Raw genomic sequence first — 55,705 nt, forward strand, 5'->3', positions numbered from 1 at the left:
AGTTCGGCAGCAAGGAAGGGCTCGCTCGCGCCCTCGTGCGCCGAGAGGCAGACGCCTATCTCGCGGGCGTGGACCGGGCGTTGAAGGAGGGCGGGCTCGACGGCGTGGCCGAGTGGACCGTCGCCAGTGCGCGGCGCAATCCGCTGGTGCGGGCCGCGCTCACCGGGTGCTGGAGCGAGCGCCTGCCCGCGCCGACGCTGTCCGCCGTGCCGTCCTCCTCGTCCGTGCCGGCCCAGCGCAGAGCGGACGGGCCGCTGCCGGCGCCCGGCGACTTCGTGGTCGCGGTGCGGGACCGGAGTGTGGCCGCGCTCGGTGTGCCGGGGGTGGCGAAGAGCGAGGTGGAGGCGCTGGCGCGGGACTGCGAGGTGGCGGTGCGGCTCGCGCTGTCGTGCGTGATGGCGCCGCCGGGTGAGGGCGGGGTCGCGCGGATGGTGCGCGAGGTCGTGCGCCGGTAGCGCGGACGCTCAGGGAGCCGGTGGAACGGACGCTCGGTGGGCCGGTAGAGCGGACGCGTCAGTGCGCCGAGCCCGACAGCTGCAGGCCGATCACGCCCGCGATCACCAGGCTGATGGAGACGATCTTGAGGACCGAGACCATGTCTCCGAGGAAGACCATGCCGTAGATCGCCGTGCCGGCCGCGCCGATGCCCGTCCACACCGCGTAGGCAGGACCCACGTCGAGCTTCTTCAGGGAGAGCGTGAGGAGTCCGAAGCTGCCTAGGGCGAACGCGGCGAACGCGACCGTCGGCCACAGCCGGGTGAAGCCGTGGGAGAGCTTCAGGCAGACGGCGAATCCGGTCTCCAGGATCCCCGCGACGACGACCAGCAGCCACGCCATGTCCTTGTGCCTCCCGCGTTCCACTGATCTCTGAATGTCTGTGATCTTGCGTCCGGCTTGGTGCGATTATGCCCTTACCTGTGTGGCGCGGCAGCAAACAAGCGCGAGTTCAGTCGCCGTCCCGGCGCTCCCGTGTCGCGAGGAGGCGGCGCAGCGAGTACAGCCGGGCCGGATCCGCGTGCCCCTCCTCCACGTAGGCGTCCAGGGCGCAGTCGGGTTCGTCGTGGCTGCACGCGCGCGGGCAGTTCTCCGTGCCCGGCACCAGGTCGGGGAAGGCGTTGATGACGCGCGACGGGTCCACGTGGTGCAGTCCGAACGACCGCACGCCGGGCGTGTCGATCACCCAGCCCGCGTCCCCCGACAACGGCAGCGCGAGCGCCGACGTCGTCGTGTGCCTGCCGCGCCCGGTCACCGCGTTGACATGCCCCGTCGTACGCCGCTGATCGTCCGGCACCAGGGCGTTGACCAGCGTCGTCTTTCCGACGCCGGAGTGGCCGACGAACGCCGTGATCTTCCCGTCGAGCTGCTCGCGCACCCGCTCCACGGCCGAGCCGTCCTCCAGCTCGGTACGGCTGGTGACGACGTACGGGATGTCGAGCGCCCCGTACAGCTCGAGCATCTTGTCCGGCGGCGCCAGGTCCGACTTCGTCAGGACGAGGAGCGGGGTGAGGCCGCCGTCGAACGCCGCCACCAGGCAGCGGTCGATCATGCGCGGGCGCGGCTCGGGGTCGGCGAGCGCGGTGACAATGGCGAGCTGGTCGGCATTGGCGACGACCACCCGCTCGTACGGGTCGTCGTCGTCCGCCGTGCGGCGCAGCAGGGAGCTGCGGCCCCCGATGCGGACGATGCGCGCGAGGGTGTCCTTCTTGCCGGACAGATCGCCGACGACGGAGACCCGGTCGCCCACGACCGCCGCCTTGCGGCCCAGCTCGCGGGCCTTCATCGCGGTCACGGGGACGTCGTCGATGAGGACCGTGAGCCGGCCGCGGTCGACCGTGAGGACCATGCCCTCGGCCGCGTCCTCGTGCTTGGGTCGGATGTTGCTCCGCGGCCGGTTGCCCTTGCGGTTCGGGCGCTGCCGGATGTCGTCCTCGTCGGTGTGCTTGCCGTAGCGGCGCATCGCGGTGTACCCCTACGCCCGGTCGGTCCCGAGCATCGCGGCCCACATGTCGGGGAAGTCCGGCAGCGTCTTCGCGGTGGTCGCCACGTTCTCGATCTGTACGTCCTTGACCGCGAGGCCGATGATCGCGCCCGCGGTGGCCATGCGGTGGTCGTCGTACGTGTGGAAGATCCCGCCGTGCAGCTTGCGCGGGCGGATGTGCAGACCGTCGGCGGTCTCCGTCACATCACCGCCCAGCTCGTTGATCTCCTTGGTGAGCGCGGCAAGGCGGTCCGTCTCGTGCAGGCGCAGATGGGCGACGCCGCGCAGGGTGGACGGGGAGTCGGCCAGGGCGGCCACCGCGGCGATGCCGGGGGTCAGCTCGCCGACCTCGCTCAGGTCGACGTCGATGCCGTGGATCGACCCCGACCCGGTGAACTCGAGCCCGCGCTCGGTCAGTTCACAGCCGCCGCCCATCTGCGTGAAGATGTCGCGCAGCGCGTCGCCGGGCTGCGTGGTGTGCTCGGGCCAGTCGGGGATCGTCACCTTGCCGCCGGTGATCAGGGCCGCGGCCAGGAACGGCTGGGCGTTCGAGAGGTCCGGCTCGATGGTGATGTCCCGGCCGAGCAGGGCGCCGGGCGTGACCCGCCACACGTTCGGTTCGCCGCCCGACTCCGGGGTGTCGACCTGGGCGCCGACCGCGCGCAGCATGTCGACCGTCATGCGGATGTGCGGCATGGAGGGGAGGGCCGAGCCCGTGTGCCGGACCTCGACCCCTTGGTTGAAGCGCGGGCCCGACAGCAGCAGGGCCGAAACGAACTGGGACGACGACGAGGCGTCGATCTCCACCGGGCCGCCCTCCAGGGCGCCCCCGCCGTGCACCGTCAGCGGCAGCGCGCCGCGGCCCTCGTCGTCGATCCGGGCGCCGAGCGCGCGCAGCGCGTCGATCACGCCGTGCAGCGGACGCTCGTACGAACGGGGGTCGCCGTCGAACCGGATCGGACCGTCGGCGAGCGAGGCGACCGGCGGCAGGAAGCGCATCACGGTGCCCGCGTTGCCGACGTCGACCGTGGCGGGCCCCTGAAGGCCGGACGGGATGACGCGCCACGCCTCACCGGACCCGTCGGGCCCCACGCCTTCCTCGATGCCCACACCCATCTCGCGCAGCGCGGCCGCCATCAGCAGCGTGTCGCGGGAGCGCAGCGGGCGGCGCAGCCAGCCCGGCTCCGCGGCGAGCGCGGCGAGCACGAGCGCCCGGTTGGTGACGGATTTGGACCCCGGCACCTGAACAGTCGCGTCGACGGCTCCGCTCGCGAGAGGGGCGGGCCAGAGGGCGGTGTGGGCCGGGTTCGTGGTCATGCCCCAACTCTAGTCGGCCCCCGGGAAGGCACCTGCTCACAGCCCCAGCAGCCAGCGGCCACCGCCGAGCAGTGAGCACAGTGAGACGGCGTGGAAGAAAAACAGCCACATTCCCGCGGGGACGTGCGTGAGGCGCGAGAGCTGGTCGGCGTCGGAGTCGCCCGCGCCTCCCCTGTGGCGCTTGCGCTGCAGCTCGAAGGCGGGGCGCACGCCACCGAGGAGCAGGAACCAGACCACGGTGTACGCGAAGGCCGCCTGGACCTGCGGCCCCGCGAGCCAGGAGACGAGGACGAAGGCGCCGCCGGCGACGACGACGGTCAGCACCCCGTACGCGTTCCTGATCATCACGAGCATCGCCACGAGCAGCGCCGTGGCCAGCCACAGCAGCAGTGTGATGTGTCCCTCGGAGAGCAGCGCCGCGCCGCCGAGACCGAGCAGCGGCGGGGCCGTGTACCCGGCGGCCGCGGTCAGGATCATGCCGAGGCCGGTCGGTTTGCCGCGGCTCACGGTGAGGCCGCTGGTGTCGCCGTGCAGCCGGATGCCGTCGAGGCGGCGGCCCATCAGCAGGGCGATCAGGCCGTGGCCGCCCTCGTGGGCGATCGTGATGGCGTTACGGGACAGCCGCCAGATGCCGTGCGGGACGATCGCGGCGAGCGCGACGACGGCCGTGGCGATCGTCACCCACTGGTCGGGGTCGGACTGGGTCCCGAAGATCCGGTCCCAGAGGCTGGCGTCCATGTGTTTCGGCTGCTCCCGTTCGGGTTCGGTGGCGGGTCGGCATCTGGCACTGTGGCACGTATGTGCGGACGTTATGCATCGAGTCGCAGGCCCGAGGATCTCGCAGGAATCTTTGAGATCGAGAAGTGGGAGCCGGAGGAGGCCTATGAGGCCGATTTCAATGTGGCTCCCACCAAGGAGGTCTACGCGGTTCTCGACCGCCCGGTGAAGGACGCCGAGGCCGCCTCTCACAGTTCCTCCGCCACGGGTCGTCCGGTTCGCCAGCTGCGCAAGCTCAAGTGGGGGCTCGTGCCGTCCTGGTCCAAGACGCCGGAGGGCGGCGCCCGCATGATCAACGCGCGGGCCGAGACCGTGCACGAGAAGCCCTCGTTCCGCCGGGCCTTCACCACGCGGCGCTGCATCCTGCCCGCGGACGGCTATTACGAGTGGGTGACCGCGCCGTCCGAGCGCGACCTGGAGGTCGAGGGCAAGAAGAAGCGGCCCCGCAAGCAGCCGTACTTCGTGACGCCCGCGGACGGCTCGGTCTTCGCGATGGCCGGGCTCTACGAGTTCTGGCACGACCGCACGCTCCCGGACGAGCACCCGCTGGCCTGGTGGGTGACGTGCTCCGTGATCACCACGGAGGCGGAGACCGCTCCGCTCGGCGTCGCGCCGAAGGAGGGGCCGGGGTCCCTCGCCGACATCCACCCCCGGATGCCGCTGATGCTGACACCGGACCGGTGGGACGACTGGCTGGACCCGGCCCGTACGGACGTCGATGACCTTCGGTCGCTCCTCGCCCCTCCTCCGGAGGGGCTGATGCGGGCGTATCCCGTGTCCACGGCGGTGAGCAATGTGCGCAACAACGGCGCGGAGCTTGTTCGGGAGCTGGAGGGGCCGGAGGAGGGCACGCTCTTCTGACGCGGCCGGCCGTGGTGGACGACTCGGGGCTCTGCCCCGGACCCCGCGGGCCCTCGTCCCAGAGCGGGGCTTAAATGGCCACGTGACACGTAGCGAAATCATCCCCACCGAAACCGGCGACGCCCGTATCACCTGGCACTCCGCCAAGACCCCGAAGCTGGTGCTGGCCGTCAGTCATGGCGCCGGTGGCGGTATCGAGGCACGCGACCTCGTGGCCCTCGCCGGGGCCCTCCGCGCCCACGGAGTGAGCGTCGCTCTCGTGGAGCAGCCCTGGCGCGTCGCGGGGAAGAAGCTCGCGCCCGCCCCGAAGACGCTCGACAAGGGGTGGCGGGGCATCTGGCCCGCATTGGAGAAGCCCGGACTCCCGGTGATCGCCGGAGGCAGGAGCGCCGGCGCCCGCGTCGCCTGCCGTACCGCGGGGGAACTCGGCGCCGCCGCCGTGCTCGCGCTCAGCTTTCCGCTGCACCCGCCGGGCAAGCCGGAGAAGTCCCGTTCCGAGGAACTCCTCGGCGCGGGCGTGCCCACCCTCGTCGTACAGGGCGGCAACGACCCCTTCGGCAAGCCCGCGGAGTTCCCGGAGTCCGGCGCGTACGAACTCACCGAAGTCCCCTACGGGGACCATGGCTTCGCCGTTCCGAAGCGCGCGGACATCACCCAGGAAGAGGCCCTCTCCGTGATCACCGACGCGGTCACGAAGTGGACCGGATCACTCGTCTAGCAGCCGGGAATGTTGAGGCCGGGACGACTGTTGTGCGGACTGTCGGTGCACAGAGTTCGTACGAGAGGAAGTCCGCCGCATGGGTTCAGTCGCTTGCCCCAGCCGTGCCACCGCTCCTGACCTGGAGTGGAGCGTGCTGAGCGCGGCCAAGACCGCTCCTGTTCGGGCGGCGGGCGGACCGGATCGTCGTCTATCCTCCGATTCGAGCGGGGTCTCCTTTGGCTCCGTGACATCGCTTGAGGAGGTGGGTCCGGTCACAGGGACCGACGCAGGGACCGAGCACGGCCACGCGGAGGAGCGCCCCGAGACTCCCGGGAACGGGGAGAGCACCGCTGAGCGCAACGCGCGCTTCGAGCGGGACGCGCTGGAATTTCTCGACCAGATGTATTCGGCGGCCCTGCGCATGACGCGCAACCCGGCCGACGCCGAGGACCTGGTGCAGGAGACGTATGCGAAGGCGTACGCCTCGTTCCACCAGTTCCGTGAGGGCACGAACCTCAAGGCGTGGCTGTACCGGATCCTTACGAACACTTTCATCAACTCGTACCGCAAGAAGCAGCGCGAGCCCCAGCGCAGTGCCGCCGAGGAGATCGAGGACTGGCAGCTGGCCCGGGCCGAGTCGCACATGTCGACCGGTCTGCGCTCCGCCGAGTCGCAGGCGCTCGACCACCTGCCCGACTCGGACGTGAAGCGGGCGCTCCAGGCGATCCCCGAGGAATTCCGCATCGCGGTCTATCTCGCGGACGTAGAGGGCTTTGCGTACAAGGAGATCGCGGACATCATGGGAACACCCATCGGTACGGTGATGTCCCGGCTGCACCGTGGCCGTCGCCAGCTGCGCGGCATGCTGGAGGACTACGCCCGTGATCGCGGGCTCGTCCCGGCCGGTGCCGGTCAGGCGAACGAAGCGAAAGGCTCGGGCTCATGAGCTGCGGAGAGCCGCACGAGACGGACTGCAGTGAAGTCCTGGACCATCTCTACGAGTTCCTCGACCACGAGATGCCGGACAGTGACTGCACCAAGTTCGAGGTGCACTTCGAGGAGTGCTCCCCGTGCCTGGAGAAGTACGGCCTTGAGCAGGCCGTGAAGAAGCTGGTGAAGCGGTGCTGCGGTCATGACGACGTGCCCACCGATCTGCGGGCCAAGGTCATGGGGCGGATCGAAGTGATCCGCTCGGGCCAGGTCACGCCCGAAGAGGGCATGGGCAATCCGCTCGCCTGAGGCGCCTGTCGCCTGAAGTGGCTTCGTCTGAAGCGCCTGTTGCCCGAAGTGCCTGCTGAACCGGGCCCCGTTCACCCGATCGTGCGAATCCGGGGCCCGAGGTCCGGGCAATCCCCGTGATGCGGCGCGAGCGCCTTCCCGCCCGTCCTATCCTCCCTGAACTGGACGCCTTGGGGAGGGAGTTGGGGCATGCGGTCGGTTCCGCTCGTGGCCCGTGCGTATGTGCTCCTGACCGCCGGCGTCGCCGTGGTCTGCGCCGCCCCCGCGTTCTCCGCCACCACGTCGTGGCCCGGCGTCGCGCTGCTCGCGTTCCTCTACGCGGGGTGTGAGCAGCTCGGCCGCTGCCGGCTCGTCGGGCGGCGCGCCCCCAAGGGGATGGGCACCTTCTTTCCCGTACTGCTCGCCGGGGCGTTTCTGCTGCCGCCGGCCGCCGCCGCGCTCGTCGCCCTGCCCGGCGCCCTGCTCACCTCGGTCGAGCGGCGGCCCGCGTGGCTGCGCAAGGTGTGGCGCGCGGCCCAACTCGCCCTCGCCTCCTGGGCCGCGGCCCGGGTCTTCGGCGCGCTCGGCGGGCCCGAAGCGGTCGCCGACCCCCGGTTCCCGTACGCGCTCGTACCCGGTGGCGCCGCGGTCCTCGCGTTCTGCGCCACACTCACCGTGCTCGACGGGGGCGTGCTCGCCTCCGCGGAGCGGGTCCCGGTGCGCAGCGCCTGGCGCGGGCTCTTCCTGCGGATGCTCGCGCCGGTGGCCGCGCACGGGCTCGCGGGCCTGGTGATGGCGACGATGTGGACGAGTTCGTACGGTCCGCTCGCCGCGCTGCTCGTGCTCCTGCCGATGTACATCTCCTGCTGGGTGTTCGCCCAGTACCAGCGGGAGTGGTCGGCCCACCAGGCCACGATCCGGGCGCTCGTGCAGGCCGTCGACATCAAGGACGGCTATACGCGCGGGCACAGTGAGCGGGTCGGGCAGGCGTCGATGATGATCGCGCGCGAGCTCGGGATGGCGGGGGAGCGGGTGGAGGCGCTGCGGTTCGCCGGGATCCTGCACGACGTGGGGAAACTCGGCGTGCCCACACGGTTGTTGCGCAAGGACGGGCCGCTGACACCCGAGGAGCGCGAGGTCATTCAGCTGCATCCCGAGTACGGGCACGAGATGGTGCGGGGGATCGCGTTCCTGGGCGAGGCGCGGGCGGCGATTCTGCATCACCATGAGCGGCTCGACGGGAGCGGGTATCCGTACGGGCTCGTGGGGGCGCAGATTCCGGAGTTCGCGCGGGTGGTGGCGGTGGCCGACGCGTTCGACGCGATGACTTCCACGCGGACGTATTCGCGGGCGCGGCCCGTTCCGGTGGCGTTGTCGGAGCTGGAGCGGTGCGCCGGTTCGCAGTTCGATCCGGTGATGGTGGGGGCGCTGGTGCGGGTGCTTGAGCGGGACGGGTGGCATCCCGTGGTCACGGCGGACGAGGCGGTGGTGCCACCGCCCCGCCCGGAAAGCGTCGCCGTCCCGCCGGCGGCGTCCCGGTGACGGGGGCCGAGCCGGAGCGTGGCGCGGGGGCCCCGGACCCGTTGCGCGGCACGGCGGGGAGACGGTTGTCCGGCTTGCTGGTGGTGGTGTTCGGGGTGGCTGTGGTGGTTGCCGCCGTGGCTGTGGGGGACACCGTTTGGCACGGCGTTGTCGAGCGGGGGAACGCGCTGGCGTTCGGGGTGCTCGTCGCCGTGGGGGAGCTGGCGCGGTGGGGTGGCGCAGAGGACCGGGAGGCCGCGCCGCTCGGGGCCGCGGGGGCGCTCGCGTACGCCTTGCTCGGGGAGGTCGCGGGGCGGCCCACGCACCACGGCGCACTACAGGTCGTCGCAATCGTCGTCGCGGGCACGCTCGTCGGCTGCATACCGCATGTGGCGCGCGGAAAGGGTGCCTCGCTCGACCATGTGACGCGCCGCGTGCTCACCGTCGCGTTCGCCGCCGTCTGCTTCCAACCGCTGTACAACCAGGGCGTGTTGGCGGAGTGGTTCGGGGACGGGGCGTACTACGCGCTGTTGATCGTCGGGCTCCTAGTGCTGACCGCGTTGTGCGATGCCGTGCTCGCCGCCGTCATGGCGCACGCCAGGACGCGCTGGCCGTTCGGCCCGCTGCTGCGCGACGAGCTGCGGGCGATGCTCGGGATCGGGTCGGCCGTGTGCGCGACGGGCGCCGTCATGGCGCTCGCCGTCGCCGTCGCCGGGCTGTGGGCGCTGCCCCTGATCAGCCTGCCGCTGCTGCTCACCCAGTTGGCGTTCCGGCGGTACGCCGTGGTCAAGGCCACGTACCGGCAGACCATCACCTCACTGGCCCGCGCCACCGAGATCGCCGGCTACACCCCGCACGGGCACGCCCGCCGGGTGGCCGCGCTCAGCCGGGCCGTCGGCCGCGACCTGGGCCTCTCCCAGCCGGACCTGTCGGTGCTCGAGTACGCGGCGCTGATGCACGACATCGGGCAGCTCTCGCTCGTCGACCCGGTGGCCGAGGGCGCCACCGCCGCGCTGCCGCCCGCCCAGCAGCGGCGGATCGCCCTGCTCGGCGGCGCCGTCGTCCGTCAGACCGGGGTGGACACCCAGGTGGCGGTGGTGGTCGAGCGGCAGGCGGACCCGTACCGCGAGCAGCCGCTCATCGCCCGGATTGTGCGGACAGCGAACGCGTACGACGAGATGGCCAGGGAACAGGGACCTCAGGGGCCGCTCAGGGCCCTGGAAAGCCTGCGTCTGGCCACGGGGCGCGACTACCAGCCAGAGGTCGTGGAGGCGCTGGCCAGGGTGGTTGGAACGCCCGGTCTGAGCCTAGGGTCGGTTGGGTAACCCATGGGTAATGAGCGGTCGTCCGACCGTACGTGGTTGGATGCAAAGCAAGGTAGAACACGCAGAAACTCAGAGACCGGAGGCCCAGGCCTCGAGCATCGGCAGGCGGGAATCGTGAGGATCTTCGGCAAGGGACGGCACCGGCCCTCCGCCTCCTGGCGGCAGGCCACGGATCGCGCGTTCACGCTGATCGGCGACGGCCGGTACGAGGACGCGGGAGCGCTGCTCACGCGGGCCGCCGACCTGGAGCCCTGGCTGTCGGAGTCCTGGTTCAACCTCGCGCTGCTGCACAAGTTCCGGCACGACTGGGAGCAGGCCCGCACCACCGGCCTGCGGGCCGTCGCCCTGCTCGAGAAGGAGGGCGGGGCCCCGGACTGGTGGAACGTGGGCATCGCCGCCACCGCCCTGCAGGACTGGCCGCTCGCGCGCAGGGCCTGGCAGGCGTACGGGCTGAAGGTGCCGGGCGGCGCCGCCGCTGCCGGGGAGCCGACCGGGATGGACCTCGGGAGCGCCGCGGTGCGGCTGTCGCCGGAGGGCGAGGCGGAGGTGGTGTGGGGGCGCAGGCTCGACCCCGCGCGCATCGAGCTGCTCTCCATCCCGCTGCCGTCGTCCGGGCGGCGCTGGGGCGAGGTCGTGCTGCACGACGGCGTCCCGCACGGGGAGCGGACCACGGCGGCCGGGCACTCGTACCCGGTCTTCGACGAGATCGAACTGTGGGCGCCCTCGCCGGTTCCCACCTGGGTGGTGCTGCTCGAGGCCGCCACCGAGGACGACCGGGACGCGCTGGAGCGGCTGGCCGCCGACGCGGGATTCGCCGCCGAGGACTGGTCGTCGTCCGTGCGGCTGCTGTGCCGGACGTGTTCGGAGTCGCGGATGCCGTCCGACGAGGGGGACGGTACGCATCTCGATCCGCACGACCACAGTGAGCCGGGGCATCCCGGGCCCCTTGGGCATCGGACCGATGGGCAGCTGTGGGTGCCGGAGCGGGAGTGCGGTGTGGCTGCGCCGGCTTCTCTGGTGCGGGGGTTGCTCGACGGGTGGGTGGCGGATTCGCCGGACTCGCGTGACTGGCGGGATCTCGAAGAGGTTTGTTAGGTGCGGGTGGGCGCGGGGCGGGTTTTTGTTGGTCGCCCCCGCCGCCCCTTCCCGTCCCGTCCCCGGGGGCTGCGCCCCGGGCCCCCGTGTCGCTGAAAGTACCCTGTAAGGGTTCCACCTCGTTGTTTCCCTCTCGTTGTTTCCCTAGGAAGGCGTTCGTCCGTCATGGCTCAGCAGGACACCGATCAGCAGCACGGCGGCGTGCTTCCCGTGGATGACGAGGGTTTCGTCGTCGACACCGAGGACTGCGAGGCCCGGGAGGCGGCGTACCGGGAGCGCGGCACGTCGCGGCCGATCACCGTCGTCGGGAACCCGGTGCTGCACAAGGAGTGCAAGGACGTCACCGAGTTCGACGACGAGCTGGCAAAGCTCGTCGACGACATGTTCGCGAGCCAGCACACCGCCGAGGGCGTGGGCCTCGCCGCCAACCAGATCGGTGTGGACCTGAAGGTCTTCGTGTACGACTGCCCGGACGACGACGGCATGCGGCACACCGGCGTCGTCTGCAACCCGGTCCTGCGCGAGCTGCCGACCGACCAGCGCCGCCTCGACGACTCCAACGAGGGCTGCCTGTCCGTGCCGACCGCGTACGCCGAACTCGCCCGCCCCGACTACGCGGTGGTCGACGGCCGGGACGAGAAGGGCAACCCGATCACCGTGCGCGGCACCGGCTACTTCGCGCGCTGCCTGCAGCACGAGACCGACCACCTGTACGGGTACCTGTACATCGACCGTCTCTCGAAGCGTGAGCGCAAGGACGCGTTGAAGCAGATGGAGGAGGGGACGCCGCGTTACCCGGTGGTCCCCAACAGCTGAGCAACTACCTTTCCCTCATGGGGGAGTTGAGGCGTCAGACGGCGTCCGGTGCGGAAGTGACCTCCGTCCGGGCGCCGTTCGCATGTGCGGGCAGGGGTACCCGGCCCGGACGCGTATCGCCCGAATCCGGTCATGGCAGGTGAAGAATCAGGAAGTGTGGGGTAGTGAGGGGAGCAAATCCGTTCCCATCGCGGTCAGTTATGGTGCTGAATAGAAAGCGCGGGGTAACACGACGGCGCGCGACCGGTACAGCGGGAGGGGCGCGCGCTGCAGGCCACAGAGAGGGGTTACTACGTGCCTGCTTTCTCACATACGTCGGTTCCGGCGGCTGTGGCGCTTCCGGTGATCGAGAGTCGGTTTCCTCGCCGACTGCACCCGTATTGGCCGAAGCTCCAAGGAAGGACCCGGTCCTGGCTCCTGGAAATGGAGCTGATGCCGCCCGACAAGGTGGCGAAATATGCCGACGGCTTGTGCTATTCGGACCTCGTCGCCGGCTACTACCTCGGCGCCCCCGATGAACTGCTCGCGACGATCAGCGACTACAGCGCGTGGTTCTTCGCCTGGGACGACCGGCACGACCGCGACGTGATCCACGGTCGCGCGGAAGGCTGGGGCCGGCTCGTCGCCCAGTTACACGCGGCGACCGAGGCGCCCGAGCTCCATCTCGACCATGGGGATCCGCTGGTCGCGGGGTTCGCCGACTGCCTCCAGCGGTTCTACGGCTCGCTGAGCCACACCTGGAACGTGCGGTTCGCCCGCCATTTCCACCCGGTGATCGACGCGTACGACGAGGAGTTCAGGAACCGGACGACGGGCACCGTGCCCGGCGTCGACGCGTACATAGAGTTGCGCCGGCAGACCTTCGCGCACTGGATTTGGATAGACCTGCTCGAGGCGACGGCGCAGTACGAACTCCCGGCGTGGGTACGGAAAACGCCGGCGTTCATGCGCGCGGCACTTTCCGTCCAGGATTTCTCCGCCTGGTACAACGACCTGTGTTCGCTCCCCAAGGAACTCGCGGGAAACGAATTCCACAACCTCGGGATAAGCCTCATCGAGCACGAGGGGCTTTCCGTCCCCGAAGCCGCCGCGGAAGTGCGGCGCCGAGTCCTCGTATGCGTCGACGATTTCCTTGAGGCGGAAATCGAGGTCGGGAACATCGCGGACGGCGTCGCGACGCTCGGAGAAAAAGGAAAAGACCTCTCCGTGGCCATGAGGTCATGTCTGGAGAACATGCGGAACTGGTTCAGTTCCGTCTACTGGTTCCACCACGAATCGGGCCGCTATCAGGTCGACGACTGGGAGGACCGCAGCAACCCGCCGTACGTCAGCGACGAGCCGGTCGGTGCCGACGGCGTGTCCGGCGCGGGCCGCATCCCGAGGCAGGCTCCCCACCGGATCCCGGACCGGACCCCCGACCGGATCCCCGAACAGGCAGGTGAGTGCGCATGACCGTGGAATCCACGCTGCCGGCCCCGGCGCCCGGCCAGGCGGGAGCGTCGCTCCCGCCGCTCGCACCCGGCGGTGCGCCGCTGCTCGGCCACGCCCCGCAGATGCTCCGTGACCCGCTGGCCTTCCTGACCCGGCTGCGGGACGGCGGCGACGTGGTCCGGCTGCGGCTCGGCCCCAAGACGGTCTTCGCGGCCTGCGACCCCGTCCTGGTCGAGAAGCTCCTCAAGAGCCCGGACTTCATCGTCGGCGGCGCGTTGTGGGACGCCCTCGAGGTGCTCCTCGGCGAGGGCGTGGCGAGCAGCAACGGGCAGAAGCACCGGCGCCAGCGCCGTGCCATCCAGCCCGCGTTCCGGGCCGATCGGATCGCCGACTACGCCTCGTTGATGGCAGAGGAGGCGCAGGCCGCGGCCGACCGCTGGCAGGACGGGCAGACCGTCGACATCAACGCCGAGATGTTCCGCCTGTCGGCCCGGATCACGGCCCGCGCCATGCTGCACATCGACGCGGAGGACGACCGCTCGGACCGCCTCGGCGAGACGATGGGCACGGTCTTCGTCGGCATGTACCGGCGGATGATCCTGTCCTTCGGACCGCTGTACCGGCTGCCCCTGCCGGCCAATCGGCGTTTCGAGCGCGCGATGGCCGAATTGCACCGCATGGTCGACGAGATCATCGTCGAGCGAAGGGCTCAGGCGGCCGAGGGAATCGACACCGGAGACCTTCTCGCGGCATTGCTCGACGCGCACGACGACGACGGTGAAGCGGTCACCGACCAAGAGATCCACGATCAGGTTTTGGCCCTCCTGTTGGCCGGCGGCGAGAATGTCTCCAAGACGCTGGCTTGGACGCTCGGACTCCTCGCCGAACACCCGGACCATGAAAGCCGGTTGTACGAAGAGGTTGAATCGGTGACGGGTGGCGTCAGGCAGGTGGCTTTCGGCGACCTCGGGAAACTCGCATATATGCGGAATCTCCTTGCCGAGTCGATGCGCATTCGCCCCAGCGTGTGGATATTCACGCGCATATCGGCGGTCGATACGACGCTCGGTGGGTATCGCATTCCGGCCGGGACGGACATCGTCTACAGCCCGTACGCGATGCAGCACGACCCGCGCTCGTTCGACGACGTGAACGTCTTTGACCCCGACCGATGGCTGCCGGAGCGCGTCACGGACGTCGCGAAGGTGGCACACCAGCCGTTCGGCACAGGCAACCGCAAGTGCCCCGGCGATCACTTCAGTATGGTCGGACTCGGCCTCATCCTGGGCACCTTGGTGTCGCGGTGGCGATTCGAGACGGTCCCCGAGACGGAGTCGACGGCGAAGCTGGGCATCACCATCGGCCCCAAGAACGGGAACCTGCGGGTGTGGGCCCGTGGCTGACCGCCGGTGACCGGAGCCTAGGAGGCGAGCTTCACCCGGAAGGTCCTGCGGAAGGCGTTGGGGGTCGTCCCCAACGCCTTCATGAACTGATGGCGCATCGCCGCCGCGTTGCCGAACCCGGCGCGCGCGGCGATCGCGTCCACCGTCTCGTCCGTGCCCTCCAGCAACTCCTGGGCGAACAGGACGCGTTGGCGCAGCAGCCAGCGGTACGGCGTCGTGCCGGTCTCCTGCTGGAAGCGCCGCGCGAACGTGCGCGGCGACATGTGCGCCCGCGCCGCCAGCTCCTCCACGGTCACCGGATCTCCCAGATGCCGCTCCATCCACGCCAGCACCCCGCCCACCGTGTCGCAGCGCGTCGCCGGCAGCGGGCGCTCCACGTACTGGGCCTGGCCGCCGTCGCGGTGCGGCGGGACGACCATGCGGCGGGCGATCGTGTTGGCCACCTCGGAGCCGTGCTCCTTGCGGACGATGTGGAGGCAGGCGTCGATGCCCGCGGCCGTGCCGGCGGAGGTGATGACCGGGCCCTCGTCGACGTACAGCACATCGGGGTCGACGCGGGTGCGCGGGAAGCGGACGGCGAGCTCGCGCGCGTACCGCCAGTGGACCGCGCACCGGCGGCCGTCGAGCAGTCCGGCCTCGCCGAGGACGAACACCCCCGCGCAGAGGCTGAGCACGCGCGCGCCCCGGTCGACCGCCTGCCGCAGCGCGTCGAGCAGTTCCGGCGGGTACTGGCCGAACCGCCGCCCCTCCGAGGGGATCGTGATGAGGTCGGCCTCCGCGAGCCGTTCGAGGCCGTGCGGGGTGGAGACCGTCATGCCGGGCACGTGCGTGGTGAGTGAGGGCCCCTCGGTGGAGACGGCCGCGAAGTCGTACACGGGCAGCCCGGCGTCGCTGCGGTCGAGGCCGAACACCTCGCACACGACGCCGAGTTCAAAGGGATGCACGCCGTCCAGCAGCACGGCGGCCACGTTTTTCAGCATGCCTGACAGTGTGCCGCAGAAGTGGCAGTAATTCGAGGGTTGCTGACGGTCCTGCCACTGCCGCGCGGTCGCCGCCGGGCGGAGAGTGGAGGACATGAACACAGCGATGAACTACTTCGCAGTCCTCTTCGTCTTCCTCCTCCTGGCCGCCCCGTCCCTGTACGGCATGGCCCACGACCGCCGCATCGACCGTCAACTCCGTGCCGCCGCCGCGCGCCACTCCCGCTACGAGCGTGCGGCCTGACCCGGCCGCCGCCCGAAGGCCAGCAGGTGCGAGCTCGCGACGAGCAGCTCCGGATGCTCCTCGGCCATCCGGGCCGCCGCCAGAGCCGACGTGAACAGGTCGGATTCCCTCTGTACTTGGCGGCCCGTGGCGGTCTCCGCAGCCTTCAGGAGAGCGTCACCGGGCCCCTCCACCCCGTACAGCCGGGTGCCGATGACCCCGGCGTCCCGCACCTCCGCCGCCAGGTCCTCGGCGCGATGGACCGTGCACCCGGCGCCGGCCGCCTCCCGCACGTGCCGTTCCACGGGGTCGACGAGATGGACGCGGTACCCGTCCTCGACCAGCCAGCGCGCGTGCACGCCCGGGCCGCCGCCCACGTCGAGTACGGGAGCCGGGGCGGTGCGCGGCGCATCTCAATTAGTGCCGCCCACCGCCCCGTTGGAACCGAACCCGTCAGGGGGCCTGCCCCGTCATACGGGTGGACCCGTCAGAAGTCCTCGTCGAAGCCGACCGAGCCCTCGACCGCGACCTGGTACGCCGAAGGGCGCCGCTCGAAGAAGTTGGTCAGTTCCTGGACGCCCTGGAGCTCCATGAACGAGAACGGGTTCTCCGAGCCGTAGATCGGCGCGAAGCCGAGGCGCTGCAGGCGCTGGTCGGCGACGCACTCCAGGTACTGCCGCATCGAGTCGGTGTTCATGCCCGGCAGACCCTCGCCGCACAGGTCACGGCTGAACTGCAGCTCGGCCTCGACGGCTTCCTTGAGCATGTCGGTGACCTGCTGCTGCAACTCGTCGTCGAAGAGCTCCGGCTCCTCCTTGCGGACCGTGTCCACCACGTCGAAGGCGAAGCTCATGTGCATCGTCTCGTCGCGGAAGACCCAGTTGGTGCCGGTGGCGAGGCCGTGCAGCAGGCCGCGCGAGCGGAACCAGTAGACGTAGGCGAAGGCGCCGTAGAAGAAGAGGCCCTCGATGCACGCCGCGAAGCAGATCAGGTTGAGGAGGAAGCGGCGGCGGTCCGACTTGGTCGCCAGACGGTCGAGGCCCTCGACGGAATCCATCCAACGGAAACAGAACTCGGCCTTCTCGCGGATGGAGGGGATGTTCTCCACCGCCGCGAACGCCTCGACCCGGTCGTCCGGGTCGGGCAGATAGGTGTCGAGCAGCGTCAGATAGAACTGGACGTGCACGGCCTCCTCGAAGAGCTGACGGCTCAAGTACAGCCGCGCCTCTGGGGAGTTGATGTGCTTGTAGAGCGTGAGGACCAGGTTGTTCGCGACGATCGAGTCGCCCGTCGCGAAGAATGCGACCAGTCGGGCGATCATGTGCTGCTCACCCGGTGACAGCTTCGCGAGGTCGGCGACGTCCGAGTGGAGGTCGACCTCCTCCACCGTCCACGTGTTCTTGATGGCGTCGCGGTAGCGCTCGTAGAAGTCCGGATAGCGCATCGGCCGGAGCGTCAGCTCGAAGCCGGGGTCGAGCAGGTTCTTCTCGCCGGTCGTCGTCGTGTGCTTGTCGGCGGCGGTGGTCACTGGCATGCCTCGCAGGACTCGGGGTTTTCAAGGGAGCAGGCGACGGCCTCGGGGTCGGGCGTCGCGGTCTGTGCGGGGACGGTGCTGTTGCCCGCCGCCCGCGCGATGCGCGTCGCCGGGCGCGAGCGCAGGTAGTACGTCGTCTTCAGGCCCGACTTCCAGGCGTACGCGTACATCGAGGAGAGCTTGCCGATGGTCGGCGTCTCCATGAAGAGGTTCAGGGACTGGGCCTGGTCGAGGAACGGGGTCCGCGCCGCCGCCATGTCGATGAGGCCGCGCTGCGGGATCTCCCACGCCGTGCGGTAGAGGGCGCGGATCTCCTCCGGGACCCAGGTGAAGCCCTGCACCGAGCCGCTGGACTCGCGCAGCGCCTCGCGGGTCTTGGCGTCCCAGACGCCGAGCGCCTTCAGCTCGTCGATGAGGTACGAGTTGATCTGGAGGAACTCGCCCGACAGGGTCTCCCGCTTGAAGAGGTTGGATACCTGCGGCTCGATGCACTCGTAGACGCCGGCGATCGAGGCGATGGTGGCCGTGGGCGCGATGGCGAGGAGGAGGGAGTTGCGCATGCCGACCGACGCGATGCGTTCCCGCAGCGCCGCCCAGCGCTCCGGCCACGTCAGCTCCACGCCGTAGTGGTCGGGGTGCAGCACGCCGCGCGCCGTACGGGTCTTCTCCCAGGCGGGAAGGGGACCGTTGCGCTCGGCCAGGTCGGCCGACGCCTCGTACGCCGCGAGCATGATGCGCTCGGAGATGCGGGTGGACAGGGCGCGGGCCTCCGCCGAGTCGAACGGCATGCGCAGCTTGAAGAAGACGTCCTGGAGGCCCATCGCGCCCAGGCCCACCGGGCGCCAGCGGGAGTTGGAGCGGCCCGCCTGGTCGGTCGGGTAGAAGTTGATGTCGACGACGCGGTCGAGGAAGGTGACGGCCGTGCGGACCGTCTCGTCGAGCCGCTCCCAGTCGATGCCACCGTCCACGACGAAGGACCCGAGGTTCACCGACCCCAGGTTGCAGACGGCCGTCTCCCCGTCGTCCGTCACCTCCAGGATCTCCGTGCAGAGATTCGAGGAGTGGACCGTGTGGCCGGGCTCCGCCGTCTGGTTGGCGGTGCGGTTGGCGGCGTCCTTGAAGGTCAGCCAGCCGTTGCCGGTCTGCGCGAGGGTGCGCATCATGCGGCCGTACAGATCGCGGGCCGGGATGGTCCGCTGGGCCTTCCCGTCGGCCTCGGCCTTGCGGTACGCGGCGTCGAACTCCTCGCCCCACAGGTCGACGAGCTCGGGCACGTCGGCCGGCGAGAACAGCGACCACGGCTGGTCCGTGTTCACCCGGCGCATGAACTCGTCCGGGATCCAGTGCGCGAGGTTCAGGTTGTGGGTGCGGCGCGCGTCCTCACCAGTGTTGTCGCGCAGCTCGAGGAACTCCTCGATGTCGGAGTGCCAGGTCTCCAGGTAGACCGCGGCGGCGCCTTTGCGGCGGCCTCCCTGGTTCACGGCGGCGACCGAGGCGTCCAGCGTCTTCAGGAACGGGACGATGCCGTTGGAGTGCCCGTTCGTGCCGCGGATCAGCGAACCGCGGCTGCGGATGCGGGAGTACGAGAGACCGATGCCACCCGCGTGCTTCGAGAGGCGGGCGACCTGGTGGTACCGGTCGTAGATCGAGTCGAGCTCGTCGAGCGGGGAGTCGAGCAGGTAGCAGCTCGACATCTGGGGGTGGCGGGTGCCGGAGTTGAAGAGCGTGGGGGAGGAGGGCAGGTAGTCGAGGCGGCTCATCAGGCCGTACAGGGCGGCCACTTCGTCCAGCGCGCGGACGCTGTCGTCCTCGGCGAGTCCGCAGGCCACGCGCAGCATGAAGTGCTGCGGGGTCTCGATGACGTGCCGGGTGATCGGGTGCCGCAGCAGGTAGCGGCTGTGCAGCGTGCGCAGGCCGAAGTAGCCGAAGCGGTCGTCGCCCGCGACGTCGATCAGCGCGTCGAGGCGCGCCGCGTGCACCCGTACGAACTCGGCCGTGCGGTCCGCGATCAGGCCCTCGCGGTGGCCGACCTCGACCGACCCGGTGAAGGACGTGACGCCCTGCGAGGCGGCCTCCGCGGCGATGGAGCGGGTGAGCAGTCGGGCGGCGAGCCGGGAGTAGGCGGGGTCCTCGGAGATCAGACCGGCCGCGGCCTCGGTGGCGAGATCGCGCAGCTCGGCCTCATCGGCCCGCGCCGAACGGCCGCGCAGCGCGGCGGCCGCGATCCGGCCGGGATCGGCGTCGGGGAGGTCGGCGGTCAGCTCGGTCAGGGTGCGCAGCAGTGCGGCACCCGGGCCGTCCTGGGGGGTGGCTGAGACCGGTTCGGCGGGCGCGATGGTCACGTGGAGGCTCTCCCTCGCTCGGCTCGAGGCCTGCGGGGAGGAGGTGGCAGCGCGGGCGCGCGAAGGCGGGCCCTCGTCCACCGGCCCTTTCCGCGAGGCCCGGACGTCGTCGACGCCCGGGCCGGTCGGCTCGGGCGTACCGTCGACAGGTCATCGGACTCACGCGGGCGTTTTTGTACGCCTACGTACACCGTTGCGGGACAGTTCCGGATTCGCACCGGATTCCCCTGTGGTGACAGCGAGAGCGAGCATACATGTTGTGTTGGGCTTTCGCTTCAGCCCCATATGTTGTGTCGGCGTTGCGCCAGGGTGCCCATGCCTTCAGCCCGCCGAAGCCCCTGCCGACAGCCTCAACTCGTACGCCCGCAGCATCACTTCCGGGATCGGGGCCCAGTCGCGGTCCGGGATCCGGGTGAAGCCGAGGCGCTCGTAGAGGCGGTGCGAGGCGGTCGCGAGCGGCTGGGTGCACAGCACCACCGCCGACTTGCCGGCCGTGCGGGCCCGGTCGATCACGGCCCGTACGAGCGCCTCGCCGACGCCCTTCCCGCGCGCCTCGACGGCGACGGCCAGCATCCGGAACTCGGCCTCCGAGGGGCGCGCCAGCTCCGCGTACGGGTGGTCGTGCGAGGAGACGTAGGTGACGCTGCCGAGGACCCGGCCGTCCGGGTCCTCGGCGACGAGCACCTCGGCCTGCCGGGCGCGTTTCTCGACGTCGCGCAGTTCGGCGGCGTACCAGTCGTCCTCGCCGAACGCGAGGAGGCCACTGCCCAGGTAGGCGCGGGCACTCAACTCGCCGAGGGCGGCGTACTCATCGGGGCGCACAGTTCTGATCACGACGCCATGGTTACGCGACCGTATGCCGTGGTCGCAACGCTTTCCGGAAAATGTGTCGGGCCCCTCCGTGTGGAGGGGCCCGACACATTCGTGCAAGCGGTGCCTAGTGACCGGCGCCCGCGCCGACCGTGGGCAGTTCGGTCTGGACCCCCTTGTCGCCCGCGTCGGCCGTGTAGTCCTCGCGGGACGTCTCGTCGACGCCGTCCGGGGCGTTGAACGCCTTCAGGACGAAGGTTCCGACCACGGTCACGACGACGTTCAGGACGAACGCCGTGAGGCCGATGTAGCCGATCTCGCCGATGCCGGGGATCTCCGCCGACGAGCCGCCGAAGTGCGCCTGCGTCGGCGACGCGACGCCGTACGCGGCGAGCGTGCCGTACAGCATGCCGACCGCCCAGCCCGCGAGCAGCGCCCACCGGTGGAACCAGCGCGTGAACAGGCCGCCGACCAGGGCCGGCATCGTCTGGAGGATCCAGATGCCGCCGAGCAGCTGGAAGTTGATCGCGACGGTCTTGTCCATGGTGAGGACGAAGGCCAGGGCGCCCACCTTCACGAGCAGCGAGACCAGCTTGGAGACCTTGGTCTCCTGCTCGGGCGTCGCGTCCGGCTTGATGAAGTCCTTGTAGATGTTGCGCGTGAACAGGTTCGCCGCGGCGATGGACATGATGGCCGCGGGGACCAGCGCGCCGATGCCGATGGCGGCGAACGCGACGCCCGTGAACCAGTCGGGGAACATGTCCTCGAACAGCTGCGGAATCGCCAACTGCCCGTTCTGCACCTTGATCCCGGCCGCGATCGCCATGAACCCGAGCAGCCCGAGCAGGCCCAGCATCAGCGAGTACAGCGGCAGGATCGTGGTGTTGCGGCGGATCACGTTGCGGCTCTTGGAGGACAGGGTCGCCGTGATCGAGTGCGGGTACATGAACAGCGCCAGGGCGGAACCGAGCGCGAGCGTCGCGTACGTCCACGTACCGCCGGATCCCGGTGCGAGCCCGGCGACCGGTTTGCCGGCGGCTTCGTTGGCCGCGTCGAACTTGTCGTTCGCCGCCGAGAAGATGTGCTCGAACCCGCCGAGCTTGATCGGGATGTAGATGATGGCGACCGCGATCACGAGGTAGATCAGGCCGTCCTTGACGAACGCGATCAGCGCGGGCGCCCGCAGGCCCGAGGAGTACGTGTACGCGGCGAGCACGCCGAAGGCGAGCAGCAGTGGCAGGTCCTTGACGAACCAGTTGGTGTTCTCGCCGCCGCCGACGCCCATCACGTCAAGGACCGCCTGGATGCCCACCAGTTGGAGCGCGATGTACGGCATCGTGGCGAGGATGCCGGTGATCGCGACCGCGAGCGAGAGGCCCTTCGAGCCGAAGCGGCCGCGCACGAAGTCGGACGTGGTCACGTACCCGTGCTTGTGCGAGACCGACCACAGGCGCGGCAGGAAGGTGAAGATCAGCGGGTACACCAGGATCGTGTACGGCACCGCGAAGAAGCCGGAGGCGCCGGCCGCGTAGATCGCCGCGGGGACGGCGACGAAGGTGTACGCCGTGTAGAGGTCGCCGCCCAGCAGGAACCAGGTGACCCAGGTGCCGAACGAGCGGCCGCCCAGGCCCCATTCGTCGAGCGATGCTTCGTTCTCGGCCTTCCGCCAGCGCGCGGCGAGGAAGCCCATGACCGTGACGGCCACGAAGAAGATGATGAAGACGGTGAGCGCGACACCGTTGACGCCGCCGTTCACGCCTGGCCTCCAGCCGACTGAGCAGACTTACGGGCACGCTGATCGCGCTGCCACAGCTTGTACGCGGTCATCGTGAGCGCGGTCGAGATGAGCACCCAGAGCATCTGGTACCAGTAGAAGAACGGGACGCCGATGAGCGTCGGTTCGATCTTGGCGTAGGAGCTGACCCAGAGCATCGCGACGAACGGTGCGACCAGACACAGTGCAATGATCACGCGCACCGGCGTGACCACCGGTTGTTTCACTTCAGGCGCATCGGACATTCGCGGTTCCGTTCCCCTCGCTCATCAGAGATCCCACTTATCTCATGTTTAACGCCCGGGAAATCTAAGCGAGAGTCTTGATCTATGGAACCCCTGTCCGGATAACGGACCCGTTCACAGACCGCCTCAGCAGCAGCGGAACCCCTGCCGGGGATCCGATTCCTGGCGGTCCGTCCGCATGCGCTCGAAGTCGCGCCGGGACGGAACGGACGCACCCGGGTGGGTCTCCCCGAGGTGCGTCACGTACCGGTCGTACGCGCTCTCGTCCGTCAACTCACGGACGAACCACCGCACATACCTAGCCACCCGTAGAACTGCCGACGCCGGCATCGCGCGCCTCCGCCTTCTCCTCCTGTGTCGGGACGAGCCCGGCCGGTGCCACCAGCGTGGACTCGACGTACGGCGCCTCGCTCAGCCTGGACGACTGCGGGTTCCGTACGTGCTTCACGCATACCCGCAGCGCGTCGAGGACCACCACGATGATGAGGAGGGCGAGCGCGGCCGAAAGGACGCCGTCCACCGTGGAGTTGGTGACCACGGTGTGCATGTCGTCCATGGTCTTGGCGGGCGGCAGGATCTTGCCGGCGTCGATGGCGTCCTGGTAGTTCGAGCGCTGCTGGAAGAAGCCGACGCGCGGGTCGGACGAGAACACCTTCTGCCAGCTGGCGGTCAGCGTCACGACGGTGTCCCAGACCAGCGGGATCCCGGTGATCCAGGCCCACTTGAGCCGCCCCGACTTCACGAGCAGCGTCGTGCAGACGGCGAGGGCGACGGCGGCGAGCAGCTGGTTGGAGATGCCGAAGATCGGGAAGAGCTGGTTGATCCCGCCGAGCGGCTCGTGCACGCCGACCCACAGGAAGTAGCCCCACAGGCCGACGACGACGGCGCTGGTGAGCAGGAGCCCCGGCTTCCAGCTGATGTTCTTGAACGGCTTGTAGACGTTGCCGAGCATGTCCTGGAGCATGAAGCGGCCCACGCGCGTGCCCGCGTCGAGCGCGGTCAGGATGAACAGCGCCTCGAACATGATCGCGAAGTGGTACCAGAAGGCGCGCAGTCCGCCCCCGGTCACCTGCGAGAAGATCTCCGAGACGCCGACGGCGAGCGTCGGCGCACCGCCCGTACGGGACAGCAGGCTCGCCTCCTCGACGTTCTTCGCGGCCTGCGCGAGTTCCGCCGGCGAGATCGAGTACCCGAAGCCCGCGACGGCCTGCGACGCGGACTGAACGCTGTCGCCGATGACTCCGGCGGGCGCGTTCATCGCGAAGTAGAGCCCGGGGTCGATGATGCTCGCGGCGACGAGCGCCATCACGGCCACGGCCGACTCCATCAGCATGGAGCCGTAGCCGATCATCCGGACCTGCGTCTCCTTCTGGATCATCTTCGGCGTCGTGCCGGAGGAGATCAGCGCGTGGAAGCCGGAGAGCGCGCCGCACGCGATGGTGATGAAGACGAAGGGGAAGAGCGAGCCCGCGAAGACCGGGCCGTCGCCGCGCGAGGCGAACTCGGTGACCGGGTCCATCTTCAGCGTCGGCAGCGCGACTACGACGCCGATGGCGAGCAGCGCGATGGTGCCGAGCTTCATGAACGTCGACAGATAGTCGCGCGGCGCGAGCAGCATCCACACCGGCAGGACCGAGGCGACGAACCCGTAGATCACCATCCAGATCACGAGCGTCGAGGGCGCGAGCGTGAAGGTGCCGGCCCACGAGGACTCGGCGACCCAGCGGCCTGCGATGAGCGCGATCAGCAGCAGCGCGACCCCGATGAGCGACACCTCGGACACCCGTCCGGGGCGCAGCACCCGCAGATAGAAGCCCATGAGCAGCGCGATCGGGATCGTCATCGCGATGGAGAAGGTGCCCCACGGAGACTCGGCGAGCGCGTTCACCACGACCAGGGCGAGCACCCCGAGCAGGATGATCATGATGGCGAAGGCGGCGACCAGGGCGGCGGCCCCGCCGACCAGGCCGATCTCCTCGCGCGCCATCTGTCCGAGCGAACGCCCGTCGCGCCGCGTCGAGAAGAACAGCACGACCATGTCCTGGACGGCGCCCGCGAAGATCACGCCGACGATGATCCAGATGGTGCCCGGCAGATACCCCATCTGCGCCGCGAGCACGGGCCCGACCAGCGGTCCCGCCCCCGCGATGGCCGCGAAGTGGTGTCCGAGGAGCACGCGCCGGTCGGTGGGGTGGAAGTCCATGCCGTTGCCCAGCCGCTCGGCGGGCGTGGCCCGCTTCCCGTCGACCTTCAGCACCTTGTGCGCGATGAACTTCGCGTAGAAGCGGTAGGCGATGGCGTACGTCCCGAGGGCGGCGGCCACCATCCACGCGGCGGAGACCTCCTCGCCGCGGGCGAGCGCGAGTACGGACCAGCCGGCCGCGCCCACGAGGGCGACGACGGTCCACAGGATCACGGTTCTAGGAGAAGCGGTACGCACTGGTGGGTCCTCCCCGTCCATGCGACGACGGGAGGACCGTAAGCCAGAAATGTGATCTGCGCTACACCGCGTGCGGGAAAGCGTCTACTCCGTTATCCGGGGCGGGAGTTGGGGCTCTTGCGGGGGTCAGTCGACGGGTCGCTTGAGGCGTGCGACGAACTTGTACCGGTCCCCGCGGTACACCGAGCGCACCCACTCCACCGGCTGTCCCGAGCCGTCGATCGAGTGGCGGGAGAGCATCAGCATCGGCAGGCCCACGTCCGTGCCGAGCAGGCCCGCCTCGCGCGGCGTCGCGAGCGAGGTCTCGATGGTCTCCTCGGCCTCGGCGAGGTGCACGTCGTAGACCTCGGCGAGCGCCGTGTAGAGGGACGTGTACTTGGCGAGGCTGCGGCGCAGCGCGGGGAAGCGCTTCGCCGACAGGTGCGTGGTCTCGATCGCCATCGGCTCGCCGCTCGCGAGGCGCAGCCGCTCGATGCGCAGGACGCGGCCGCCGCCGGCGATGTCGAGGAGCTGCGCGAGGGTTTCGTCGGCGGTGACGTAGCCGATGTCGAGCAGCTGCGAGGTCGGCTCCAGGCCCTGGGCCCGCATGTCCTCGGTGTACGAGGTGAGTTGGAGCGCCTGGGAGACCTTGGGCTTGGCGACGAAGGTGCCCTTGCCCTGGATCCGTTCGAGGCGGCCCTCGACGACGAGCTCCTGGAGCGCCTGGCGGACGGTGGTGCGGGAGGTGTCGAACTCGGAGGCGAGCGTGCGCTCGGGCGGGACGGGGGTGCCGGGCGGCAGCGTCTCCGTCATGTCGAGCAGGTGCTTCTTGAGGCGGTAGTACTTGGGCACGCGTGCGGTGCGGACGGGCGCCCCGCCCTCGTTCTCCGCACTGCTGACGTCGGTGCTCATGCTCCGCCTTCCCGGCTCCGGTGCCCACGCGACTCCGTGACCCCTCCTTATACCGCCCGGTGGCCGTCTGGTCTAGTCCACCCGCCGGGGTGCCCGAAGGTGGTCAACGCCCTTGCCCTGCTTGGCGGATGCGGCCCGGGTGTCGTTCCGATAACGGACGCGGGGACCTCTCGCGGCCACTCTTGACAGCCCTATTGGTCTGGGCCAAGCTCCCCGTACTGGTCTACACCATTAAAGATCAGGTCCCAGTCCCATCAGTCGGATCCGCGTACGCAGACGTGTGCTTGCCGTATGTCATCGCTGTGGGTGGGGGGTTGCAGGCATCCCTGAGGAGGGTGACATGAAGCGCAAGCTCATAGCGGCCGTCGGCGTCGCGGCCATGATGTCCGCGGTCGCTGCGTGTGGGGGCGACGGCGGCAGCAATGCCGGCAAGGACCCGAAGGACCGCACCGGAGACGTCACGGTCTGGCTGATGGTCGACGCGCAGAGCACCTGGCCAGGCCTGGTCAAGGACGTCAACGCGCAGTTCAAGAAGAAGTACCCGAAGGTCAAGGTCAACGTCTCGTACCAGCAGTGGGCGGACAAGGCCAAGAAGCTCGACACCGCCCTGGGCGGCGACAAGTTCCCGGACGTCGTCGAGCTCGGCAACACCGAGACCATGCAGTACATCCTCAACGGGGCGCTCGCCGAGATCGACCCGAAGAAGTACGACAACAGCGACTCCTGGATCAAGGGCCTCAAGGACACCTGCTCCTTCGAGGGCAAGATGTACTGCGTCCCGTACTACTCCAGTGCGCGCGTCGCCATCTACAACAAGGACCTGCTGAAGTCGGCCACCGGCTCCGACAAACTGCCGACCGACGAGTCCGCGTTCCTCAAGGCGATGGACAAGGAGACGGCGAAGCAGGGCGCGAAGGACAAGCGCTTCTCCTCCCTGTACCTGCCGGGCCGCTACTGGTACGCCGCCATGTCCTACGTCCAGGCGTACGGCGGCAGCATCGCCTCGTACGACGACGGCACCAAGAAGTGGAAGGGCACCCTGTCCGACGCCAAGTCGCAGGAAGGCATCCAGCACTTCATCGACCTGGTGAAGAAGTACAACAAGGGCGACATCACCAAGGACGAGCAGGACCACGCCAATGTGATGGCCAACGAGAAGGCCGGCGTCCTGTACGGCAACGGCTGGGAGGCCGGCTCCGTCGTCGACGGCAAGGCCAACGGCAACCCGAAGCTGAAGGACAAGATCGCCGTCGCCTCCATGCCGGGCCCGAACGGCAAGACCCTGCCGTCCTTCGTCGGCGGCTCCGACCTCGCCGTCACGCAGAAGTCGAAGAACGCGGACCTCGCCGAGGACTGGATCTCGATGTTCACGAGCGAGAAGTCCCAGGAGGTCCTCACCTCCAAGAACGTGTTGCCGAGCAACACCAAGCAGCTGCAGCCGCTGAAGGAGAAGGCGGAGACCGAAGCCGCGGCGAACGCGGTGGAGAGCGCCTGGTTCACGCCGATCGCCCCGGGCTGGACGGCGATCGAGAAGGAGGAGGTCCTGAAGAACATGCTTCTCGACATCCTCAAGGGCAAGTCCGTCGCCACGGCCACCAAGGCGGCCGACGCCAAGATCGACGAGCTGATCAACAAGGAGTCCTGAGCCTTCGGGCTCCGGAGCGAGGGGCGGGGCCGACATCGTTCGGCTCCGCCGTTCCCCCTCCTCTCCTCTTTCGCTGAGAACGAGAAAGGTCAGCCACGTGACTGCCGCCGACACCAAGGCCGCCGGGCCGCCGCCCCGCACGGCGGACGCTCCGGAAGGGGACGTGCTCACCAAGGGCACCAAGGGTCCCCGCGGCACCGGCCGCCCCCCGCGGAAGAAGGGGGCGTCGCTCCCTTACCTCCTGATCCTGCCGGCGATCGTCGCGCTGGCTGCCGTCTATGCGTACCCCCTGGTCAAGACCGTGATCATGTCCTTCCAGGACATGGGGCGCCGCGAGCTGTGGACGGGCGAGAGCCCGCCGTGGGTCGGCTTCGACCAGTTCACCAACATCCTCGGCGACGCGGAGTTCTGGCAGGTCACCGTCCGCACGGTGGTCTTCATGGTGGTCTGTGTCGCGCTCACCATGGCGATCGGCCTGCTGGTCTCCCTGCTGATGATGCGCCTGTCGACCTGGGTGCGGCTCACGCTCACCACGGCCCTGATCGCCGCCTGGTCGATGCCGCTGCTCGTCGCCTCCTCGATCTTCCGCTGGCTCGCCGACTCCGACTACGGCCTGGTCAACACGCTCATCGCCAAGGTCGCCGGCGACGACTTCCTCGGGCACAACTGGTTCCTCGACCCGCTTCAGGGCTTCTCGATCATCGCCGCGCTCGTCATCTGGGGCGCCGTCCCGTTCGTCGTGATCACCCTGTACGCGGCCCTCACCCAGGTCCCCGGAGAGCTCACCGAGGCCGCCCAGCTCGACGGCGCCAGCGCGTTCGGTGTCTTCCGCTTCGTCACCTGGCCGGTCATCAAGCCCGTCTTCACCATGGTCACCACGCTCTCGGTGATCTGGGACTTCAACGTCTTCGGGCAGATCTGGCTGCTGCGCGGCAACAAGCCCGAACCGGACTACGAAACCCTCGGCCTCTACTCCTTTTCCAAGGCGTTCACGTCGACGTCCTTCAGCCAGGGCACCGCGATCGCCCTCATCACCGTTCTGCTGCTCTCCGGGGTGGCCGTGTACTACCTGCGCCAGCTCATGAAGACAGGAGAGGTCGAATGAGCGCCTCCACCGCACCGGTCAAGGAGGGGCTGCGCCCCGACCGCAAGAAGACCAGGCTCGGCTACAACGTTCTCGGGCTCGTCATCGCCGTCGTGATGGCCTTCCCGGTCTACTGGCTCATCGTCTCGGCGCTGCGCCCCAACCACGAGATCCGCTCCTACGACCAGACGCTGTGGCCTTCGTCGATCACCTTCGACAACTTCGCCCGCGCCGTGAAGCAGCCGAACTTCGGCACCGCGATCGAGTCCAGCCTCATCATCTCGATCACGGCCGTCGTCGGTGGCATGGTCATCGCGACCCTCGCGGCCCTCGCCATCGGACGGTTCCGCTTCACCGGCCGGCGCGCGCTCCTCATGGCGATGATCCTGGTCCAGATGCTGCCGCCGACCGCGATGCTCATCCCCATCTACACCCAGCTCAACGCGATGGGCGGCCTCAACGAGTACTGGGGCGTCATCGTCGTCTACCTCGTCTCCACGCTGCCCTTCGCCACGGTGATGATCCGCGGCTTCGTGGTCAACATCCCCGTGGAGCTGGAGGAGTCGGCGATGGTCGACGGCTGTACGCGGATGGGTGCGTTCCGCCGCGTCGTCTTCCCGCTGCTCGCCCCCGGCCTCGCCGCGTCCTCGATCTTCGCCCTCGTCAACGCGTGGAATGAGTACCTGTTCGCGTACATCCTGATGAACGAGGACTCGAAGTACACGCTTAACGTGTGGCTGATGACGTTCACGACCGAACGAGGCACCGACTACGGCGCGTTGATGGCCGCGTCCACGATGATCGCTCTGCCGGTGGTGATCTTCTTCATGTTCATCCAGAAGAAGATGGCCACAGGACTCACATCCGGCGCCGTGAAGGGATAACGCCGCACGATGACGACATTGACACGTGGTACCGACACGCTGACGCGTGACGCCCTGACCGTCCTCCAGCCCGGGTTCACCGGCACGTCCGCGCCCGACTGGCTGCTGCGCCGGCTCGGCGAGGGCCTGGCGTCGGTCGGGCTGTTCGGACGCAATATCGCCACCCCCGAGCAACTGGCCGCCCTCACCGCCCAATTGCGGTCCGAGCGCGGTGACGTCCTGGTCGCCATCGACGAGGAGGGCGGCGACGTCACCCGCCTCGAGGTGCGCACCGGCTCGTCCTTCCCGGGCAACCACGCGCTCGGCGCGGTCGACGACGCGGCGCTGACCCGCGCGGTGGCCGCCGAGCTCGGCCACCGCCTCGCCGAGTGCGGGGTCAACCTCAACTGGGCGCCCTCCGCGGACGTCAACGCCAACCCGGACAACCCGGTGATCGGCGTACGGTCCTTCGGCGCGGACCCCGCGCTCGTGGCCCGGCACACCGCCGCGTACGTCGAGGGCCTGCAAGCCGCGGGCGTCGCCGCCTGTACGAAGCACTTCCCCGGGCACGGGGACACGGCGGTCGACTCGCACCACGACGTGCCGCGCATCGACGTCGACCTGGACGTCCTGCACTCCCGTGACCTCGCGCCGTTCCGGGCGGCGATCGCGGCGGGCTCGCGGGCCGTGATGAGCGCACACATCCTGGTGCCCGCGCTCGACCCCGAGTACCCGGCAACGTTGTCGCGGCGGATCCTCACGGGCCTGCTGCGCGAGGAGTTCGGCTACGAGGGCCTGATCGTCACGGACGGCATGGAGATGAAGGCCATCTCCGGCACGTACGGCATCGAGCGCGGCAGCGTCCTCGCCATCGCCGCGGGCGCCGACGCGATCTGCGTGGGCGGCGGGCTCGCCGACGACGACACGGTGCTGCGGCTGCGTGACGCCCTGGTGGGCGCGGTGCGCTCCGGTGAACTCCCGGAGGAACGCCTCGCGGACGCGGCGGCGCGGGTGCGTGCGTTGTCGAAGTGGGCGACGGCGTCGGCCCGCACCGGGACCTCGGAGGGCAACCCCGAGGTGGGTCTGGCCGCGGCGCGCCGTGCGGTCACGGTGACCCGTGGGGGAGACGGGGCGCCGGTCTCCGGCCCCGTGCACGTGGCCGCCTTCACGCCGGTCGCCAACATCGCGGTCGGCGACGAGACCCCCTGGGGCGTCGCCGCCGAACTCGAACGCCTGCTGCCCGGCACCACGACCGGTTCCTACACCGGCCCCGACACCGGCCACGCCGCCCTTGCCGCCGCGGGGGAGCGGCGAGTGGTGGCGGTGGTCCGCGACGAGCATCGCCACCTGTGGATGTCCGGGGCCCTGGACGACCTGCTGTCCGCCCGCCCGGACACGGTCGTCGTGGAAATGGGCGTCCCCCAGGCCCCACCCCGCGGCGCGCTGCACATCGCTACGCATGGTGCGGCGAGGGTGTGCGGGGTCGCTGCGGCGGAGGCGATCACGGGGGCTTGACGTGCCGCCGCCACCCCGGCCGCCTTGGGCCATCTGCCGCCAACCCCGGCCGCCTTGGGCAATCTGCCGCCTGGGGCGGCAGGGTGGGCAAGGCGGCACCCCGGCGCGGGCAGCGCTTTCGGTAGGCGTCCACCCCGCCTCCCGGGCCCACGCCTCGGGGCTCCGCCCCGGACCCCGCTGCTCAATCGCCGCAGGGGCTTGATTTGCCCACCCGTAGGCAATGGCCCGGCTCCCGCCCATCTCCCACCCACCCGCCCCCTCCGGGGGCGTCGGCCCGACGGGGCGGCACCCCGGCGCGGGCAGCGCCTTCGGTAGGCGTCCACCCCGGCTCCCGGGAACTCCCGGGTACACGCAACGGTGCCGGTCACCCCGAGCGGGGGTGACCGGCACCGTTGCGTGCGGCAGGCCTACAGCCCCTGCCACTCCGGCTTGTTGACGTACGTGTGGCGGAAGTAGTCCGCGAGCTTCAGCTTCGACGCGGCGCCCTCGTCCACCACCACGGTCGCGTGCGGATGCAGCTGGAGCGCGGACGCCGGCACCACGGAGGCGACCGGCCCCTCGACGGTCGCGGCCACCGCATCCGCCTTGCCCTCACCCGTGGCGAGCAGCACCAGGTGCCGCGCCTCCAGGATCGTCCCGATGCCCTGCGTGATCACATGCCGCGGCACCTGGCTCAGGTCCCCGTCGAAGAACCGCGCGTTGTCCGCGATGGTCTGCTCGGTCAGCGTCTTGATCCGGGTCCGCGAGGCGAGCGAGGAACACGGTTCGTTGAACCCGATGTGCCCGTCCGTGCCGATCCCCAGCAACTGCAGATCCACACCCCCGGCCTCGACCAGCGCACTGTCGTACGCCTCGCACGCGGCCTGCACGTCGGCGGCGCTGCCGTCGGGCCCCATGAACGCGGCCTCGCCGAGACCGAGCGGCTCGACGACCTGCCGCAGCACCGTCGCCCGGTACGACTCGGGGTGCCCGGTCGGCAGCCCCACGTACTCGTCGAGCTGGGCGATCCGCGCCTTCGACGCATCGACCGCACCGGCGCGCACCTGGGCCGCCAACGCCTCGTAGATGGGCAGCGGAGTCGAGCCGGTGGCCACACCGAGCAGCGCGTCGGGCTTGCGCCGCAGCAGCTGGGCCATGGCCTCGGCGATGAGCTCGCCACCTGCCTTGGCGTCCGGAACGATCACAACTTCCACGCTGGGCCTGCCGTTCTGGTCAGAGGAGACGGGATGACATGTGGTATAGACCAATCTAACAGAGCGCAACCCCGCCAGTCAGGCCCTTCACCACACCTCTTCGTCCATGCCTTCGTCCATGCTCGACGCTGCGCTGTGGCTCGGCACCTCGAAGCGTCCGGTGGGCGGCGCGGGCCCCCACCGGCCACAGTGGAAGGTGCCGGAGCCGACGCGGCCCGGCCCCGGCCCCCGTCGCCCCACCGGAGGTGCCCGTATGAACGCCACCCCGTCCGACCCGGAGCGCCCCGGTCGGATCATGACGCGGGAGATGCACGAGCAGCCCGACGTGCTCCGGCGTCTCCTCGCCACCGGCGCCCCGCGCATCCAGGACGTGGCCCGCCGGGTCGCCGACCGCGCCCCCCGCTTCGTCCTGCTCACCGCCCGCGGCACCTCCGACCACGCCGCGCTCTACGCCAAGTACCTCCTGGAGATCCGGCTCGGCCTGCCCTGCGGCCTCGCCTCGATGTCCACCACGACGGCCTACGGCGCCCGCCCCGATCTGCGCGACGTACTGGTCATCACGGTCAGCCAGTCCGGCGGCTCACCCGACCTGGTCGCCTCCACGAAGGCCGCCCGCGAGGCCGGCGCGATCACCCTCGCCGTGACCAACAACCCGGACTCCCCGCTGGCCGCCGTCTCCGAGCACCACATCGACATCATGGCGGGACCGGAGAAGGCGCTGCCCGCGACGAAGACGTACACCGCCTCGCTGCTCGCCCTGTACCTCTTCGTGGAGGGCCTGCGCGGCGGCGACGGAGCGGCCGCCGCCGTGCTGCCCGACCACGCCGACCAGGTCCTCGCGCGCCAGGACGAGGTCCGCTCCCTGGCCGCCCGCTACCGCTTCGCCGGCCGCATGGTGATCACCTCCCGCGGTTACGGCTATCCGACCGCCAAGGAAGCGGCCCTCAAGCTGATGGAGACCAGCTACATCCCCGCCCTCGCGTACTCCGGCGCCGATCTGCTGCACGGCCCGCTCGCCATGGTCGACAACATCTCCCCGGTGATCGCCGTGGTCACCGACGGCCGGGGCGGTGACGCCCTGCAACCGGTCCTCGACCGGCTCCGCGGGCGCGGGGCCGATCTGATGGTGGTCGGTCCGCAGGCCCAGGTGGACCGCGCCTCCGCCGGCTTCGTCCTGCCGACCGCCGGGGTGGCCGAGGAGGTGCAGCCGGTGCTCGAAATCCTCCCTCTCCAACTTCTCGCGTACGAGGTGACCATCGCCCGTGGCCAGGACCCCGACGCCCCGCGCGCCCTCGCGAAGGTGACGGAGACGCGATGAGCCGCGAATGAACCGGACGGGCCCGGCACTCGTGCAGGGGTACGGACGTTGAAGTGGACGTGGGGGCGGGTGCGATCGTCGGAGAAACAGACGAGAACAAACCTCAGCCGACGCATAGACATGGGAGAATGGTCTAGTCCACAATGCGTAACTGTAGCTTCCGCCCTCCCCGCACAGGAGGACGGACAGAGGACCCGACGCTCTCTGCCCTGACCGCGTCGGATCCTCGATCGGCAGCCGGGACCGCACACCTGGAAGCCGGTGCACCTGAAGGGCTGCGGTGCTAGGGGAAGGGCTGAGGGTCCCGACCCCCGGCGCCGCGGCCCGTCGGTCTTTCGAGGGCCCCGCCGCTCGTCGTCCCTTTCGGCGCCCCGAGTCCCGGCGGTTAAGCTCGGCTCGTGCCCTCCATGAACGATCTCGTACGCCAGCACACCGCCCTCGGTGACTCCGATCTCGAGTGGCTCCACCTGCTGGTCTCGGAGTGGCAGTTGCTCTCCGACCTCTCCTTCGCCGACCTCGTCCTGTGGGTTCCCACCCATGACGGCACGCGATACGTCTCCGTGGCCCAGATGCGGCCCAACACCGGGCCCACGTCCTACCAGGACGACATGGTCGGCCACCTCGTCCCGCGCGGCCGCCGCCCGATGCTGGACGTCGCGCTCGACGAGGGCCGCATCGTGCGCGAGGGCGACCCCGAGTGGCGCGAGGAGGTCCCGGTGCGGGTGGAGTCCATCCCCGTACGCAGGGAGGGCCGGGTCCTCGGCGTCATCGCGCGCAACACCAACCTGCTGACCGTCCGGACGCCCTCGCGCCTGGAGCTGACCTATCTGCAGTCGGCCTCCGACCTCGCGCAGATGATCGCGGCCGGCACCTTCCCGTTCCCCGACCAGCAGGTCGACATGGACGCCTCCCCGCGCGCGGGCGACGGCCTGATCCGGCTCGACGCGGACGGCGTGGTCCAGTACGCCTCGCCCAACGCCCTGTCCGCGTACCACCGGTTGGGCTTCCAGGCCGATCTTGTCGGCCACCACCTCGGCACGACGACGGCCGAACTCGCCCCGTCCCGCGGCCCGGTGGACGAGGCGCTCGCCAAGGTGGCCAGCGGCTGGGCGCCGCGCGAGTTCGACGTCGAGGGCGAGGAGGGCTCGATCCAGCTGCGCGCGATCCCGCTCAGCCCCAAGGGCACCCGCATCGGTTCGCTGGTCCTGCTGCGCGACGTCACCGAACTGCGCCGCCGGGAACGCGAGTTGATCACCAAGGACGCGACCATCCGGGAGATCCACCACCGGGTGAAGAACAACCTCCAGACGGTCGCCGCCCTGCTCCGCCTCCAGGCCCGCCGCATCGGATCCGACCGGGGGCGCGAGGCCCTGGAGGAGGCGGTCCGCCGGGTCGGTTCCATCGCGATCGTGCACGAGACGCTCTCCCAGAACCTGGACGAGCGCGTGGAGTTCGACGAGATCGCGGACCGCGTGCTCGCCATGGTGGCGGAGATCTCACCGGGTCAGGTGGTGGGCCGGCGCACCGGCCGCTTCGGCATCCTGGACGCCGAGGTGGCGACCCCGCTGTCCATGGTCCTCACCGAGGTGCTGCAGAACGCGCTGGAGCACGGCTTCCGGCAGGGCGACACCGGCAGCGTCGAGGTCTCGGCCGTGCGCGGCGGCACCAGCAAGGAGGCCCGACTCCTGGTCACCGTCCAGGACGACGGCGTCGGCCTGCCCGAGAACTTCGACCCGAAGCGCGCGGGGAACCTGGGCCTGCAGATCGTACGCACGTTGGTGGAGGGCGAGTTGGGCGGAACGTTCGACATGGTGCCCGCACCGGAGCGCGGCACGCAGGTCATCCTCGACATTCCCGTACGCAGCAGCAAATAGCCGGCCGGCCGACCGCGGCCCGCACGCGGCGGCCCGAACACAGCAGTGAGCCCCGGACCGTTGAACGGTCCGGGGCTCACTGTCGTCTCGTTGCCCGGGCTGTGTCCCGGGCTGAGCCTGGGGAGCATCGGGGGTACTGCGCGGCTGCGGCTCGGGGGCGGGAGATGCGTACTCGATGTACGCGCCGCCGGGCTCAGGCTCGAACGGGGTGGGGAATCAGGCGGAGGCCTGACGGGCCCGGTTGCGAGCGGCGCGGCGCTTCATTGCGCGGCGCTCGTCCTCGCTGAGGCCACCCCAGACGCCGGAGTCCTGGCCGGACTCGAGCGCCCACTGCAGGCACTGCTCCATGACGGGGCAGCGGCGGCAGACGGCCTTGGCTTCCTCGATCTGCAGCAGCGCGGGACCGGTGTTGCCGATGGGGAAGAACAGCTCGGGGTCTTCCTCGCGACAAACGGCGTTGTGACGCCAGTCCATGGCTGCTACCTCTCCTTGGTATTACGTGCAGGTTGCTTGTGAATGTGAACGCTTTCACGAATCCCCCAACAAGTGAACCGACGAACGTCACATCTGCGACGGATGTCCGTATCTTTGAGGAGGGGATTCGGGCTCTCTGTGGGGCCGATGTTTCGGGCCGTCCCGAGCGCCATGTAGAGATTCGCAAACCTCGGCGGCGGATACAACCCCTTCCGGAAAGTTTTTTTTGATTCCTCGGTGTCGGCTAGGTCACAGCCGTACTTCCATGGGGTGGATGCTGGCCCAAACGTTCGAGATGAAGGACTTTAGTCCCTTCCACTCACACAATCACACGCAGTGCACGGCGTACGCCTGTGAACGTCACGCTGGTCCGCAGTCCCAGGTGGTCACCGTCCATCTGAAGGGGCAGGGGCGCCTTCGAATGCAAGGTGAAGTCCGTCAGGTCGTGGAGCGTAACCGCGTTCTTGCCGTGCGGTCCGCGCTCGGGTGTCGAGGCGAGCAGCTGGGTGCCGTAGCGGGCCACCGCGGGAGTGGAGAGTTTCTTGAGTCCCAGCACGTCAAGGCCGGTGTCGAAGGACGCCTGGGGCGTCGGGTACAGCGGCCGGTTGCCCAGGAAGGACCACGGCGACGTGTTGCTGACTATGGAGACGACGAGATCGGTGACCGGATCCTCGCCCGGCCGTTCGAGCGTGATCGTGCCGTGCCGGCGGTCGGCCTCGCCCAGGAATTGGCGCACGACCTGTCGCACGTACAGGGCATGCGTCGAACGCTTGCCGCGCTCCCGCTGCTGCTCCACCCGGCCCACGACGCCCGCGTCGAAGCCGAGGCCCGAGGCGAACGTGAACCAGCGGGCCGGTACGCCCTCGTCCTCCGTGCCCGCGGTGCCCGAGGCGAGGCCGAGGCCCACCGTGCGCCGACGGCCCTCGCGCAGGGCGTCCAGGAGCTGTCCCGTGGCCTCCACGGGGTGGTTCGGCAGGCCGAGGGCGCGCGCGAAGACGTTCGTGGAGCCGCCCGGGACGACGGCGAGGCCGGGCAGCCGGTCGAGGTCGGGGCCGCCGTGCAGCAGGCCGTTCACGACCTCGTTGACCGTGCCGTCGCCGCCGAGGGCGACGACAAGCTCGATGTCCTTGCTCTCCGCGGCCTGCCGGCCGAGGTCGCGCGCGTGGCCCCGGTACTCGGTGGTGACGGCCTCGAGCTTCATCTCGCTCGCCAAGGCGTGGATCAGGACATCACGCGTGCGCGCGCTGGTGGTGGTTGCCGCCGGATTGACCACGAGAAGTGCACGCATGCAAGGCAGCGTACCCAGCGTCCTTGATCGGGCCCAGACCGAGGTGGGCGTCGGGTGACGGTCCACACGGATTCCGCGTGGGGTCCGGGCTTCGGGACGGCGTCGGCAGGCGGCTACTCTGCAAAGGTGACCTCAGAGCAGAACCCCGCCCCCGAAACCGACGCAGAAGACGGCCCCCGCCCCGGTCGACTGACCGCCGCCGCGGCCCTGGCCGGGCTCGAAGGCCTCGCGCTCGTCGTGGGCGGTGCCTACATGCTGGTCGCCGGCCTGGCCGGGCACCCCGACAACCCGGAGCAGGCCGCCACCGGCGGTGTCACGCTCATCGTGCTCGCGCTGCTGCCGCTGTTCGCCGCGCGCGGACTGCTCGCCCGCAAGCGCTGGAGCCGCGGCCCCGCGATCATCACGCAGATCATGGCGCTGCCGGTCGCCTACACGCTGTTGCAGGCCGACAGCATGGCCATCGGGGCCGGCATCGCGCTCGCCGCCGTGTCGATCGCCGCGCTGGTGCTGCTCGTCAACCAAGAGACCACGCGAGCGTTGGGCATCCGTACGCCGGGTTCCTCCCAGTAGCTCGCACACGAGAAGGCGCCCGACGCGGATCCGCGTCGGGCGCCTTCTCGTGTGCGTACGTGGGTCACTCCTCGACGAGGAGCTTGTCCCGGAGCTGGGCCAGCGTGCGGGCCAGTAGGCGCGAGACGTGCATCTGGGAGATGCCGACCTCTTGGGCGATCTGCGACTGCGTCATGTTCCCGAAGAAACGCAGCAGCAGAATGCGCTTCTCGCGCGGCGGCAGGTCCTCCAGGAGCGGCTTGAGTGACTCGCGGTACTCGACGCCCTCCAGCGCCTCGTCCTCGGACCCCAGCGTGTCCGCGACCGCCGGGGACTCGTCGTCCGTGTCCGGGACGTCCAGGGACAGCGTGGAGTACGCGTTGGCCGACTCCAGGCCCTCCAGGACCTCCTCCTCGGAGATGCCCAGCTTCTCGGCCAACTCATGGACCGTGGGGGAGCGCCCGTTCACCTGGGACAGCTCCGCGGTCGCCGTCGTCAGGGCCAGGCGCAGCTCCTGGAGGCGGCGCGGCACGCGCACGGCCCAGCCCTTGTCGCGGAAGTGCCGCTTGATCTCGCCGACGACGGTCGGCGTCGCGTACGTGGAGAACTCCACGCCGCGCTCGGGGTCGAAACGGTCGACCGACTTGATCAGGCCGATCGTCGCGACCTGGGTGAGGTCGTCCAGGGGCTCGCCGCGGTTGCGGAAGCGGCGCGCCAGGTGCTCGACCAGGGGCAGATGCATGCGCACGAGCTTGTTGCGCAGCTCCGCGTACTCCGGGCTGCCGTCCGTCAGGGCGCGCAGCTCGATGAACATCGCCCGGGCACCGCTGCGGTCCCGCGGATCGTGCCGGTCGTGCCGCTCACCGTGTCGCTCGTGGTCGCTCATCAATCCCGCCCGTCGCGCGTCCGATCCCCCTGAGCCCCCGCGAAGTACGGCCCCCGGAGTCGGCGCTGCCTGCTGTGCCGCGTCGGCCGCCGGGTCCGCCGTGTCCTCCGGGTGCGGCAGGGCCTGCTGCTCGGGGATGCCGGTGGTCGGCCGCTGCATCCCGTCTGTGCCCTCGGCCGGGAGATTCAGATCCCGTGTGCCGCGCTTGTCGTCCCGCACCGGACCGTCCCCGTTCCTCACGTCGGGCCGGGGCCCGCGCCGCGCTTCTTGTAGAGGCTGATGGAGACGGTCTTGTCCTCGGCCACTGTGGAGTCGACCTGGCCCGCGAGGGCCGACAACACCGTCCACGCGAACGTGTCGCGTTCCGGGGCCCGGCCGTCGGTCGTCGGCGCGGAGACCGTCACCTCCAAGGAGTCGTCGACCAGCCGGAACACGCAGCTGAGCACGGACCCCGCGACGGCCTGCTGAAGCAGGATCGCGCAGGCCTCGTCGACAGCGATGCGCAGGTCCTCGATCTCGTCGAGGGTGAAGTCCAAACGCGCTGCGAGGCCGGCCGTCGCCGTACGCAGCACCGACAGGTAGGCACCCGCAGCCGGGAGTCGGACTTCCACGAAGTCCTGATTACCGGGGTCGCCTGCGATCTGGGACACCCTCACCTCCAAGGTGGTACAAGCACTTTCGGGCTCCGGAGGCTTCGTCCCCCGGGAGATGCGCCGCTTATATCTGCGGTGACGCTACCGCGCGCCCGACTTTCCTGTCCCGGGGACCCCCGGCCCATTGCTGTCACTCATAGTAAGCCTACGGGTACGGACAGTGGCTAGAGGGCGTGCGGGCTCAATTGGAAAGAGCGGGCGCCGGTTTGACGTACCCAGGCGTCAGTGCATCGAACCCCGGAGGGGCACGGGAACCGCCGGGTCAGACCAGAATCGAGTCGACAAAGCACCAACGCCAGCTCTCACCAGGCTCGAAGGTGCGCATCACCGGATGACCGGTCTCGGCGTGGTGAACCGTCGCGTGCTTGTACGGGGACGAGTCGCAGCACCCGACGTGACCGCAGACCAGACACAGGCGTAGTTGCACAGGGTGACTGCCGACGGCCAGGCACTCCAAGCAGGTCTCGCTCAGAGGTGCGGGCTCGGGGTGCGGCAGCGTGGCGACGTGCGAGCACTCGTTCATGATGGCCAGGTTACGACGGGCAGTGCGGAGCAGGGCGGTGGAAGGCGGGTCATGGACGTATTGCCTCTGGTGGGTCTGATCGCCGCTAGTGCGGCCGTGGCGGGAGCGGCGCGCAGGACGCCCGTCCCGGCACCGCTCCTCCTGGTCGCCATCGGCCTGATCGCGTCCTACGTGCCGTGGGTCCCGGAGTACGTGCTCGACCCGCACATCGTGCTGCCGCTGATCCTGCCCCCGCTGCTGCACACCGCCGCCCTGGAGAGCTCCTACCTCGACCTGAGGGCGAACATCAGGCCCGTCGCGCTGCTCTCCGTGGGCTACGTCCTGTTCGCCACGCTGGCGGTGGGCTGGCTGGCGTACGAGCTGATCCCGGACCTGCCGCTGACCGCCGCGCTCGTCCTGGGGGCGGTGATCGCGCCGCCGGACGCGGTGGCCGCCACGGCGATCGCCCGGCGGGTGGGGCTGCCCTCCCGGATCACCACGATCCTGCAGGGCGAGTCCCTCGTGAACGACGCGACCGCGATCACCGCCTACAAGGTGGCCCTCGCAGCGGCGGTGGGCGAGGGTGCGAGCTGGGCGGGCGGGATCGAGGAGTTCCTGGTGGCCGCTGTCGGCGGGGTCGGTGTGGGGTTGCTGCTGATGGTGCCGCTGCACTGGTTGCGCACGCACCTCAAGGAAGCGCTGCTGCAGAACACGCTCTCCCTGCTGATCCCCTTCCTCGCGTACGCGGTCGCGGAACAAGTGGGCGCCTCCGGGGTGCTCGCCGTCGTGACCGTCGCGCTCTACCTGGGGCACCGCTCCTGGCAGGTCGATTTCGAGACACGGCTCCAGGAGACCGCGGTGTGGAAGGTCGTCGCGTTCATCCTGGAGTCCGCCGTCTTCGCGCTCATCGGCCTCCAGCTGCGCTTCGTCCTCGAAGGGCTCGGCGAGTACAGCGTGTGGCAGGCGATCTGGTACGCGGTCGGGGTGTTCGTCTTCGTGGTCGTGATCCGCTTCGTGTGGTCGTATCCGGCCACCTATCTGCCGTGGTGCCTGTCGTCCCGTATCCGTGCGCGCGAGAGCGACACGGACTGGAAGAGGCCGCTGGTCGTGAGCTGGGCCGGCATGCGGGGCGTGGTGTCGCTGGCCATCGCGTTCTCCATCCCACTGGTCACGGAGGACGGGGAGCCGTTCCCCTCGCGCAACCTGGTGCTCTTCCTGACCTTCACGACGGTCATCGGAACACTCGTCGTCCAGGGGCTCACGCTGCCGCCGCTCATCAAGCTCCTCAAGCTGCCGGGCCGGGACACGCAGGCCGAGACGCTCGCCGAGGCCCAGGCGCAGAACGCCGCCTCCGTGGCCGCGGAGGAGCGCGTGGACGAGTTGATGCAGGACGAGCGCAACTGCCTGCCCACGCCCCTCCAGGACCGTCTGCGCACCGTTCTGGAGCGGCGCCGCAACTCGGTGTGGGAGCGGCTCGGGCAGGCCAACCCGGTGACCGGCGAGTCCGCCGACGACACCTACCGCCGGCTCGCGCGGGAGGCGATCGCGGCCGAACGCGAGGTCTTCGTACGGATGCGGGACGAGCGGCGGATCGACGACGAGATGCTGCGGACACTGCTGCGCAAGCTGGACCTGGAGGAGGCCGCCGCCTACCGGGAGGTCGACGACTGAGCGCCCTCGAAGGGGGCGCCCGTGATCACTGCCGCGAGCGTCGTGCCGCGCGGGAACGCGCCCTCCTGAGTGAGGGCGACAAGTGCGTACAGCGCTTTGGCGACGTACAGGCGCTCGACGGGCAGGCCGTGGCGGCTCTCGAAGTCCTCGGCGAACGCAGCGAGTTCCTCGGGCACGCGCGCGTAGCCGCCGAAATGGAACCGGTCCTCCACGTGCCAGGAGCCCCGCGGCCCGCCGAACGCCGCCTCCTGCAGGGCGCGCACGTCGGCCTCCAGGAAGCCGCCCTTGAGGACGGCGACGCCCATGGCGCGCTGGTCGGGGGAGAGTCCGGCGGCGAGCCCCGCGAGGGTGCCGCCCGTGCCGCAGGCGAGCGCGACGACATCCGCGTGGCCGCGCAGCTCCCGGCCGAGGTCCGTACAGCCTTGAACGGCGAGGGAGTTGCTGCCGCCCTCGGGCACCACGTACGCGTCATCGGCGCCGGCGGCATCGAGGAGCCCGGTCAGTACGTCGGGATCGGTCTTGCGCCGGTACGTCGACCTGTCGACGAAGTGCAGGCGCATCCCGTCGGCCGCGCAGCGGGACAGGGACGGGTTGAGCGGGCGGTCGGCGAGTTCCTGGCCGCGGACGACACCGATGGTGGGGATGTCCAGGAGCCGGCCCGCCGCGGCCGTGGCCCGCAGATGGTTCGAGTACGCGCCCCCGAAGGTGACGATCGCGCGACCCCGGGACGCCGCCGCGTCGATGTTCAGGGCGAGCTTGCGCCACTTGTTGCCGATCAGATCCGGGTGGATCAGGTCGTCCCGCTTGAGCAGCAGACGCACGCCGTGGCGCGCGAAGCGCTCGTCGTCGACCTCCACGAGGGGAGACGGGAGGCGGGGGCGCAGGCCGGATGCGGTGGGGCGGGACACCCGGCCATTGTCGGACACCGGGCCGGGTTCCCGCCCGCGCGGCGGCGGGCGGCTACTTGAGCCGGTCCCCGATGCGCTTGCGCATCGACGCCATCGTGAAGCCCTTGGGGTCGATCTTCCCCGGCTGCCACTCCAGGTGGCCGATCACCGAGCGCTCGGTCCACCCGTGGTGGCGGCAGATCGCCGCGGCCGCCTTCTCGATGGCCTCCAACTGGGCGGCGGGCCAGGGGTCGTCCCCGTTGCCGAGGTTCTCGCACTCGAAGCCGTAGAAGCGGCTGTTGCCGTCCGTGTTCGCCTCGTTGTCGTGCGGCAGGGCCTTCTCGGCGATCACCGCGCGCAGCACGTCGTCATCGCCCAGGCCCGCGTGGTTCGCCCGGCCGTAGCCGACCAGGTGCACGCGGCCGTCCTTCGTGATGACGCCGTGGCACAGCGGTCCCGGCAGGTTCGCGTGGCCGTCGCGGCAGACGCGCACCGTGCTGGCGCTGCCGGAGGTCGCGGTGTGGTGGATCATCACCCCGTTCAACGGGCCCCAGCTACCGATGTGATTGCGGTTGTGGTGCCGCCAGTCGCCGACCTCGACCACCGTCAGGCCCTCGTCCTTGAGAGCCTTGATGAAGCTGCTTGCGGACATGGGTGGGGCCACGGCCGCCTCCTTCGCGGGAGCGACGGCCGCCGACTGCGCGCCGTCTCGTACGGTTCGCTTTTACCCGGAACTGCCGTTCAGCGACCTTCTGTTCGCATAACGTGCACAAGGTTCGCGGCGGTCGGCGGCCAGGTCGCTCAGCTGCGCAGGACGCCGTCCCCGTTCGCCGCGATGTGCGACTCGAGGGCCTGCAGCGCCTGCTGCGTGGCCTCCGGGCTGCCGGTGCCCTTGCGCTCCGCGTAGTACGCCGCGCCCAGTCGCTTGAGCAGATCGCCGCCCGCGCGCTGCGCCTGCACATCGTCCAGCTTCTGCTTGCCCTGCGTCAGGCCGCGCTGCGCCTGCTCCTTGGCCCGGTCCATAAATCCCGCCATGGTGATCACCCTTCTCGTCTTTACCGTTTCCTGACCAACGCGCGCCGGGATCTTCGAGTTCCGGGCGGTCGAGGAACAGGGGCCGGGAGAGTGGATAAGTGCCCACCCAATGCCCCGCCCGTCCGCCATCCATTCCCCCTCATTTGTGTAATGGTGCGATCGCTCTCCGTGCTGAAAGCTTGTCCGCGCAGGTCAGTTCATGATCGGGAGGGCATTGCACATGTCGGTAGGCGAAGAGGTCCGCGAGCAGACCCCCGGACCGCAGAAGAGTCTGGGTACGTCCGCGGCGCGGAACCTGGCCACGACCACCAAATCCGCACCGCAGATGCAGGAGATCAGCTCCCGCTGGCTGCTGCGGACGCTGCCCTGGGTGGATGTGAAGGGCGGCACATACCGGGTCAACCGACGGTTGAGCTATTCGGTCGGAGACGGACGCGTCACGTTCGTGAAGACGGGGGACGACGTCAGGGTCATCCCCGCCGAGTTGGGGGAGCTCCCCGCGCTGCGGGGTTATGAGGACGAGGACGTGCTGGGCGAGCTCGCCCAGCGCTGTACCCAGCGGGAGTTCGAGGCCGGCGAGCTGATCGCCTCGTTCGGCAGCCGGGCCGACGAGGTGTTCCTGCTCGCACACGGCCGCGTCGAGAAGGTCGGCACCGGCCCCTACGGGGACGACGCGGTGCTCGGAGTGCTGGCCGACGGCGCGTACTTCGGCGATCAGGCACTGCTCGACGAGGAGAGCATCTGGGAGTACACGGCGCGAGCGGCCACCGCGTGCACCGTACTCACGCTGCCGCGCGGCGACTTCGAGCAGGTCGCCGAGCGCGCCGAATCGCTGCGCGACCACCTCCAGCAGCTGCGCTCGCTGCCCGAGCAGCGGGCCAACTCGTACGGCGAGAAGCAGATCGACCTCGCGGCCGGACACGTCGGGGAAGCGGTCCTGCCCGGGACCTTCGTCGACTACGAATCCGCGCCGCGCGAGTACGAGTTGAGCGTCGCCCAGACCGTGCTGCGCATCCACTCGCGCGTCGCCGATCTCTACAACCAGCCCATGAACCAGACGGAACACCAGCTCCGGCTCACGGTCGAGGCGCTGAAGGAGCGCCAGGAGCACGAACTCATCAACAACCGGGAGTTCGGCCTGCTCAGCAACTGCGAGTACGAGCAGCGCCTGCAGCCGCACGACGGCGCGCCGAGCCCCGACGACATGGACGAACTGCTCAGCAGGCGGCGCGGCTCCAAGCTGTTCCTCGCGCACCCGAAGGCGATCGCCGCGTTCGGCCGCGAGCTCAACAAGCGCGGCCTGGTCCCCGAGAGCATCGACGTCGGCGGGAACCGCATCCCGACCTGGCGCGGGGTGCCGATCTATCCGTGCAACAAGATCCCGGTCTCGGACGCGCGGACCACATCCATCATCTGCATGCGTACGGGAGAGGAGGACCAGGGCGTCATCGGGCTGCGCCAGTCCGGCATCCCGGACGAGATCGAGCCGAGCCTGTCCGTGCGGTTCATGGGCATCAGCGAGCAGGCGATCATCTCGTACCTGGTGACGACGTACTACTCGGCGGCGGTTCTGGTGCCCGATGCGCTCGGAGTGCTGGAGAACGTCGAGGTCGGCAGGTGGCGGTGACGAGCCGCGCCCCGTTCGCCGTGTCCCCGTCCGACCGGGCGGGTACACCGAGGAGGTACGCGCCCACCCATAGCGGAACCGCCACCGTCCGCGCCCTTTCGGGGGTGAGTCCATGACACAGCCGGCCGTGAGAGAGCAGACGCGCGTGGCAGCAGAGGCGACCGGGGCGGCCGCGGCACAGGGGTACGAGGCGCAGGAGGCATCGGAGATCCTGGCGCAGGCCAGAACCGCCGTCGACCCCGAGCTGCGGCGGGCGGTGGACGCCCTGCCGGTGTCGATGCGTCGCGTCGCCCGCTACCACTTCGGTTGGGAGCACGCCGACGGCACGCCCGCCACGGGGAACGCGGGGAAGGCCGTGCGGCCCGCCCTCGTGCTCGCGGCGGCGCGGGCCCTCGGCGGGCGGCCCGAGCGGGCGGTGCGGGCGGCTGCCGCCGTGGAGCTGACCCACAACTTCACGCTGCTGCACGACGACGTGATGGACCGGGACGCCACGCGCAGGCACCGGCCCACCGCGTGGACCGTGTTCGGGGACGCCGACGCGATCCTCACGGGCGACGCGATACAGGCCCAGGCGCAGCGCCTGCTCGCCGAGGAGGGTCACCCGGCGGCCACGGCCGCGGCCGCCCGGCTCGCGGCCTGCGTGGTGGAGCTGTGCGAGGGCCAGGCCGTCGACGTCGCCCTGGAGGGGCGGGACCCGGCGGACGTGTCCCTGCCGGAGACGCTGGCCATGGCGGAGGCCAAGACCGGGGCGCTGCTCGGCTGCGCCTGCGCGGTGGGCGGCCTGTACGCGGGGGCAGGCGAGGAGGAGGTCGAGGCGCTCGACGCGTTCGGGCGTTGTGCAGGACTGGCGTTCCAGCTGATCGACGACGTGATCGGGATCTGGGGCGACCCGGTCCGCACCGGCAAGCCGGCCTGCGCGGACCTGGCCGTACGCAAGAAGTCCCTGCCCGTGGTCGCCGCGCTCGCCTCCGGCGGTGCGGCGGCGGACGAACTGGCGGCGCTGTACGGGCCGCCGGGACCGAAGAAGGAAGGAGTGGCGGAACTGGAGGCGATCGCGCTGGCAGTGGAGCGGGCCGGTGGCCGGGACTGGGCGCAGACCCAGGCCGCGGACCACATGTCCCGCGCGGTCGACCGGTTGTCGCAGGCGGTTCCGGTGCCGGAGGCGGCGGACGGCCTGCTGTCCCTGGCGGAGTTCGTCACGCGCCGCGGGTACTGACGCCTGCCGACCGGGGTGCCGTGATCGCTTACGGCACCCCGGAGGCGGCCTCACGGAGCGGGGTGGGGTGGTGGCGGAAGGCGCGGCGGTGGCGCAGGAGGTGATCGTCTAGAGTGCCAACGGCCGTGCAAGGTAAGCGGGTTGGGTGAGGGGCGATGTGCGTGGGCGTGGGAATTCGGCGGGCCGGGGAGGCGGACCGGGATCTTGTGGTGCGGCTGCTCGACGAGGCGTTCATGGACGACCCGGTCAGCGGCTGGGTGTTTCCCGGTGAGCAGCAGCGCCGGGAGCGGCACTCCGGGCTCATGGCGGTGTTCGCGGATGCGACGTTCGCGGACGGATATGTGGATCTCACCGAGGACGGTTCGGCCGTCGCGCTGTGGATGGACATGCCGGCCGAGCCGGAGGACGAGGGCGACGAGGACGTGCCCGCGCAGGTGCGGGCGGCCGTCGATCCCGACAACGTACGGGTGGAGCAGATAGCCCGGTGGACGGCGCAGGCGCATCCCGTGGGCCGGGCGCACGCCTACCTGTGGATGATCGGCGTCACGCCCGAGCGGCAGGGTCAGGGCCTGGGGACCGCGCTGATGGCGCCGGTGCTCGAGCGCTGCGACCGCGAGGGGCTGCCCGCCTACCTGGAGGCCAGCAACCCGCGCAGCCGGGAGCTGTACGAGCGCCTCGGGTTCGTCTTCACCGGCACGGCGATCGAACTGCCGGACGGGCCGACGGTCTGGCCCATGTGGCGGGAGCCCGACGCCGGCTGACGCCGCAGTGAGCAGACCGCAGTGAGTGAGCAGGTCGCCGTAAGCAGGACATCGGTCAGGCGTCGGGGAAGCTCGCGAAGTATGTCGCGGCCATGTCCTCCTCGCCGTGTCCCTGCTCGGACGCGCGCTGGAAGCGGTCGCGGGCGGCCGCCACCGCGTCCACGCGGATGCCCGCGCGCTCGGCCGCGGCCAGCACCAGGCCCGCGTCCTTCGCCGCGTTGTCCACGGAGAAGCTGGGGGTGTAGTCGTCGCCCCGGATGGCCGCGGACTTGGTCTGGAAGTACCCGCTGTCCAGCGGGCCGCCGGTGATGGCCGCCACCAGGTCGTTCGCGTCCACGCCGAGCCCGTGGGCCAGCGCGAGGGCCTCGCCGACGCCCGTGGTCAGCGCGAGCACCCAGGAGTTGAGGGCGAGCTTGAGGCGGCTGGCCGCGCCCGGCCTGCCGTCGCCGACCCACAGCGTGCGGGAGCCGATGGCGTCGAAGAGCGGCTGGGCGCTCGCGCGCGTGGTGTCGGCGCCGGCCGCGAGCACGGTCAACGTGCCCTGCTCGGCGGGTTGCCGGGTGCCCAGGACGGGCGCGTCGACCAGCAGGAGCCCGGCGCGGGTCGCGTACTCGGCGAGCTCGTCGATGCCCTCGCCCACGGTTCCGGACTGCACCCAGACGGTGCCGGGCTTCGGTGTGGCCTCCTGGACGACGTCCAGGGTGCGCGGACCGTCGGGCAGGACGGTCACGACGACATCGGCGTCCCGGGCCGCGTCGGACGGGCTGTCCGCGACCGTCACGCCGTCGGCCGCCAGCGGCTCGGCCTTCGTACGGGTCCGGTTCCAGGCCCGCACGGTGAACCCGGCGCGCGCCAGATTGCGGGCCATCGGCGCGCCGATCGTGCCGGTGCCGAGCACGGCGACGACGGGGCCTGCGGCGGACGGGGCGGTGCTGCTCATGAGCGAACTCCCTGGGTGCGGTGTGTCCTCCGTGCGTGTCTCCACCTCAGACGCTAGCTCGTACCGAGGCCTCCATCGCGGTCACGAACGACTCCCGCGTCGCCTCGTCCACCAGGTCGAGCGAGAGGTACGGGTTGAGGTCCTCCAGCTCCACGAGGAGTAGCTCGCCGTCCGGAGCGCGGCAGGCGTCGACGCGCTGGATGCCGTGCGGGAGCGTGTTCCACTCGACGAAGGTGCGGGCGAACTCCCGGTCCGCCGCGGTCGGTTCGTACGGGCGCAGCTCCCAGCGGCGCGCCGGATCGGGCGCGTACAGGGCGTAAAGCAGCTGGTCGTCGACGAAGTAGAACGAGACCTCGTACTGGAAGTCGATGCGCGGCTGCACCAGCAGGCCGTCCCCGTACGGGAGTTCGGCGAGCTCGGCGGCGGGTACGACGCGCAGGCCTATCGAGTCCGCGCCCAGCTTCGGCTTCGCGATGTACGTGTCGGCCTTCGGCAGCAGGGCCAGGTCCGCCGCCCGGTCGGCCGTCGGGATGACCGGATACCCGGCCGTGGTCAGGTCCAGGAGGTACTGCTTGCCGGCCATGTCGGCGCGCCCGGTCAGCGGGTTGTAGACGTTCGTGCCGCGCTCCAGGGCCCGCGCGCGGAACGCGTCGTACGCCTCCTGGTAGCCGAGCACCGGGCCGCTGTTGCGGACCACGACGGCGTCGAAGCCGTCCATGAGCGCGGTCGCGTCCAGGGGGTGGCACAGGGCGAGGTCGAACGCGGAGCGCAGCCGGGAGGTGAGGTAAATGTCCTCGTCGCAGTAGCGGCGCCCCTGTGCGGGATACGCGAGATCGGTGACGTAGAGGACGCGGGGCCGGCGCGGGGACAAGAAGGGACTCCTGATGGTGCCAAAGGGGTGACGCCGGGGGAGCGCGGCGCTTCGGGGGATGCCGAAGGGGCCCGGCCGAGCGGCAGTGCCGTTCGGCCGGGCCCCTTCAGAGGTTCACTGACCCGCGGGGGTGCACCGCCCGCCGGTCGTCGATGTGAACAGGGCCTGGATCAGGCCTTCTTGGTCTCCCAGAAGATCTTGTCGATCTGGGCGATGTAGTCCAGAGCCTTCTGGCCCGTGGCCGGGTCCGACGAGCCCTTGGCGGCCGAGAGGGCCTTGAGGGTGTCGTTGACCAGCTGGTGCAGCTCCGGGTACTTCTCGAAGTGCGGCGGCTTGAAGTAGTCGCTCCAGAGCACCGAGACGTGGTGCTTGGCGAGCTCGGCGCGCTGCTCCTTGATACCGATGGCGCGCGTCTGGAACTGCGCGTCGTCGTTGGCGGCCATCTTCTCCTGGACGGCCTTGACCGACTCGGCCTCGATGCGGGCCTGGGCGGGGTCGTACACGCCGCAGGGGAGGTCGCAGTGAGCGCTGGCCTTCACCTTGGGGGCGAACAGGCGGGAAAGCATGTAGCTGTTCCTTCCTCGTGATCGTCTTCTCGGGTGCGACATTACTCCGTGGGGAACGGCTTTTCTCGGGTGCCCCCGGCGGCTTAGGACAAAAGTCCGGGGCGAGACTGGGACTGGTGGAGGATGGGACCCTAAGGGCACCGGACCTACGGGCCGGCGGGAGCAGCGGTGGGAACCGGGGAGGTTTTCTGATGCCCGAGGCGATCGAGGAGATGCGCGAGGCGAAGGTGCCGTTTCAGATCATCGAGGTGGAGGGGCCTTCCATGGTCCCGACGCTGTACCCCGGTGACTGGATGCTGGTGCAGCACGGCGCGCGGGTGCGGGCGGGCGATGTGATCGTCCTGCGCCACCCCTTCCAGCAGGATCTGCTGGTGGTGAAGCGGATCGCCGAGCGGCGCGAGGGCGGCTGGTGGGTGCGCGGCGACAATCCGGGCGCCGGTGGCGACAGCACGGTGTACGGGGTCGTGCCGGACGAGCTGGTGCTCGCGAAGGTGCGCGGCAGGCTGCGGCGCCGCAGGCCGTGGGTCGAGGGTGAGGGTCAGCGCTCGGTGACGGCGGTGCTGTCCTGGGTCTTCTCGGCGGTACGTCCCGTGCTGGCGGACCGGTCGGGGCGGTCGGCCTCCAAGCGCTTGCGGGCCCGGTAGGCGGCGACGTTGGCGCGGGTCGCGCAGCGGTCCGAGCAGTAGCGCCGGGAGCGGTTGGTGGACGTGTCCAGGTAGGCGTTGCGGCAGGGCGTCGCCTCGCACAGGCCGAGGCGGTCGACACCGTACTCGGTGAGGTGGAAGGCGAGGCCCATCGCGGCGATGGCGGCGTAGCCGGCCGTCGCGTTCGACGGGTGGTCGGACAGGTGCAGGTGCCACAGCGGGCGGCCGTCGTCGTCACGATGGTTGTGGCCGGAGATCTGCGGGCTCACCGGGAACTCCAGGAGCAGTGAGTTCAGCAGGTTCACCGCGAGTTCCTCGTCGCCCCCGTCGGCCGCCTCGAACACCGCGCGCAGCCGCCCTCGTACGCCCCTGAAGCGGGTCAGGTCGGCGTCCGCGGCGCGGCGGGCCGCCTCCTTGTTGGCGCCGAAGAGGTCGCGCACCGCGTCCACCGACGTCAGGGAGTCCTTGCCGCGATTCGGTTCCTCGGTGTTGACGAGGCGCACGGCGTAGTCCGAGTAATAGGCCAGTTCCACTTGTAGTCCTTACCGGGGCGCTCTATCGTCTTGTCGAGCGAGGGTAATACTTGCTCGCGCTGTCAGGGTATTACAGGGGATCAGGGGAGGGCTTCATGGCCGAGACCGCTGCCAACACTCGTACCACCGACTGGCGCGCCTGGCAGGAGAGCTGGGACCGGCAACAGGAGTGGTACATGCCCGATCGCGAGGAGCGGTTCCGGGTGATGCTCGACATGGTCGAGGCGTTTGTCGGGTCCACGCCCCGGGTGCTCGACCTCGCGTGCGGCACGGGGAGCATCACGGACCGGCTGCTGAGCCGGTTCCCCGGTGCCACCAGTGTGGGGGTCGACCTCGATCCGGCGCTGCTGGCCATCGCGCGGGGCACGTTCGAGGGGGACGAGCGGGTCCGGTTCGTGACCGCCGACCTCAAGGATCCGCGGTGGACCGAGGCGCTGCCGTACGACTCGTACGACGCGGTGCTCACCGCCACCGCCCTGCACTGGCTGCACTCCGAACCCCTCGCGACGCTCTACGGTCAGGTCGCCGGGCTCGTCCGCGACGGCGGCGTGTTCATGAACGCGGACCACATGATCGACCAGACGACGCCGAGGATCAATGCGGCGGAGCGGGGGTTGCGGCATGCGCGGATGGACGCCGTCAAGGCCGGTGGGGCGGTGGACTGGGCGGAGTGGTGGGGGCTTGCCGCGGCGGATCCGGTGTTGGCGGGGCCGACGGCTGAGCGGTTCGAGATCTACGGGGAGCATGCGGATGGGGACATGCCGTCGGTGTCCTGGCATGCGGAGGCGCTGCGCGGGGGTGGGTTCGGGGAGGCGCGGGCCGTGTGGTGTTCGCCGTCCGACGCGGTGGTCCTGGCCGTTCGGTGAGGGTGTGAGTAAGCCCCCGCGGCGACGGCGTTGAGGTCTCGGGGCTCTGCCCCGGACCCCGCTGCTCAATCGCCGCAGGGGCTTGAATGGCTCACCCGCCGCCGAAAGGCCTGCTCAATCGCCGCAGGGGCTCTAAATGCCTACAGGACCTTCGACAGGAAGGACTGGGTGCGTTCCTGTTGGGGGTTGGTGAGGACCTCGCGGGGGTCGCCGGCTTCGACCACCACGCCGTCGTCCATGAAGACGAGGCTGTCGCCGACCTCGCGGGCGAAGCCCATCTCGTGGGTGACGACGATCATCGTCATGCCGGACTCGGCGAGGTCGCGCATGACGTCGAGGACCTCGCCGACCAGCTCCGGGTCGAGCGCGGACGTCGGCTCGTCGAAGAGCATCAGCTTCGGGTCCATCGCCAACGCGCGGGCGATCGCCACGCGCTGCTGCTGGCCGCCGGAGAGCTGCGAGGGGTAGCTGTCGGCCTTGTCGGCGAGGCCGACCCGCTCGAGCAGTTCCTTGGCCCGCGTACGGGCCTGGGACCTCGACTGCTTCTTGACCTGGACCGGCGCCTCCATGACGTTCTCTACGGCCGTCATGTGCGGGAAGAGGTTGAAGCGCTGGAACACCATGCCGATGTCCCGGCGCTGCTGCGCGACTTCCCGGTCCCGCAGTTCGTGCAGCTTGTCGCCCTGCTGCCGGTAGCCGACCAGGTGCCCGTCGACGTAGAGCCGCCCGGCGTTGACCTTCTCCAGGTGGTTGATGCAGCGCAGGAACGTCGACTTGCCGGAGCCGGAGGGGCCGATGAGGCAGAAGACCTCGCCCTGCTTGACCTCCAGGTCGATGCCCTTGAGGACCTCTACGTGACCGAAGGACTTGTGGACCTGTTCGGCCTTGACCATGGCCTCACTCATGCCATGCCTCCGTTCGGACGGCCCAGGGAGATCAGCGTTCCGCGCACCTTCTGCCAGGGCGTGGACGCCAGTTGGCGGCTGGTGCCGCGGGCGTAGTACCGCTCGATGTAGTACTGGCCGACGCTGAGGATCGACGTCATGATCAGGTACCAGGCGGCGGCGAGGAAGTACATCTCCACCGGCGAACCGGACTGCTGGCCGATGTCCTGGGCGGCCCGGAACAGTTCGACGAACTGCACCATCGACACCAGGGACGTCGTCTTCAGCATGTTGATGACTTCGTTGCCCGTGGGCGGCACGATCACGCGCATCGCCTGCGGGATGATCACGCGGCGCAGCGTCTTGCCGTGGCTCATGCCGAGCGCGTGCGAGGCCTCGGTCTGGCCCTCGTCGACCGACTGCAGGCCGGCGCGGCAGATCTCCGCCATGTACGCGGCCTCGTTGAGGCCGAAGCCGAGCAGCGCCGTCAGGAACGGCGTCATGAAGGACGACCAGTAGTCCTTGTAGATCGGCCCGAGGTTGATGTACTCGAAGACGAGGCCCAGGTTGAACCAGATGAACAGCTGGACCAGGACCGGGGTGCCGCGGAAGAACCAGATGTAGAACCAGGAGATGGAGCTGGTCACCGGGTTCTTCGACAGGCGCATGACGGCGAGCACGATACCGCCGACGATGCCGATCACCATCGCGAGGACGGTGAGGAGCAGCGTCTTCAGGGCGCCGGTGACGATCCGGTCGTCGAAGAAATAGTCCGGGATGGCGCCCCAGTTGATCTTGCCCTGGCCGAAGGCGTACACGATCAGGGCCAGCAGGGCGATGGCGATGAACGCCGAGAGATACCGCCCGTAGTGCCGCACCGGGATCGCCTTGATGGCTGCCGGCGGGGCCGCGGGCGGCGGCGTGTCCTGGGGGCCGCCGCCCGTCTTGTCTATGTCAACAGACACGGATGTTGCCTTTCACGACGTCGCGGACGTCCATGACGTGAGCCGCGCGGTCAATGACGTGGAACGCGCGGTCACTTGCCGCCGTTGAGGGTCGCCGACTTCACGGCACCCGCCTCGACGCCCCACTTGGCGATGACCTTGTCGTACTCGCCGCTCTTGATGATCGCGTCCAGCGCGGCCTTGATGGCGTCGCGCAGCTGCTTCTGGTCCTTGGAGACCGCGACGCCGTACGGGGCGGCCTCGACCTGGTCGCCGACGAGCTGGAAGTCCTTGCCACCGCCCGCGGTCTTGACCGCGTACGCGGCGACCGGGAAGTCGGAGGAGCCGGCGTCCGCGCCGCCGGAGCGCAGACGGGTCTGCGCCTGCTGGTCGTCGTCGAAGGACTGGATGCCGAGCTTCTTGCCGCTCTTGCACTTCTTGGCCTGCGACTTGGCGAGGTCGTGGGAGACCGTGCCGCGCTGCACGACGATCTTCTTGCCGCAGAGGTCGTCCCAGGTCTTGATGCCCTGGGTCTTGCCCTTCGGTGTGTAGATCGAGACGCCCGCGTTGAAGTAGTCGACGAAGTCGACGCCGTCGCCGACCTTCTTGCCGGTGTCGGAGTCGACGCCGTTCTGACGGTCCTTGGTGTCGGTCATGGCCGACATGGCGATGTCGTAGCGGTTCGACTTCAGGCCCGTGACCAGGGTGTCGAACGTGGCGTTCTGGAACTGGAACGTCACGCCGAGCTGCTTGCCCATCGCCTTCGCGAGGTCGGGGTCGATGCCGATCGCCTTGCCGGCCTTGTCCTTGAACTCGACGGGCGCGTACGCGATGTCGGAGCCGACCCGGATGACGCCCTTGTCGCGGATCTCCTTCGGCAGCTTGTCCGCGAGCGGCGCGGACGTGGACCCGGACTTGGTGCTGTCGTCGGACTTGGTCTGGTCTCCGCAGCCGGTCAGCAGCAGAGTGCCGGCGACCGCGATCGCGCCGACCGCGGCTATCCGGGACTTCGCGGACTTCGCGGTCGTGCGCTGGGTGGTGCTTGCGGTCATTGTTGGTTCCTCCGGCGGGTGTGGGAGTTGCCGTGCTGGTCGCCTTGGCACACGCCTTCGGGTGTCGCGACCTCGTGTGATGAGGCATCTTGCCATTCGGACTTGCCGATTCAGGAGGTCAGGCATGTCAAAATCGGGTAACGGGTGCCCGAAGAGTGCCAACGACCCCCGGTTTCAGGGTGCATGGGGGGTACAGCATCTGCGGAACTTCCGCCCCACGACCGGAGATCCTCCGGCGGACCGCCCGCTGTCTCACCATTCGGGCGGACTTCCCTCGTTTTGTGCGATCGACTTGTGGACTTGTCCATATATTCGGCTATGAGTCATGTCACCGGGGCGTGATCGATCACGGGCGGGCTCGTCCCGGACACCGCCCGTCAGGTAAGAAGGATCCTTACACCCCTCATCCGGGGCTCAGGGCGCGCGTGCGGCGCGTCCGTCGCGCAGGTGCCCACAGGGCGGCCCACAACAGGACCGTCCGGCGCGTGCGCGGTGCCCGCCCGTCCCTCAATCAGGGACGGAACCACCCTCAACCTGTGCAACATGACTTAAGGGGTCAGAAAAGTGGCAGCGGAGATCGTCAACCCTCGCAGCGACGCGAGTACCGGCAACGAGGGCTCCGACGAGCCCTTCGATCCGGCTTTCGCGCTGCACCGTGGCGGCAAGATGGCCGTGCAGGCCACCGTGCCGGTCCGCGACAAGGACGACCTGTCCCTGGCGTACACGCCCGGCGTCGCGAAGGTGTGCAGCGCGATCGCCGAGCAGCCGGAGCTCGTCCACGACTACACGTGGAAGTCGAGCGTCGTGGCCGTCGTGACGGACGGTTCGGCCGTTCTCGGACTCGGTGACATCGGTCCCGAGGCCTCCCTCCCGGTGATGGAGGGCAAGGCCATTCTCTTCAAGCAGTTCGGTGGCGTGGACGCGGTGCCGCTCGCGCTCTCGACGAACGACGTGGACGAGATCGTCGACACCGTCGTGCGCCTCGCCCCGTCCTTCGGCGGCGTGAACCTCGAGGACATCTCGGCCCCGCGCTGCTTCGAGATCGAGAAGAAGCTCCAGGAGCGCCTCGACATCCCGGTCTTCCACGACGACCAGCACGGCACGGCCGTCGTGACGCTGGCCGCCCTGAAGAACGCGGCCCGGCTCAGCGGGCGGACGCTCGGCGAGCTGCGTGCCGTGATCTCCGGCGCCGGTGCTGCGGGCGTCGCGATCGCGAAGTTCCTTCTTGAGGCGGGCCTCGGCGACGTGGCGGTCACGGACCGCAAGGGCATCGTCAGCCGGGACCGCGAGGACCTCACGCCGGTCAAGCGCGAGCTTGCCGAGATCACCAACAAGGCGGGCCTGTCCGGCTCCCTCGAGGACGCCCTCGCGGGCGCCGACGTCTACATCGGTGTCTCCGGCGGTACGGTCCCCGAGCCCGCGGTCGCCTCCATGGCGCCGGGTTCCTTCGTGTTCGCGATGGCCAACCCGAACCCCGAGGTGCACCCCGACGTCGCGCACAAGTACGCGGCTGTCGTGGCGACCGGGCGTTCGGACTTCCCGAACCAGATCAACAACGTGCTCGCGTTCCCCGGCATCTTCGCCGGCGCGCTCCAGGTCCGGGCCTCCCGGATCACCGAGACGATGAAGATCGCCGCCGCCGAGGCGCTGGCCGCGGTGGTCGGTGACGAGCTGTCCGCCGAG

At 69.8% G+C, this 55,705-nt stretch carries 56 protein-coding genes and 1 riboswitch (2 of these 57 running past the window's edge); of the genes, 26 read left to right on the plus strand and 30 right to left on the minus strand.

Going from position 1 to position 55,705, the window contains the following annotated elements; genetic code table 11:
- Positions 1–455 carry the 3' portion of a TetR/AcrR family transcriptional regulator gene (locus tag OHA73_RS28185; RefSeq protein ID WP_266713894.1) on the plus strand. 127 nt of this gene lie to the left of the window's left edge, so 455 of the gene's 582 nt are visible here — the last part of the coding sequence; the start codon falls outside the window, past its left edge; it ends in the stop codon at positions 453–455.
- 58 nt (positions 456–513) lie between these two features.
- On the opposite strand, the gene OHA73_RS28190 is transcribed toward OHA73_RS28185, so the two are convergent.
- From OHA73_RS28190 to OHA73_RS28205, 4 genes are all read right to left on the minus strand, one after another.
- Entirely contained in the window at positions 514–837 is a 324-nt protein-coding gene (locus tag OHA73_RS28190; protein WP_266713896.1) for a DMT family transporter, read from the minus strand.
- Between the two features lie 109 nt (positions 838–946).
- The gene (gene rsgA / locus OHA73_RS28195) at positions 947–1,957 is read right to left on the minus strand and encodes a ribosome small subunit-dependent GTPase A (RefSeq protein WP_266713897.1); all 1,011 of its coding nucleotides are present in this window, start codon (positions 1,955–1,957) and stop codon (positions 947–949) included.
- A gap of 12 nt (positions 1,958–1,969) precedes the next feature.
- Positions 1,970–3,295 carry a 3-phosphoshikimate 1-carboxyvinyltransferase gene (aroA, locus tag OHA73_RS28200; protein ID WP_266713899.1) on the minus strand — a complete coding sequence of 442 codons (1,326 nt, stop codon included), beginning with the start codon at positions 3,293–3,295 and terminating at the stop codon, positions 1,970–1,972.
- 36 nt (positions 3,296–3,331) lie between these two features.
- Positions 3,332–4,033 (minus strand): M50 family metallopeptidase, encoded by a 702-nt coding sequence (locus tag OHA73_RS28205; protein WP_266713901.1) that lies wholly within the window; start codon positions 4,031–4,033, stop codon positions 3,332–3,334.
- A 60-nt stretch (positions 4,034–4,093) separates the two neighbouring features.
- Between OHA73_RS28205 and OHA73_RS28210 the strand changes: the two genes are divergently transcribed.
- From OHA73_RS28210 to OHA73_RS28255, 10 genes are all read left to right on the plus strand, one after another.
- Entirely contained in the window at positions 4,094–4,933 is an 840-nt protein-coding gene (locus OHA73_RS28210) for an SOS response-associated peptidase (protein ID WP_327656439.1), read from the plus strand.
- Between the two features lie 82 nt (positions 4,934–5,015).
- A complete protein-coding gene (locus tag OHA73_RS28215) occupies positions 5,016–5,651 on the plus strand; it encodes an alpha/beta hydrolase family protein (protein WP_327656440.1) in 636 nt (211 codons plus the stop codon).
- 244 nt (positions 5,652–5,895) lie between these two features.
- Entirely contained in the window at positions 5,896–6,579 is a 684-nt protein-coding gene (gene sigR / locus OHA73_RS28220; protein WP_266718852.1) for an RNA polymerase sigma factor SigR, read from the plus strand.
- The gene (gene rsrA / locus OHA73_RS28225) at positions 6,576–6,872 is read left to right on the plus strand and encodes a mycothiol system anti-sigma-R factor (protein WP_266713907.1); all 297 of its coding nucleotides are present in this window, start codon (positions 6,576–6,578) and stop codon (positions 6,870–6,872) included. The genes sigR and rsrA overlap by 4 nt, the downstream gene beginning before the upstream one ends.
- Before the next feature lie 189 nt (positions 6,873–7,061).
- A complete protein-coding gene (locus OHA73_RS28230; RefSeq protein ID WP_327656441.1) occupies positions 7,062–8,393 on the plus strand; it encodes an HD-GYP domain-containing protein in 1,332 nt (443 codons plus the stop codon).
- A 65-nt stretch (positions 8,394–8,458) separates the two neighbouring features.
- Positions 8,459–9,697: an HD-GYP domain-containing protein gene (locus OHA73_RS28235; protein ID WP_443063135.1), complete on the plus strand. Its 1,239-nt coding sequence runs from the start codon at positions 8,459–8,461 to the stop codon at positions 9,695–9,697.
- 114 nt (positions 9,698–9,811) lie between these two features.
- Positions 9,812–10,792 (plus strand): tetratricopeptide repeat protein, encoded by a 981-nt coding sequence (locus OHA73_RS28240; protein WP_266713911.1) that lies wholly within the window; start codon positions 9,812–9,814, stop codon positions 10,790–10,792.
- A 165-nt stretch (positions 10,793–10,957) separates the two neighbouring features.
- A complete protein-coding gene (gene def, locus OHA73_RS28245; RefSeq protein ID WP_266713913.1) occupies positions 10,958–11,608 on the plus strand; it encodes a peptide deformylase in 651 nt (216 codons plus the stop codon).
- 294 nt (positions 11,609–11,902) lie between these two features.
- Positions 11,903–13,060 (plus strand): terpene synthase family protein, encoded by a 1,158-nt coding sequence (locus OHA73_RS28250; RefSeq protein WP_443063136.1) that lies wholly within the window; start codon positions 11,903–11,905, stop codon positions 13,058–13,060.
- The gene (locus OHA73_RS28255) at positions 13,057–14,442 is read left to right on the plus strand and encodes a cytochrome P450 (protein ID WP_266713915.1); all 1,386 of its coding nucleotides are present in this window, start codon (positions 13,057–13,059) and stop codon (positions 14,440–14,442) included. Before OHA73_RS28250 ends, OHA73_RS28255 begins: the two co-directional genes overlap by 4 nt.
- A 17-nt stretch (positions 14,443–14,459) precedes the next feature.
- Here OHA73_RS28255 and OHA73_RS28260 read toward each other — a convergent pair whose 3' ends face one another.
- Positions 14,460–15,422 (minus strand): helix-turn-helix domain-containing protein, encoded by a 963-nt coding sequence (locus OHA73_RS28260; protein ID WP_267069292.1) that lies wholly within the window; start codon positions 15,420–15,422, stop codon positions 14,460–14,462.
- A 94-nt stretch (positions 15,423–15,516) separates the two neighbouring features.
- Between OHA73_RS28260 and OHA73_RS28265 the strand changes: the two genes are divergently transcribed.
- On the plus strand, positions 15,517–15,666 hold the full coding sequence (locus OHA73_RS28265; RefSeq protein ID WP_267069291.1) for a hypothetical protein: 150 nt from the start codon (positions 15,517–15,519) through the stop codon (positions 15,664–15,666).
- On the opposite strand, the gene OHA73_RS28270 is transcribed toward OHA73_RS28265, so the two are convergent.
- From OHA73_RS28270 to OHA73_RS28310, 9 genes are all read right to left on the minus strand, one after another.
- The gene (locus OHA73_RS28270) at positions 15,648–16,022 is read right to left on the minus strand and encodes a hypothetical protein (RefSeq protein WP_327656442.1); all 375 of its coding nucleotides are present in this window, start codon (positions 16,020–16,022) and stop codon (positions 15,648–15,650) included. The two genes, OHA73_RS28265 and OHA73_RS28270, sit on opposite strands and share 19 nt — an antisense overlap.
- A gap of 110 nt (positions 16,023–16,132) precedes the next feature.
- A complete protein-coding gene (locus OHA73_RS28275) occupies positions 16,133–17,179 on the minus strand; it encodes a ribonucleotide-diphosphate reductase subunit beta (RefSeq protein WP_266713922.1) in 1,047 nt (348 codons plus the stop codon).
- Entirely contained in the window at positions 17,170–19,521 is a 2,352-nt protein-coding gene (locus OHA73_RS28280; protein WP_327656443.1) for a ribonucleoside-diphosphate reductase subunit alpha, read from the minus strand. Before OHA73_RS28280 ends, OHA73_RS28275 begins: the two co-directional genes overlap by 10 nt.
- A 127-nt stretch (positions 19,522–19,648) precedes the next feature.
- Positions 19,649–19,779, minus strand: a riboswitch (cobalamin riboswitch).
- A gap of 63 nt (positions 19,780–19,842) precedes the next feature.
- Positions 19,843–20,355, minus strand: a complete 513-nt coding sequence (locus OHA73_RS28285; RefSeq protein ID WP_267069288.1) for a GNAT family N-acetyltransferase — start codon at positions 20,353–20,355, stop codon at positions 19,843–19,845.
- 103 nt (positions 20,356–20,458) lie between these two features.
- The gene (gene mctP, locus OHA73_RS28290; RefSeq protein WP_327656444.1) at positions 20,459–22,087 is read right to left on the minus strand and encodes a monocarboxylate uptake permease MctP; all 1,629 of its coding nucleotides are present in this window, start codon (positions 22,085–22,087) and stop codon (positions 20,459–20,461) included.
- Positions 22,084–22,350 (minus strand): DUF3311 domain-containing protein, encoded by a 267-nt coding sequence (locus tag OHA73_RS28295; protein ID WP_266713930.1) that lies wholly within the window; start codon positions 22,348–22,350, stop codon positions 22,084–22,086. The genes mctP and OHA73_RS28295 overlap by 4 nt, the downstream gene beginning before the upstream one ends.
- 126 nt (positions 22,351–22,476) lie before the next feature.
- Complete coding sequence (locus tag OHA73_RS28300) at positions 22,477–22,680, minus strand: YbdD/YjiX family protein (RefSeq protein ID WP_266713932.1); 204 nt, start codon at positions 22,678–22,680, stop codon at positions 22,477–22,479.
- Complete coding sequence (locus tag OHA73_RS28305) at positions 22,649–24,790, minus strand: carbon starvation CstA family protein (protein ID WP_327656445.1); 2,142 nt, start codon at positions 24,788–24,790, stop codon at positions 22,649–22,651. The genes OHA73_RS28300 and OHA73_RS28305 overlap by 32 nt, the downstream gene beginning before the upstream one ends.
- A 126-nt stretch (positions 24,791–24,916) precedes the next feature.
- Complete coding sequence (locus tag OHA73_RS28310; protein ID WP_327656446.1) at positions 24,917–25,681, minus strand: GntR family transcriptional regulator; 765 nt, start codon at positions 25,679–25,681, stop codon at positions 24,917–24,919.
- A 340-nt stretch (positions 25,682–26,021) separates the two neighbouring features.
- On the opposite strand from OHA73_RS28310, the gene OHA73_RS28315 reads away from it, so the two are divergent.
- From OHA73_RS28315 to OHA73_RS28330, 4 genes are all read left to right on the plus strand, one after another.
- Entirely contained in the window at positions 26,022–27,326 is a 1,305-nt protein-coding gene (locus tag OHA73_RS28315; RefSeq protein ID WP_266713938.1) for an extracellular solute-binding protein, read from the plus strand.
- Between the two features lie 97 nt (positions 27,327–27,423).
- A complete protein-coding gene (locus OHA73_RS28320; protein ID WP_266713940.1) occupies positions 27,424–28,431 on the plus strand; it encodes a carbohydrate ABC transporter permease in 1,008 nt (335 codons plus the stop codon).
- The gene (locus OHA73_RS28325) at positions 28,428–29,294 is read left to right on the plus strand and encodes a carbohydrate ABC transporter permease (RefSeq protein WP_266713942.1); all 867 of its coding nucleotides are present in this window, start codon (positions 28,428–28,430) and stop codon (positions 29,292–29,294) included. The genes OHA73_RS28320 and OHA73_RS28325 overlap by 4 nt, the downstream gene beginning before the upstream one ends.
- A gap of 9 nt (positions 29,295–29,303) precedes the next feature.
- A complete protein-coding gene (locus tag OHA73_RS28330; RefSeq protein WP_327656447.1) occupies positions 29,304–30,788 on the plus strand; it encodes a glycoside hydrolase family 3 protein in 1,485 nt (494 codons plus the stop codon).
- A gap of 407 nt (positions 30,789–31,195) precedes the next feature.
- On the opposite strand, the gene nagB is transcribed toward OHA73_RS28330, so the two are convergent.
- Positions 31,196–31,981 carry a glucosamine-6-phosphate deaminase gene (nagB, locus tag OHA73_RS28335; RefSeq protein WP_266713946.1) on the minus strand — a complete coding sequence of 262 codons (786 nt, stop codon included), beginning with the start codon at positions 31,979–31,981 and terminating at the stop codon, positions 31,196–31,198.
- 253 nt (positions 31,982–32,234) lie between these two features.
- Between nagB and OHA73_RS28340 the strand changes: the two genes are divergently transcribed.
- Both OHA73_RS28340 and OHA73_RS28345 read left to right on the plus strand, forming a co-directional pair.
- Complete coding sequence (locus OHA73_RS28340) at positions 32,235–33,299, plus strand: SIS domain-containing protein (protein ID WP_327656448.1); 1,065 nt, start codon at positions 32,235–32,237, stop codon at positions 33,297–33,299.
- 407 nt (positions 33,300–33,706) lie between these two features.
- Complete coding sequence (locus OHA73_RS28345) at positions 33,707–35,173, plus strand: sensor histidine kinase (RefSeq protein ID WP_266718858.1); 1,467 nt, start codon at positions 33,707–33,709, stop codon at positions 35,171–35,173.
- A gap of 216 nt (positions 35,174–35,389) precedes the next feature.
- Here the strand turns inward: OHA73_RS28345 and OHA73_RS28350 are convergent, their stop codons facing one another.
- Complete coding sequence (locus tag OHA73_RS28350; RefSeq protein WP_016639615.1) at positions 35,390–35,647, minus strand: WhiB family transcriptional regulator; 258 nt, start codon at positions 35,645–35,647, stop codon at positions 35,390–35,392.
- Between the two features lie 319 nt (positions 35,648–35,966).
- Positions 35,967–36,935 (minus strand): diacylglycerol/lipid kinase family protein, encoded by a 969-nt coding sequence (locus OHA73_RS28355; RefSeq protein WP_266713949.1) that lies wholly within the window; start codon positions 36,933–36,935, stop codon positions 35,967–35,969.
- Between the two features lie 126 nt (positions 36,936–37,061).
- On the opposite strand from OHA73_RS28355, the gene OHA73_RS28360 reads away from it, so the two are divergent.
- Positions 37,062–37,505, plus strand: coding sequence for a hypothetical protein (locus tag OHA73_RS28360; protein ID WP_267069282.1), 444 nt, complete (start codon positions 37,062–37,064; stop codon positions 37,503–37,505).
- Between the two features lie 64 nt (positions 37,506–37,569).
- Here OHA73_RS28360 and OHA73_RS28365 read toward each other — a convergent pair whose 3' ends face one another.
- From OHA73_RS28365 to OHA73_RS28375, 3 genes are all read right to left on the minus strand, one after another.
- Positions 37,570–38,610, minus strand: a complete 1,041-nt coding sequence (locus OHA73_RS28365) for an RNA polymerase sigma factor SigF (protein ID WP_266713952.1) — start codon at positions 38,608–38,610, stop codon at positions 37,570–37,572.
- Positions 38,607–39,020: an anti-sigma regulatory factor gene (locus OHA73_RS28370; RefSeq protein WP_266713954.1), complete on the minus strand. Its 414-nt coding sequence runs from the start codon at positions 39,018–39,020 to the stop codon at positions 38,607–38,609. The genes OHA73_RS28365 and OHA73_RS28370 overlap by 4 nt, the downstream gene beginning before the upstream one ends.
- Positions 39,021–39,285: 265 nt before the next feature.
- Positions 39,286–39,546: a UBP-type zinc finger domain-containing protein gene (locus OHA73_RS28375; protein WP_327656449.1), complete on the minus strand. Its 261-nt coding sequence runs from the start codon at positions 39,544–39,546 to the stop codon at positions 39,286–39,288.
- Between the two features lie 51 nt (positions 39,547–39,597).
- Between OHA73_RS28375 and OHA73_RS28380 the strand changes: the two genes are divergently transcribed.
- Complete coding sequence (locus OHA73_RS28380) at positions 39,598–41,196, plus strand: Na+/H+ antiporter (protein ID WP_266713958.1); 1,599 nt, start codon at positions 39,598–39,600, stop codon at positions 41,194–41,196.
- On the opposite strand, the gene OHA73_RS28385 is transcribed toward OHA73_RS28380, so the two are convergent.
- From OHA73_RS28385 to OHA73_RS28395, 3 genes are all read right to left on the minus strand, one after another.
- A complete protein-coding gene (locus OHA73_RS28385; RefSeq protein ID WP_327656450.1) occupies positions 41,175–42,104 on the minus strand; it encodes a 1-aminocyclopropane-1-carboxylate deaminase/D-cysteine desulfhydrase in 930 nt (309 codons plus the stop codon). The genes OHA73_RS28380 and OHA73_RS28385 overlap by 22 nt on opposite strands.
- A gap of 52 nt (positions 42,105–42,156) precedes the next feature.
- Complete coding sequence (locus OHA73_RS28390; RefSeq protein WP_267069278.1) at positions 42,157–42,747, minus strand: N-acetylmuramoyl-L-alanine amidase; 591 nt, start codon at positions 42,745–42,747, stop codon at positions 42,157–42,159.
- Positions 42,748–42,884: 137 nt separating this feature from the next.
- Complete coding sequence (locus OHA73_RS28395) at positions 42,885–43,118, minus strand: hypothetical protein (protein ID WP_266718860.1); 234 nt, start codon at positions 43,116–43,118, stop codon at positions 42,885–42,887.
- A gap of 220 nt (positions 43,119–43,338) precedes the next feature.
- Here OHA73_RS28395 and OHA73_RS28400 point away from each other — a divergent pair, with 220 nt between their 5' ends.
- The 3 genes from OHA73_RS28400 to OHA73_RS28410 all read left to right on the plus strand — a co-directional run bounded on the left by OHA73_RS28400 (position 43,339) and on the right by OHA73_RS28410 (position 46,722).
- Positions 43,339–44,745: a family 2B encapsulin nanocompartment shell protein gene (locus OHA73_RS28400; protein WP_266713964.1), complete on the plus strand. Its 1,407-nt coding sequence runs from the start codon at positions 43,339–43,341 to the stop codon at positions 44,743–44,745.
- Positions 44,746–44,857: 112 nt separating this feature from the next.
- Positions 44,858–45,961 (plus strand): family 2 encapsulin nanocompartment cargo protein polyprenyl transferase, encoded by a 1,104-nt coding sequence (locus OHA73_RS28405; RefSeq protein ID WP_443063137.1) that lies wholly within the window; start codon positions 44,858–44,860, stop codon positions 45,959–45,961.
- A 161-nt stretch (positions 45,962–46,122) separates the two neighbouring features.
- The gene (locus tag OHA73_RS28410) at positions 46,123–46,722 is read left to right on the plus strand and encodes a GNAT family N-acetyltransferase (RefSeq protein WP_327656451.1); all 600 of its coding nucleotides are present in this window, start codon (positions 46,123–46,125) and stop codon (positions 46,720–46,722) included.
- Between the two features lie 55 nt (positions 46,723–46,777).
- On the opposite strand, the gene OHA73_RS28415 is transcribed toward OHA73_RS28410, so the two are convergent.
- The 3 genes from OHA73_RS28415 to sodN all read right to left on the minus strand — a co-directional run bounded on the left by OHA73_RS28415 (position 46,778) and on the right by sodN (position 49,099).
- The gene (locus OHA73_RS28415; protein ID WP_327656452.1) at positions 46,778–47,662 is read right to left on the minus strand and encodes an NAD(P)-dependent oxidoreductase; all 885 of its coding nucleotides are present in this window, start codon (positions 47,660–47,662) and stop codon (positions 46,778–46,780) included.
- A gap of 46 nt (positions 47,663–47,708) precedes the next feature.
- Positions 47,709–48,533 (minus strand): hypothetical protein, encoded by an 825-nt coding sequence (locus OHA73_RS28420; RefSeq protein ID WP_266713970.1) that lies wholly within the window; start codon positions 48,531–48,533, stop codon positions 47,709–47,711.
- 170 nt (positions 48,534–48,703) lie between these two features.
- Entirely contained in the window at positions 48,704–49,099 is a 396-nt protein-coding gene (gene sodN / locus OHA73_RS28425) for a superoxide dismutase, Ni (RefSeq protein WP_266713972.1), read from the minus strand.
- Positions 49,100–49,290: 191 nt separating this feature from the next.
- Between sodN and sodX the strand changes: the two genes are divergently transcribed.
- On the plus strand, positions 49,291–49,743 hold the full coding sequence (gene sodX / locus OHA73_RS28430; protein WP_266713974.1) for a nickel-type superoxide dismutase maturation protease: 453 nt from the start codon (positions 49,291–49,293) through the stop codon (positions 49,741–49,743).
- Here sodX and OHA73_RS28435 read toward each other — a convergent pair.
- Positions 49,638–50,276 carry a CGNR zinc finger domain-containing protein gene (locus tag OHA73_RS28435; protein WP_327656453.1) on the minus strand — a complete coding sequence of 213 codons (639 nt, stop codon included), beginning with the start codon at positions 50,274–50,276 and terminating at the stop codon, positions 49,638–49,640. The two genes, sodX and OHA73_RS28435, sit on opposite strands and share 106 nt — an antisense overlap.
- Before the next feature lie 95 nt (positions 50,277–50,371).
- Here OHA73_RS28435 and OHA73_RS28440 point away from each other — a divergent pair, with 95 nt between their 5' ends.
- Entirely contained in the window at positions 50,372–51,142 is a 771-nt protein-coding gene (locus OHA73_RS28440; protein ID WP_327656454.1) for a class I SAM-dependent methyltransferase, read from the plus strand.
- Between the two features lie 140 nt (positions 51,143–51,282).
- Here the strand turns inward: OHA73_RS28440 and OHA73_RS28445 are convergent, their stop codons facing one another.
- The 3 genes from OHA73_RS28445 to OHA73_RS28455 all read right to left on the minus strand — a co-directional run bounded on the left by OHA73_RS28445 (position 51,283) and on the right by OHA73_RS28455 (position 54,022).
- A complete protein-coding gene (locus tag OHA73_RS28445) occupies positions 51,283–52,035 on the minus strand; it encodes an amino acid ABC transporter ATP-binding protein (RefSeq protein ID WP_327658539.1) in 753 nt (250 codons plus the stop codon).
- Positions 52,036–52,043: 8 nt separating this feature from the next.
- Entirely contained in the window at positions 52,044–52,991 is a 948-nt protein-coding gene (locus OHA73_RS28450) for an amino acid ABC transporter permease (RefSeq protein ID WP_267069274.1), read from the minus strand.
- Positions 52,992–53,062: 71 nt separating this feature from the next.
- Positions 53,063–54,022, minus strand: a complete 960-nt coding sequence (locus OHA73_RS28455) for an ABC transporter substrate-binding protein (protein ID WP_266713982.1) — start codon at positions 54,020–54,022, stop codon at positions 53,063–53,065.
- 564 nt (positions 54,023–54,586) lie between these two features.
- Here OHA73_RS28455 and OHA73_RS28460 point away from each other — a divergent pair.
- Positions 54,587–55,705 carry the 5' portion of an NAD(P)-dependent malic enzyme gene (locus tag OHA73_RS28460; protein WP_266713984.1) on the plus strand. 96 nt of this gene lie beyond the right edge of the window, so only the first 1,119 of its 1,215 coding nucleotides appear in the window; it begins with the start codon at positions 54,587–54,589; the stop codon falls past the right edge of the window.

Origin of the sequence: Streptomyces sp. NBC_00483, assembly GCF_036013745.1 — a bacterium.
GTDB lineage: Bacteria > Actinomycetota > Actinomycetes > Streptomycetales > Streptomycetaceae > Streptomyces.

What these genes read in the sequence shown, in the direction of transcription:
- OHA73_RS28190 (WP_266713896.1), bottom strand. Translation starts at nt 837, where the DNA reads ATGGCGTGGCTGCTGGTCGTCGTCGCGGGGATCCTGGAGACCGGATTC.
- rsgA (WP_266713897.1), bottom strand. Translation starts at nt 1,957, where the DNA reads ATGCGCCGCTACGGCAAGCACACCGACGAGGACGACATCCGGCAGCGC.
- aroA (WP_266713899.1), bottom strand. Translation starts at nt 3,295, where the DNA reads ATGACCACGAACCCGGCCCACACCGCCCTCTGGCCCGCCCCTCTCGCG.
- OHA73_RS28205 (WP_266713901.1), bottom strand. Translation starts at nt 4,033, where the DNA reads ATGGACGCCAGCCTCTGGGACCGGATCTTCGGGACCCAGTCCGACCCC.
- OHA73_RS28210 (WP_327656439.1), top strand. Translation starts at nt 4,094, where the DNA reads ATGTGCGGACGTTATGCATCGAGTCGCAGGCCCGAGGATCTCGCAGGA.
- rsrA (WP_266713907.1), top strand. Translation starts at nt 6,576, where the DNA reads ATGAGCTGCGGAGAGCCGCACGAGACGGACTGCAGTGAAGTCCTGGAC.
- OHA73_RS28230 (WP_327656441.1), top strand. Translation starts at nt 7,062, where the DNA reads ATGCGGTCGGTTCCGCTCGTGGCCCGTGCGTATGTGCTCCTGACCGCC.
- def (WP_266713913.1), top strand. Translation starts at nt 10,958, where the DNA reads ATGGCTCAGCAGGACACCGATCAGCAGCACGGCGGCGTGCTTCCCGTG.
- OHA73_RS28255 (WP_266713915.1), top strand. Translation starts at nt 13,057, where the DNA reads ATGACCGTGGAATCCACGCTGCCGGCCCCGGCGCCCGGCCAGGCGGGA.
- OHA73_RS28260 (WP_267069292.1), bottom strand. Translation starts at nt 15,422, where the DNA reads ATGCTGAAAAACGTGGCCGCCGTGCTGCTGGACGGCGTGCATCCCTTT.
- OHA73_RS28265 (WP_267069291.1), top strand. Translation starts at nt 15,517, where the DNA reads ATGAACACAGCGATGAACTACTTCGCAGTCCTCTTCGTCTTCCTCCTC.
- OHA73_RS28275 (WP_266713922.1), bottom strand. Translation starts at nt 17,179, where the DNA reads ATGCCAGTGACCACCGCCGCCGACAAGCACACGACGACGACCGGCGAG.
- OHA73_RS28295 (WP_266713930.1), bottom strand. Translation starts at nt 22,350, where the DNA reads ATGTCCGATGCGCCTGAAGTGAAACAACCGGTGGTCACGCCGGTGCGC.
- OHA73_RS28300 (WP_266713932.1), bottom strand. Translation starts at nt 22,680, where the DNA reads ATGCCGGCGTCGGCAGTTCTACGGGTGGCTAGGTATGTGCGGTGGTTC.
- OHA73_RS28310 (WP_327656446.1), bottom strand. Translation starts at nt 25,681, where the DNA reads ATGAGCACCGACGTCAGCAGTGCGGAGAACGAGGGCGGGGCGCCCGTC.
- OHA73_RS28315 (WP_266713938.1), top strand. Translation starts at nt 26,022, where the DNA reads ATGAAGCGCAAGCTCATAGCGGCCGTCGGCGTCGCGGCCATGATGTCC.
- OHA73_RS28325 (WP_266713942.1), top strand. Translation starts at nt 28,428, where the DNA reads ATGAGCGCCTCCACCGCACCGGTCAAGGAGGGGCTGCGCCCCGACCGC.
- OHA73_RS28330 (WP_327656447.1), top strand. Translation starts at nt 29,304, where the DNA reads ATGACGACATTGACACGTGGTACCGACACGCTGACGCGTGACGCCCTG.
- OHA73_RS28340 (WP_327656448.1), top strand. Translation starts at nt 32,235, where the DNA reads ATGAACGCCACCCCGTCCGACCCGGAGCGCCCCGGTCGGATCATGACG.
- OHA73_RS28345 (WP_266718858.1), top strand. Translation starts at nt 33,707, where the DNA reads ATGAACGATCTCGTACGCCAGCACACCGCCCTCGGTGACTCCGATCTC.
- OHA73_RS28350 (WP_016639615.1), bottom strand. Translation starts at nt 35,647, where the DNA reads ATGGACTGGCGTCACAACGCCGTTTGTCGCGAGGAAGACCCCGAGCTG.
- OHA73_RS28355 (WP_266713949.1), bottom strand. Translation starts at nt 36,935, where the DNA reads ATGCGTGCACTTCTCGTGGTCAATCCGGCGGCAACCACCACCAGCGCG.
- OHA73_RS28375 (WP_327656449.1), bottom strand. Translation starts at nt 39,546, where the DNA reads ATGAACGAGTGCTCGCACGTCGCCACGCTGCCGCACCCCGAGCCCGCA.
- OHA73_RS28380 (WP_266713958.1), top strand. Translation starts at nt 39,598, where the DNA reads ATGGACGTATTGCCTCTGGTGGGTCTGATCGCCGCTAGTGCGGCCGTG.
- OHA73_RS28395 (WP_266718860.1), bottom strand. Translation starts at nt 43,118, where the DNA reads ATGGCGGGATTTATGGACCGGGCCAAGGAGCAGGCGCAGCGCGGCCTG.
- OHA73_RS28400 (WP_266713964.1), top strand. Translation starts at nt 43,339, where the DNA reads ATGTCGGTAGGCGAAGAGGTCCGCGAGCAGACCCCCGGACCGCAGAAG.
- OHA73_RS28405 (WP_443063137.1), top strand. Translation starts at nt 44,858, where the DNA reads ATGACACAGCCGGCCGTGAGAGAGCAGACGCGCGTGGCAGCAGAGGCG.
- OHA73_RS28415 (WP_327656452.1), bottom strand. Translation starts at nt 47,662, where the DNA reads ATGAGCAGCACCGCCCCGTCCGCCGCAGGCCCCGTCGTCGCCGTGCTC.
- sodN (WP_266713972.1), bottom strand. Translation starts at nt 49,099, where the DNA reads ATGCTTTCCCGCCTGTTCGCCCCCAAGGTGAAGGCCAGCGCTCACTGC.
- sodX (WP_266713974.1), top strand. Translation starts at nt 49,291, where the DNA reads ATGCCCGAGGCGATCGAGGAGATGCGCGAGGCGAAGGTGCCGTTTCAG.
- OHA73_RS28440 (WP_327656454.1), top strand. Translation starts at nt 50,372, where the DNA reads ATGGCCGAGACCGCTGCCAACACTCGTACCACCGACTGGCGCGCCTGG.
- OHA73_RS28445 (WP_327658539.1), bottom strand. Translation starts at nt 52,035, where the DNA reads ATGGTCAAGGCCGAACAGGTCCACAAGTCCTTCGGTCACGTAGAGGTC.
- OHA73_RS28455 (WP_266713982.1), bottom strand. Translation starts at nt 54,022, where the DNA reads ATGACCGCAAGCACCACCCAGCGCACGACCGCGAAGTCCGCGAAGTCC.